The 53,541-nt window shown below is 47.2% G+C and carries 42 protein-coding genes, 3 tRNA genes, 2 riboswitches and 2 other annotated features (1 of these 49 cut by a window edge); of the genes, 42 read left to right on the top strand and 3 right to left on the bottom strand.

Features of this window, described 5'->3' with window-relative positions; genetic code table 11:
* Positions 1-188 precede the first annotated feature (188 nt).
* From rpmG to codA, 17 genes are all read left to right on the top strand, one after another.
* The gene (gene rpmG / locus M3079_RS08030; protein WP_021716163.1) at positions 189-338 is read left to right on the top strand and encodes a 50S ribosomal protein L33; all 150 of its coding nucleotides are present in this window, start codon (positions 189-191) and stop codon (positions 336-338) included.
* 47 nt (positions 339-385) lie between these two features.
* On the top strand, positions 386-601 hold the full coding sequence (gene secE, locus M3079_RS08025; protein WP_249078547.1) for a preprotein translocase subunit SecE: 216 nt from the start codon (positions 386-388) through the stop codon (positions 599-601).
* Between the two features lie 42 nt (positions 602-643).
* The gene (gene nusG, locus M3079_RS08020) at positions 644-1,177 is read left to right on the top strand and encodes a transcription termination/antitermination protein NusG (RefSeq protein WP_021716161.1); all 534 of its coding nucleotides are present in this window, start codon (positions 644-646) and stop codon (positions 1,175-1,177) included.
* Between the two features lie 13 nt (positions 1,178-1,190).
* Positions 1,191-1,616 carry a 50S ribosomal protein L11 gene (rplK, locus tag M3079_RS08015; protein WP_021716160.1) on the top strand — a complete coding sequence of 142 codons (426 nt, stop codon included), beginning with the start codon at positions 1,191-1,193 and terminating at the stop codon, positions 1,614-1,616.
* Positions 1,617-1,682: 66 nt separating this feature from the next.
* Positions 1,683-2,384: a 50S ribosomal protein L1 gene (gene rplA, locus M3079_RS08010; protein ID WP_021716159.1), complete on the top strand. Its 702-nt coding sequence runs from the start codon at positions 1,683-1,685 to the stop codon at positions 2,382-2,384.
* 7 nt (positions 2,385-2,391) lie between these two features.
* Positions 2,392-2,525 (top strand) — a sequence feature (ribosomal protein L10 leader region).
* A gap of 34 nt (positions 2,526-2,559) precedes the next feature.
* The gene (gene rplJ / locus M3079_RS08005) at positions 2,560-3,084 is read left to right on the top strand and encodes a 50S ribosomal protein L10 (protein ID WP_249078545.1); all 525 of its coding nucleotides are present in this window, start codon (positions 2,560-2,562) and stop codon (positions 3,082-3,084) included.
* 66 nt (positions 3,085-3,150) lie between these two features.
* The gene (gene rplL, locus M3079_RS08000) at positions 3,151-3,522 is read left to right on the top strand and encodes a 50S ribosomal protein L7/L12 (RefSeq protein WP_021716157.1); all 372 of its coding nucleotides are present in this window, start codon (positions 3,151-3,153) and stop codon (positions 3,520-3,522) included.
* Between the two features lie 313 nt (positions 3,523-3,835).
* The gene (rpoB, locus tag M3079_RS07995; protein ID WP_249078544.1) at positions 3,836-7,558 is read left to right on the top strand and encodes a DNA-directed RNA polymerase subunit beta; all 3,723 of its coding nucleotides are present in this window, start codon (positions 3,836-3,838) and stop codon (positions 7,556-7,558) included.
* 17 nt (positions 7,559-7,575) lie between these two features.
* The gene (gene rpoC, locus M3079_RS07990) at positions 7,576-11,580 is read left to right on the top strand and encodes a DNA-directed RNA polymerase subunit beta' (RefSeq protein ID WP_249078542.1); all 4,005 of its coding nucleotides are present in this window, start codon (positions 7,576-7,578) and stop codon (positions 11,578-11,580) included.
* A 166-nt stretch (positions 11,581-11,746) separates the two neighbouring features.
* Positions 11,747-14,350, top strand: coding sequence for a DNA polymerase I (polA, locus tag M3079_RS07985; protein WP_249078541.1), 2,604 nt, complete (start codon positions 11,747-11,749; stop codon positions 14,348-14,350).
* A 12-nt stretch (positions 14,351-14,362) separates the two neighbouring features.
* The gene (gene mutM / locus M3079_RS07980) at positions 14,363-15,184 is read left to right on the top strand and encodes a DNA-formamidopyrimidine glycosylase (protein ID WP_249078538.1); all 822 of its coding nucleotides are present in this window, start codon (positions 14,363-14,365) and stop codon (positions 15,182-15,184) included.
* Between the two features lie 12 nt (positions 15,185-15,196).
* Positions 15,197-15,796 carry a dephospho-CoA kinase gene (gene coaE, locus M3079_RS07975; RefSeq protein ID WP_021716151.1) on the top strand — a complete coding sequence of 200 codons (600 nt, stop codon included), beginning with the start codon at positions 15,197-15,199 and terminating at the stop codon, positions 15,794-15,796.
* Between the two features lies 1 nt (position 15,797).
* Entirely contained in the window at positions 15,798-16,412 is a 615-nt protein-coding gene (locus M3079_RS07970; RefSeq protein WP_249078537.1) for a lytic transglycosylase domain-containing protein, read from the top strand.
* 38 nt (positions 16,413-16,450) lie between these two features.
* A tRNA-Leu gene (locus M3079_RS07965) sits at positions 16,451-16,536 on the top strand.
* Positions 16,537-16,561: 25 nt separating this feature from the next.
* Positions 16,562-16,645 (top strand) — tRNA-Leu (locus tag M3079_RS07960).
* 221 nt (positions 16,646-16,866) lie between these two features.
* Positions 16,867-18,108, top strand: a complete 1,242-nt coding sequence (gene codB / locus M3079_RS07955; RefSeq protein WP_249078535.1) for a cytosine permease — start codon at positions 16,867-16,869, stop codon at positions 18,106-18,108.
* A 26-nt stretch (positions 18,109-18,134) separates the two neighbouring features.
* Positions 18,135-19,373, top strand: coding sequence for a cytosine deaminase (gene codA / locus M3079_RS07950; protein ID WP_249078533.1), 1,239 nt, complete (start codon positions 18,135-18,137; stop codon positions 19,371-19,373).
* Between the two features lie 365 nt (positions 19,374-19,738).
* Here the strand turns inward: codA and M3079_RS07945 are convergent, their stop codons facing one another.
* Positions 19,739-21,064, bottom strand: coding sequence for a replication-associated recombination protein A (locus M3079_RS07945; protein ID WP_249078530.1), 1,326 nt, complete (start codon positions 21,062-21,064; stop codon positions 19,739-19,741).
* 171 nt (positions 21,065-21,235) lie between these two features.
* Between M3079_RS07945 and M3079_RS07940 the strand changes: the two genes are divergently transcribed.
* The 11 genes from M3079_RS07940 to M3079_RS07890 all read left to right on the top strand — a co-directional run bounded on the left by M3079_RS07940 (position 21,236) and on the right by M3079_RS07890 (position 35,862).
* Entirely contained in the window at positions 21,236-22,354 is a 1,119-nt protein-coding gene (locus M3079_RS07940) for an efflux RND transporter periplasmic adaptor subunit (protein ID WP_249078528.1), read from the top strand.
* 2 nt (positions 22,355-22,356) lie between these two features.
* The gene (locus M3079_RS07935; RefSeq protein WP_249078526.1) at positions 22,357-25,443 is read left to right on the top strand and encodes an efflux RND transporter permease subunit; all 3,087 of its coding nucleotides are present in this window, start codon (positions 22,357-22,359) and stop codon (positions 25,441-25,443) included.
* Between the two features lie 144 nt (positions 25,444-25,587).
* The gene (locus M3079_RS07930; RefSeq protein ID WP_021715616.1) at positions 25,588-27,192 is read left to right on the top strand and encodes a Na/Pi cotransporter family protein; all 1,605 of its coding nucleotides are present in this window, start codon (positions 25,588-25,590) and stop codon (positions 27,190-27,192) included.
* 67 nt (positions 27,193-27,259) lie between these two features.
* A tRNA-Gly gene (locus tag M3079_RS07925) sits at positions 27,260-27,334 on the top strand.
* 219 nt (positions 27,335-27,553) lie between these two features.
* The gene (gene tig, locus M3079_RS07920) at positions 27,554-28,837 is read left to right on the top strand and encodes a trigger factor (protein WP_021715617.1); all 1,284 of its coding nucleotides are present in this window, start codon (positions 27,554-27,556) and stop codon (positions 28,835-28,837) included.
* 40 nt (positions 28,838-28,877) lie between these two features.
* Positions 28,878-29,474 carry an ATP-dependent Clp endopeptidase proteolytic subunit ClpP gene (gene clpP / locus M3079_RS07915; RefSeq protein WP_021715618.1) on the top strand — a complete coding sequence of 199 codons (597 nt, stop codon included), beginning with the start codon at positions 28,878-28,880 and terminating at the stop codon, positions 29,472-29,474.
* 22 nt (positions 29,475-29,496) lie between these two features.
* On the top strand, positions 29,497-30,765 hold the full coding sequence (clpX, locus tag M3079_RS07910) for an ATP-dependent Clp protease ATP-binding subunit ClpX (RefSeq protein WP_021715619.1): 1,269 nt from the start codon (positions 29,497-29,499) through the stop codon (positions 30,763-30,765).
* 118 nt (positions 30,766-30,883) lie between these two features.
* Positions 30,884-33,208, top strand: coding sequence for an endopeptidase La (lon, locus tag M3079_RS07905; RefSeq protein WP_249078524.1), 2,325 nt, complete (start codon positions 30,884-30,886; stop codon positions 33,206-33,208).
* 4 nt (positions 33,209-33,212) lie between these two features.
* The gene (yihA, locus tag M3079_RS07900; protein WP_021715621.1) at positions 33,213-33,851 is read left to right on the top strand and encodes a ribosome biogenesis GTP-binding protein YihA/YsxC; all 639 of its coding nucleotides are present in this window, start codon (positions 33,213-33,215) and stop codon (positions 33,849-33,851) included.
* A 35-nt stretch (positions 33,852-33,886) separates the two neighbouring features.
* Positions 33,887-34,933 (top strand): AbrB family transcriptional regulator, encoded by a 1,047-nt coding sequence (locus tag M3079_RS07895; protein ID WP_249078522.1) that lies wholly within the window; start codon positions 33,887-33,889, stop codon positions 34,931-34,933.
* A gap of 94 nt (positions 34,934-35,027) precedes the next feature.
* Positions 35,028-35,154: riboswitch (cobalamin riboswitch) on the top strand.
* Between the two features lie 339 nt (positions 35,155-35,493).
* On the top strand, positions 35,494-35,862 hold the full coding sequence (locus M3079_RS07890) for a RidA family protein (protein WP_021715623.1): 369 nt from the start codon (positions 35,494-35,496) through the stop codon (positions 35,860-35,862).
* A 64-nt stretch (positions 35,863-35,926) separates the two neighbouring features.
* Here the strand turns inward: M3079_RS07890 and M3079_RS07885 are convergent, their stop codons facing one another.
* Positions 35,927-36,586, bottom strand: coding sequence for a sigma-70 family RNA polymerase sigma factor (locus M3079_RS07885; RefSeq protein ID WP_249078521.1), 660 nt, complete (start codon positions 36,584-36,586; stop codon positions 35,927-35,929).
* A 299-nt stretch (positions 36,587-36,885) separates the two neighbouring features.
* Here M3079_RS07885 and M3079_RS07880 point away from each other — a divergent pair, with 299 nt between their 5' ends.
* Together M3079_RS07880 and M3079_RS07875 are read left to right on the top strand one after the other, a co-directional pair.
* Positions 36,886-39,627, top strand: coding sequence for an autotransporter outer membrane beta-barrel domain-containing protein (locus tag M3079_RS07880; RefSeq protein WP_249078519.1), 2,742 nt, complete (start codon positions 36,886-36,888; stop codon positions 39,625-39,627).
* A 224-nt stretch (positions 39,628-39,851) separates the two neighbouring features.
* A complete protein-coding gene (locus M3079_RS07875) occupies positions 39,852-40,187 on the top strand; it encodes a helix-turn-helix domain-containing protein (RefSeq protein ID WP_249078517.1) in 336 nt (111 codons plus the stop codon).
* A gap of 468 nt (positions 40,188-40,655) precedes the next feature.
* Here the strand turns inward: M3079_RS07875 and M3079_RS07870 are convergent, their stop codons facing one another.
* Positions 40,656-41,564 (bottom strand): cation diffusion facilitator family transporter, encoded by a 909-nt coding sequence (locus tag M3079_RS07870; protein ID WP_249078514.1) that lies wholly within the window; start codon positions 41,562-41,564, stop codon positions 40,656-40,658.
* A gap of 40 nt (positions 41,565-41,604) precedes the next feature.
* Positions 41,605-41,679: riboswitch (NiCo riboswitch) on the bottom strand.
* A gap of 219 nt (positions 41,680-41,898) precedes the next feature.
* On the opposite strand from M3079_RS07870, the gene M3079_RS07865 reads away from it, so the two are divergent.
* From M3079_RS07865 to M3079_RS07810, 12 genes are all read left to right on the top strand, one after another.
* The gene (locus M3079_RS07865; RefSeq protein WP_021715625.1) at positions 41,899-42,108 is read left to right on the top strand and encodes a FeoA family protein; all 210 of its coding nucleotides are present in this window, start codon (positions 41,899-41,901) and stop codon (positions 42,106-42,108) included.
* A 12-nt stretch (positions 42,109-42,120) separates the two neighbouring features.
* On the top strand, positions 42,121-42,342 hold the full coding sequence (locus M3079_RS07860; protein WP_249078513.1) for a ferrous iron transport protein A: 222 nt from the start codon (positions 42,121-42,123) through the stop codon (positions 42,340-42,342).
* A 17-nt stretch (positions 42,343-42,359) separates the two neighbouring features.
* A complete protein-coding gene (feoB, locus tag M3079_RS07855; RefSeq protein WP_249078511.1) occupies positions 42,360-44,504 on the top strand; it encodes a ferrous iron transport protein B in 2,145 nt (714 codons plus the stop codon).
* A gap of 97 nt (positions 44,505-44,601) precedes the next feature.
* Entirely contained in the window at positions 44,602-44,775 is a 174-nt protein-coding gene (locus tag M3079_RS07850; protein WP_249078509.1) for a FeoB-associated Cys-rich membrane protein, read from the top strand.
* 69 nt (positions 44,776-44,844) lie between these two features.
* Positions 44,845-45,055: a binding site (T-box leader), on the top strand.
* Positions 45,056-45,111: 56 nt separating this feature from the next.
* Positions 45,112-47,769 carry a valine--tRNA ligase gene (locus tag M3079_RS07845; protein WP_249078507.1) on the top strand — a complete coding sequence of 886 codons (2,658 nt, stop codon included), beginning with the start codon at positions 45,112-45,114 and terminating at the stop codon, positions 47,767-47,769.
* A gap of 79 nt (positions 47,770-47,848) precedes the next feature.
* Entirely contained in the window at positions 47,849-49,153 is a 1,305-nt protein-coding gene (locus tag M3079_RS07840; protein WP_249078505.1) for a folylpolyglutamate synthase/dihydrofolate synthase family protein, read from the top strand.
* Positions 49,153-50,463: an O-antigen ligase family protein gene (locus M3079_RS07835; protein WP_249078551.1), complete on the top strand. Its 1,311-nt coding sequence runs from the start codon at positions 49,153-49,155 to the stop codon at positions 50,461-50,463. Before M3079_RS07840 ends, M3079_RS07835 begins: the two co-directional genes overlap by 1 nt.
* A 34-nt stretch (positions 50,464-50,497) precedes the next feature.
* Positions 50,498-50,866: a DRTGG domain-containing protein gene (locus M3079_RS07830; RefSeq protein WP_249078503.1), complete on the top strand. Its 369-nt coding sequence runs from the start codon at positions 50,498-50,500 to the stop codon at positions 50,864-50,866.
* The gene (locus M3079_RS07825) at positions 50,863-51,306 is read left to right on the top strand and encodes an ATP-binding protein (RefSeq protein WP_021715631.1); all 444 of its coding nucleotides are present in this window, start codon (positions 50,863-50,865) and stop codon (positions 51,304-51,306) included. Before M3079_RS07830 ends, M3079_RS07825 begins: the two co-directional genes overlap by 4 nt.
* A gap of 14 nt (positions 51,307-51,320) precedes the next feature.
* On the top strand, positions 51,321-52,700 hold the full coding sequence (locus M3079_RS07820; protein WP_249078501.1) for a [Fe-Fe] hydrogenase large subunit C-terminal domain-containing protein: 1,380 nt from the start codon (positions 51,321-51,323) through the stop codon (positions 52,698-52,700).
* A complete protein-coding gene (locus tag M3079_RS07815) occupies positions 52,678-53,022 on the top strand; it encodes a serine kinase (protein WP_249078499.1) in 345 nt (114 codons plus the stop codon). Before M3079_RS07820 ends, M3079_RS07815 begins: the two co-directional genes overlap by 23 nt.
* Positions 53,019-53,541, top strand: the 5' portion of a protein-coding gene (locus M3079_RS07810; protein WP_249078498.1) for a PHP domain-containing protein. Its footprint extends 248 nt past the window's final position; 523 of the gene's 771 nt are visible here — the first part of the coding sequence; its start codon is at positions 53,019-53,021; its stop codon lies off the right edge, out of view. Before M3079_RS07815 ends, M3079_RS07810 begins: the two co-directional genes overlap by 4 nt.

The raw sequence follows: 53,541 nt of genomic DNA, 5'->3' as shown, positions 1-53,541 counted from the left end.
TGGTGTTGTTACTGCTATCGAAGAAAAATAATTAAACGCTGTTAGCGGTACATATATCTAAGGCCGGACTTTTCAGCCCGGTCTTAGATTATTTTTTTAAACATTGTTGACATAACCCGTTAACTGTGGTACTCTATATTAGTGAAATTTTCAGACCAGCAATTTTGACAGCAAGAGAGGTGTAACGAATGCGTACTTTGATTACTTTGGCATGCACTGAATGCAAACAGCGCAACTACCAGACTAACAAAAACAAAAAGAATGATCCGGACCGTATTGAGATCAACAAGTACTGCAAATTTTGCAAAAAACACACTTTACATAAAGAAACCAAATAATCTTTGTGTTTGAGTTTATCTAGGTATTTTAGCAAGGATGTGAAAAGATGGCCGTTCCAGAATTACCGGGTGTGAAAGACACCAACGGCATTATGCGCTTTCTGCGGGAAGCAAAATCTGAACTAAAAAAAGTGACCTGGCCTACCAGACGAGAACTTATTGCCCATACAATCGTTGTATTTATTGCCGTTGTCCTTTCAGCAATTCTGATTTGGGTAATTGACAGTATTTTTGCTGGGCTTTTCCAGTTGATTTTACAATAAGTTTGAGTAAGGAGGAAGGGAATTAATATTCCCGGTACCGCTATGGAATCAGAAAAACGTTGGTATGTCATACATACTTATTCCGGTTACGAAAATAAAGTAAAAGCTAATCTGGAACGCAAAGTTCATTCCCTGGGTATGGAAAACGAAGTTTTCAATATTGTAATACCTATGGAAAATGAAATAGAAGTCAAAGATGGCAAAAAACGCAGCGTGCAGCGCAAAGTTTTCCCGGGCTATGTACTGGTAGAAATGATTGTTAATGACCGCAGCTGGTATGCCGTCCGCAACACTCCAGGCGTAACCGGTTTTGTTGGCTCCGGCACCAAGCCCATTCCTCTTACAGATGAGGAAGTAAAACAAATTATGCGTTCTATGGGCGTGGAAGAAAGCCGTCCTAAAATTGATTTACAATTACAGCAGATTGTACGCCTTAAAAGCGGCCCGTTTGCCGGATGCCTTGGCAGCGTTTCCGAAATTAATGAAGAACGCGGCAAGCTGAAGGTTCTTGTGGACATGTTTGGGCGCGAAACACCTGTTGAAGTTGATTTTACTCAAGTTGAAGAAGCTGAATAAGGAGGTGTAATAAATGCCGAAAAAAGTCGTTAAGATGGTAAAATTACAGGTACCGGCTGGTAAAGCTACTCCGGCTCCTCCTGTAGGCCCTGCACTCGGCCAGGCCGGTGTAAACATCATGGCTTTCGTTAAGGAGTTCAATGAACGTACTGCACAGCAGGCTGGTCTTATTATCCCGGTAGAAATCACCGTATTTGAAGACCGTTCCTTTACTTTCATTACCAAAACTCCTCCGGCTCCGGTTCTCTTGAAAAAAGCAGCCGGTCTGGAAAAAGCATCTGGCGAACCTAACAAGAAAAAAGTAGCCACCCTCGGCCGCGACAAAATCCGCGAAATCGCCGAAACCAAAATGGCTGACCTCAACGCAGCAGATATTGAAGCTGCAATGAGAATGGTTGAAGGTACTGCCCGCAGCATGGGTATTACCGTAGTTGACTGATAATATTAGTTAACTTAATTAAGTGGGAGGCCAAAAACCGTTATTACCACATAGGAGGAAAAGTTAATGGCAAAAAGAAGCAAAAAGTACCAGGAAGCTTTGAAACTTATCGAAGCTGACAAATTCTATTCTCCGAAAGAAGCAATAGAATTAGTAAAGAAAACTAACGTTACCAAATTTGACAGCACCGTTGAAGTTTCTTTCAAACTCGGTGTTAATCCTAAATACGCTGACCAGCAGGTTCGCGGCGCTATGGTTCTTCCGCACGGCACCGGCAAAAGCAAAACTGTTCTTGTTTTTGCTAAAGGCCCCAAAGTTGCAGAAGCTGAAGCAGCAGGCGCAGATTATGTTGGCGGTGAAGAATATGTCGCTAAAATTCAGGGCGGCTGGACAGATTTTGATGTCTGCGTAGCAACCCCTGACATGATGGGCATGGTTGGCCGTCTTGGTAAAATCCTCGGTCCTAAAGGTTTAATGCCTAACCCGAAAGTTGGTACCGTAACTATGGACGTAACCCGTGCAGTAAACGAAATTAAAGCTGGTAAAATTGAATACCGCACCGATAAAGCAGGTAATGTACAGGCTCCTATCGGCAAAGTTTCCTTTACAGACGAACAGCTTTTGGCTAACTACATTGCACTTGCCGATACTCTGGTAAAAGTTAAACCTTCCGGAGCAAAAGGCCAGTACATGAAAACCATCACTCTTTCTACTACCATGGGCCCTGGCGTTAAAGTTGACGTTCTGAAGGCTAACAGCGACAAATAATTTTATAAATCAGAAGATAATCGGGCCATAGACAGCAGGTGCGGCACAGCCGCGTAAGCATAGCGCCAGCCGAGGTTGGAGACGTTGAAGATAGACCTTCGCGACCTCCGGCTGCGGCCGAGAGGTCTTTTTGATTTAATAAAAAATATCAAAATAAAGAAGGGGGTGCAGATGTATGGCAATTAGACCTGAAAAAGCAGCTAAAGTTGCAGAGATTAAAGAACTTCTTACCAGCTCTAAATGCACTGTTCTGGTAGACTTCTGCGGTTTGACTGTTGCACAGGATACTGCATTGCGCCGTAAAATGCGCGAAGCCGGTGTTACCTACATTGTAGTTAAAAACACTCTGCTCCGTATTGCAGCACAAGAAGCAGGCATTGAAGGTCTGGAGCCGGTTCTTGAAAAGAACACCGCTATTGCGGTTGCTCCGGAAGACCCTGTTGCCGCAGCAAAAATCATTTGCGATTTTGCTAAAGAAAACAAAGCACTTGTTGTTAAAGCAGGTGTTCTTGACGGTAAAGTTATTGACGATGCAGCTATCAAAGCTCTGGCAGAACTGCCGCCGAAAGAAGTACTCGTTGCCAAAATGCTTGGCAGCATGAATGCTCCGATTTCCGGTTTCGTCAATGTACTTCAAGGTACTATCCGCAAAGTGGTATATGCGCTTGACGCTATCCGCGAACAAAAAGAATCCGCATAAGCTGAGGCTTATCGCATAAAAATTTAACAATAAAATTAAAACATCTAATTTATGGAGGTAACTATAATGAATAAAGAACAAATCATTGAAGCTATTGAATCTATGACCGTCCTCGAACTTTCCGAACTCGTTAAAGCTCTGGAAGAAAAATTCGGCGTATCCGCTGCTGCTCCTGTTGCTGTAGCTGCTGCTCCGGCTGCTGGTGGCGCTGCTGCTGCTGAAGAAAAAACTGAATTCGATGTAATCCTGACCGCTGCTGGCGCTGGCAAAATCAACGTAATCAAAGTTGTTCGCGAAGTAACCGGCCTGGGCCTGAAAGAAGCTAAAGCTATCGTTGACGAAGCTCCGAAAGCTGTTAAAGAAAAAATCTCCAAAGCTGACGCTGAAGCTCTCAAAGCTAAACTCGAAGAAGCTGGCGCTTCCGTAGAAATTAAATAATTTTGCTTAACGGCAATAAAAATTCCGCTGCATTGCAGCGGAATTTTTTTATGCCCGCATGATTGACAAATTGCGAAATATATGATAACATATCATACTACAACATTAGTAGATTGCAGGTATTGACAACCGGTACCGGGGGTTCAGTGGTTGAGCACCGTACCGTGCTTATATGGATTTAGATGAGGTGCGTTCATCGAAGACAACATGCAAGGTCCTGAATATTGTTTGGAGCCTTGCTTTTTTTGTCATGGTAAAAACGCGCTTGTTTAAGTCTGCCTGACAACATATACATTAAGGGGTGAGGGATTACATGTTTAAACCGGTTCCCGTAGGTAATAGGACTCGGTACAGTTATGCCAGAATCAATGAAGTATTGCCAATGCCTCATTTGATTGACATCCAAAGAAAATCGTATGAGTGGTTCATGCGAGAAGGTCTTTGCGAAATTTTCCATGACATTTCTCCTATTAAAGATTTTACAGGTAATTTAGAACTTTCCTTTGAAGGCTTTACTCTCGGTGAGCCTAAATATACAGTAGAAGAATGCAAGGAACGCGATGCTTCCTATTCTGCGCCGTTAAATGTAAACGTGCGCCTTCTGTATAAAGATACCGGCGAGATTAAAGAATCTAAAGTATTCATGGGCGATTTTCCGCTGATGACGGAAACCGGTACTTTTGTAATCAACGGTGCCGAACGTGTAATCGTCAGCCAGCTGGTACGTTCCCCGGGCGTTTATTACGCTGTTACGATGGACCCCAGCGGCAAAAAAATGTATGGTACAACAGTCATTCCTAACCGTGGTGCATGGATTGAATATGAAACCGACTTAAATGACGTTATTTACGCACGTGTTGACCGTACCAGAAAGCTGCCGGCAACCGTTTTGCTGCGCGCTATGGGTTTAACCCAGAATGAAGATATTTTAGCGCTCTTTAATAACCATCCTTCCGTTGCTGCAACGCTTGAAAGGGATACAACAACTACCCGCGAAGAAGCTTTAATTGAAATTTATAAAAAGCTGCGTCCGGGCGAACCTCCTACTCTGGAAAACGCCTCCGCACTTATTGAAGCAACCTTCTTTGACAACAAACGTTATGACCTTGCCAGCGTAGGCCGTTATAAGCTGAACAAAAAACTCGGCTGGCGCCGCCGCCTGCTGGATAAAGTACTGGATCAGCCGCTGGTTGATGTATCTACCGGTGAAATTATTGCTGAAGCAGGCACCAAGATTGACCTTGATGTTATTGATAAAATTGAAGAAAGCGGTATTTTTGCAGGCCCCGGCCTGAAAGAAGTTTTCATCCGCCTGAAAGAACAGCCGATGAAAATCATCTGCACTTCCGATATTCCGGAAGACCACCGTACCATCACCGTTGAAGACGTTATGGCTTCCTTCGGTTATCTGCTGAACCTGATGGACGGCCTTGGCACCGGCGACGATATCGACCATTTGGGCAACCGCCGTGTACGCCGTGTCGGCGAACTTTTGCAGAACCAGTTCCGCATCGGCCTTGCCCGTATGGAACGCGTTGTAAAAGAACGTATGACCATTCAGGATGTTGATGTTATTACGCCGCAGGCGCTTATTAATATCCGTCCTGTTGTTGCTGCAATTAAAGAATTCTTTGGCAGCAGCCAGCTTTCCCAGTTTATGGACCAGAACAACCCGCTGGCCGAGCTGACCCATAAACGCCGTCTTTCCGCACTGGGCCCCGGTGGCTTGAGCCGTGAACGTGCAGGCTATGAAGTCCGCGACGTACACCATTCCCACTATGGCCGTATGTGTCCGATTGAAACCCCTGAAGGTCCGAACATCGGCCTTATCGGTTCTCTTTCTACCTTTGCTGTTATTAACAAATACGGCTTTATGGAAACCCCGTACCGCCGTGTTGATAAAGAAAACAAGCGCGTAACTGATGAAATTATTTATCTTACCGCTGATGAAGAAGATAATTACATTATCGCTCAGGCGAACGAACCTTTGGATGATGAAGGTTACTTTGAAGGCGAACGTGTAACCGCACGTTACCAGAACGAAGTGCTTTCCCTGCCTCCTGACCAGGTAGACTTCATGGACGTTTCGCCGAAACAGGTTGTATCTATCGCTACCGCGCTTATTCCGTTCCTCGAAAACGATGATGCGAACCGTGCTCTTATGGGTGCAAACATGCAGCGCCAGGCAGTGCCGCTTCTGTGCACTCAGGCTCCGATCATCGGTACTGGTATGGAATATAAAGTTGCCGTTGACTCCGGCGTGTGCATTCTGGCTAAAAATGCCGGCGTTGTAGAACGCGTTACCGGCGATGAAATTGTTATCCGCAAAGATGACGGCGGCGTAGATAAATACAGCGTATTGAAATTTAAACGTTCCAACCAGGGCACCTGCGTTAACCAGCGCCCGATTGTTTACAAAGGTGACAAGGTTGTTAAAGGCCAGGTACTGGCAGACGGCCCTGCAACGGACCATGGCGAACTTGCACTTGGCTACAACGTAATTGTTGCCTACATGCCTTGGGAAGGCTACAACTACGAAGATGCTATTCTTCTTAGCGAAGATTTGGTTAAAGCCGATGTATTTACTTCTATTCATATTGAAGAATACGACTGCGATGCCCGCGACACCAAACTGGGCGAAGAAGAAATTACCCGCGATATTCCGAATGTATCGGAAGAAGCATTGAAAGACCTTGACGAACGCGGCATTATCCGCATTGGTGCGGAAGTACGCCCGGGCGATATCCTCGTCGGCAAAGTAACTCCGAAAGGCGAAACCGAGCTTACCGCAGAAGAACGCCTGCTGCGCGCCATCTTTGGCGAAAAAGCACGCGAAGTACGCGACAGCTCGCTGCGTGTTCCGCACGGCGAAGCAGGTAAAATTGTCAGCGTAAAAGTATTTACCCGCGAAAACGGCGACGAACTTCCTCCGGGAGTTAACGAACAGGTTCGCGTACATATTGCACAGAAACGTAAAATTTCCGTCGGCGATAAAATGGCAGGCCGCCACGGCAACAAGGGCGTTATTTCCCGTATTCTGCCGCGCGAAGACATGCCGTTCCTGCCGAGCGGCGAACCGGTACAGATTGTGCTGAATCCGTTGGGCGTACCTTCCCGTATGAACATCGGACAAATTCTGGAAAACCATCTGGGCTGGGCAGCACGTGCACTCGGCATGCAGATTGAAAACAATGCCGAAGGCCTTGTAGAACGCCTGACCGGTGTTGGCTATGACGTTGAAAAATATGGTATCCCAGAAACCGTTGAAATCGGTAAATTCGGTGATAAGAGCATTAAAGCCGTACAGATTTCCGTACCGGTATTTGACGGCGCTCACGAAAAAGACATTAATGATGCGCTTGACCTTGCAGGTATCGACCGCAGCGCCAAAACCACGCTGTATGACGGCCGTACCGGCGAACCGTTCGATAACAAAGTTACCGTCGGCTTAACTTACATGCTCAAACTGCATCACCTTGTTGATGATAAAATCCATGCCCGCAGCACCGGCCCGTACTCTCTTGTTACCCAGCAGCCTCTCGGCGGCAAGGCGCAGTTCGGCGGCCAGCGTTTCGGCGAAATGGAAGTTTGGGCGCTGGAAGCATACGGCGCAGCTTACACTTTGCAGGAAATTTTAACCGTAAAATCCGACGATGTTGTCGGCCGTGTTAAAACCTACGAAGCCATCGTTAAGGGTGAAAACGTTCCTGAACCTGGTGTTCCGGAATCCTTTAAGGTACTTATTAAAGAACTTCAGTCCATCGGCCTTGACATTAAAGTGCTCAACGAGGACGAAGAAGAAATTTCCCTGCGTGATACCGATGACGATATCAACGAAACAGCACGCAAGCTGGATCTTGACATCGACGGTGCAATTCCCGAAGCTCCTAACACGGAGATTGTACAGGATGACTACACCACCGACAGTGATGACAGCGCAGCGGAAGACCCCGATTTTGATTTGATTGCCGATATTGGCAACATGAATATGGAAGCAAAAGATGCGGATGACGCCGCCAGTGAAGATATGGAATAGAAGGGAGCGATCGGTTCTTGTTAGACGTAAATAATTTTGAATCTATGCGTATCGGCCTGGCTTCACCGGAGCAAATCAGGGCTTGGTCCTATGGCGAAGTAAAAAAACCGGAAACCATCAATTACAGAACTTTGAAACCGGAACGTGACGGTTTGTTCTGCGAAAGAATTTTCGGGCCTACCAAAGACTGGGAATGCCATTGCGGCAAATATAAAAGAATCCGCTATAAAGGCATTATCTGCGACAAGTGCGGCGTTGAAGTAACCCGTGCCAAAGTACGCCGTGAGCGTATGGGCCATATTGAACTGGCTGCACCTGTATCCCATATCTGGTATTTCAAAGGTATTCCGAGCCGCATGGGGTTAATTCTTGATATTTCCCCGCGTTCTCTGGAAAAAGTACTGTACTTTGCCAACTACATTGTATTAGACCCGGGCAGCACTCCGCTGACTAAAAAACAGCTGCTGACCGAAAGCGAATATATTGAAAACCGTGATAAATACGGCAGCGCATTTAAAGTAGGCATGGGCGCTCAGGCAATTAAAACTTTATTACAGGAAATTGACTTGCCCAAACTTACCGCAGAACTGCGTGCAGAACTGAAAGAAGTAAGCGGCCAGCGCAAAATCCGTGCTGTACGCCGCCTTGAAGTATGCGAAGCCTTCTTGAAATCCGGCAACCGCCCGGAATGGATGATTCTGGACGTTGTACCGGTAATTCCGCCTGAACTGCGCCCGATGGTTCAGCTGGACGGCGGACGCTTTGCAACGAGCGACCTTAACGATTTATACCGCCGCGTTATTAACCGCAACAACCGCTTGAAACGTTTGCTTGAACTTAACGCGCCGGATATTATCGTACGCAACGAAAAACGCATGCTGCAGGAAGCAGTTGACGCCCTTATCGACAACGGCCGCCGCGGCCGTCCGGTAACAGGCCCGGGCAACCGCCCGCTGAAATCCCTTTCCGATATGCTGAAGGGCAAACAGGGCCGTTTCCGTCAGAACCTTTTGGGTAAACGTGTTGACTACTCCGGCCGTTCCGTTATCGTTGTAGGCCCGGAACTTAAAATGCACCAGTGCGGCCTGCCGAAGGAAATGGCACTGGAGCTGTTTAAACCTTTTGTAATGAAACGCCTTGTTCAGAGCGGACAGGCTACCAATATCAAAAACGCCAAACGCATGGTAGAACGCGCCAATAATGTTGTTTGGGACGTTTTGGAAGAAGTAATTAAAGAACATCCTGTATTCCTTAACCGTGCACCGACGCTGCACAGACTCGGTATTCAGGCATTCGAGCCTATCCTTACCGAAGGCCGTGCAATCAAACTGCATCCTTTGGTATGTACAGCATTCAACGCCGACTTCGACGGTGACCAAATGGCAGTGCATCTGCCGCTTTCCGCGGAAGCACAGGCAGAAGCAAGAATTCTGATGCTTTCCGTTAACAACATTCTGGCACCGAAAGACGGCAAACCTGTTGCCGTACCTACACAGGATATGGTTCTGGGCTCTTACTACATCACCATGGTGAAAGAAGGAGCCAAAGGCGAAGGCATGCGCTTCAGCAGCATTAACGAAGCTATGCTGGCATACTTCCATAAGGTTGTTGATTTGCAGGCACGCATTCAGGTTTATGTACCTAACAAAGATATTTACGGTGAAGAAAAGAACGAAGGCGTAAGCCTTGTTACCACTACGCCGGGCAATATCATGTTTAACGAAGACCTGCCGAAAGAACTGCAGTACTTCCATCAGGAAACCGAAAAGAATGCTGCAGGCGAAGAAGTTAAGGTTTGGCATTTAAGCAAACTTATTAACAAAAAAGAACTTGGCAACCTTGTTGCCAAAGCACACAAGCTGTTTGGCAACCTGCGTACCGCCGAAATTCTTGATATTGTTAAAAAGAACGGTTATGATAACGCCTGCAAGGCAGGTATTTCCATTGCCGTATCCGATATTAAAATCCCGAAAGAAAAACAGCAGATTTTGGCTGACGCCGAAAAACAGATTGATAAAACAGAGCGTATGTTCCGCCGCGGCTTAATGAGCGAGGACGAACGCTACCGCAAGGTTATTGAAATCTGGAGCCAGGCAACGGACGACGTTACCGCAAAACTGATGAGCGCGACCATGGATAAATTCAATTCCCTGAACATGATGGCTGACTCCGGCGCCCGCGGCAACACCCAGCAGATCCGTCAGCTGGCAGGTATGCGCGGCCTTATGGCTGATCCGTCCGGCCGTATTATCGACCGTCCTATCAAGGCAAACTTCCGCGAAGGCTTAACCGTATTGGAATACTTTATTTCTACCCACGGTGCCCGCAAAGGCCTGGCAGATACCGCACTGCGTACGGCAGACTCCGGTTACCTTACCCGCCGCCTTGTAGATGTTGCGCAGGATGTTATTGTACGCGAAGATGACTGCGACGTTGTAACCTTTAACCTTGTTAAAGAACGCAGCCGCTTGTGCAAACAAACCCTTGGCGCAAGCCAGAACAAACTGCGCGAAACCGTTATCGGGCGTAACCTTGCTTCCGGCGTTGAAAGCCCTGTAACCGGCGAACTGATTGCCGAAGCAGATACCGTTATTACGGAAGATATTTACAATAAACTTATTGCAGGCCACGTGCTTGAAGTTAACCTGTATGCAACAGATGATATGGACGGCGAAGCAACTGAAACCGTTCAGATTAACATTAGCAGCGAAGATGCCAACAAGGTGATGAAAGAACACCTGATGCATCACTTCAACGGCAAAGAAGTTGCCGAAGACGTTGTTAACGCAGAAGGTGAGGTGCTGGCACATGCAAAAGATACTTACACCGAAGCAATGATTGACGCAATTTTGGCAGACGGTACTGTCCGCGAAATGAAAGTGCGCAACAATGCTATCGAAGGTATCGAAATCGGTGCTATTACCGAAGGCAAGAACAAACAGACGGTTATCGAATCTCTGCGTGACCGTATTGTCGGCCGTAACCTTGCCGAAGATATTCTGGATGAAAACGGCGAAGTGCTCTATCATATCAACGATTATGTTACCGAAGATATGGCAGACAGAATTGCAGCCCTGCGCGAAACCGTTAAAATCCGCAGTGTGCTTAACTGCAAATCTAAAGTTGGCGTTTGCCGCAAATGCTATGGCCGCAACCTTGCAACCGACAGAAACGTTGATGTCGGCGAAGCAGTCGGCACCATTGCAGCACAGGCAATCGGCGAACCTGGTACCCAGCTTACCATGCGTACGTTCCATACCGGCGGCGTAGCAGGCGGCGACGATATCACCCAGGGTTTGCCGCGTGTTGAAGAACTGTTTGAAGCACGCAAACCGAAACACCCCGGTATTTTGGCAGAAACCACCGGCGTTGTGCATATTGCTGAAGAAGGCGGCCAGCGTAAAATTACCATTACCGATAAAGACGGCATGGAAGAAGTTTATGCTATTCCGTACGGCGCAAAACTTGCTGTTACCGAAGGGCAGGAAATCGAAAAAGGCGACCGTCTTACCGAAGGTTCCCTTAATCCGCATGATATTATCCGCATCAGCGGCGTGCGTGCAACCCAGCGTTATCTGGTACAGCAGGTACTCGGCGTTTACAAATCTCAGGGCGTAGAAATTAACGACAAACACATTGAAGTTATGGTACGCCAGATGATGCGTAAAGTACGTATTGACGAAGCCGGCGATACAACAATGCTGCCGGGCGAATATGTTGATATCGGTGAATTTGAAGAACAGAACAGCGAGATGCTTGACCGCGGCTTGCAGCCGGCAGAAGGCCATCCGATTCTTCTGGGTATTACCAAAGCATCCCTGGCAACCGATTCCTTCCTGTCTGCGGCTTCCTTCCAGGAAACCACCCGTGTACTTACGGACGCAGCTATTAAAGGCAAGGTTGACCCGCTGCTCGGCCTTAAAGAAAACGTTATTATCGGTAAACTCATTCCGGCAGGTACCGGCATGAGCAGATACCGTGACGTTAAAGTAAAATACAATAACGTGCCTACTAATAACTGATTTTACTGCATAACAGCAGAAAAGCTTAATAAGTTGTAATAGGTAAAGTAAACCACCCTGTTTATTCCGTTTGGAGTAAGCAGGGTGGTTTTGTTATATTAATTTTACCTACACCTTTGCTTGTGGTATAATATATTATTAGATTTATTGAACGAAAGGAACAAACATGGCTGATAAATTTTTAGTTATAGATGGCAGCAGCCTGATTCACAGGGCGTTTTTTGCCCTGCCGCCGCTGACGACGCAGAGCGGTGTGCATACAGGTGCTGTGTACGGTTTTTGCAATATGCTTTTGCGCCTTTTGGCGGACATACAGCCCAAGTGGCTGGCGGTAGCGTTTGACAAAAGCCGCAAAACCTTCCGCACGGAGATGTTTGCCGATTACAAAGGGCAGCGCAAGCCGACGCCGAGCGAGCTGTCGGAGCAGTTTCCGCTGGCGCGCAAGGTGCTGGAGGCAATGAACATTGCCGTGCTGGAACTTGATAATTACGAGGCGGACGACATCATTGGCACGTTTGCTGTACACGCGCCGCAGGACGCGGACGTGATTATTGTAACGGGCGACCGCGATGAACTTCAGCTTTTAAGCAGCCGCACAAGCGTATATTTTACCAAACGCGGCATTTCGGACCTTAAAATTTATACGCCGGAAGTTTTCGCAGAAGAATATGAAGGCCTTGAACCGAAGCAGCTTATTGATCTGAAAGGGCTGATGGGCGATACTTCGGATAATATTCCCGGAATACCGGGCGTTGGCCCCAAAACAGCTCTTAAGCTGATTGGCGAGTACGGCAGCGTGGAAAATGTGCTCGCTAACGCCGATAAAATCAGCGGCAAGGCACTGCGCGAAAAAGTACAGAACAACAAAGACTCGGCGCTGCTTTCCAAAAAACTGGCAACAATTTTTACGGATGTGCCGGTTGATGCGGATTTGGCAAATTATGAATTGAAAGCATTAAAGCCGGAAGCGCGCGAACTGCTTGCCGGGTTGGAATTCCGCAATATGTACGACCGTTTTAATGCCGTTATGGGCGCGCCGGAAGGCGATTTCAGCCTGTTTGGCGACTTTGTGGAAGACAAGCCTGCCGGGCTGCCGGAAGAAGTTGTAAAAAGTGCCGACGATGCGGAAGCACTGTTTAAACTTATCGCCGTAAGGCGTGAAGTTACGCCGCTTACTGTACAAATTGGCGGTACGCTGCCGGATTTATATTTTAAACGTGCGGAGCTTTTATGTGATGGGCGCGTTTATATTTTTGAAGGCGAGTGCCCCGGCTGGCAGCAGTTTTATGACTGGCTGGCAAATGAAAACTGCCAAAAAGCCTGCTGCGACAGCAAAAAGATTATTAAAACTGCTTTGTGCCTTGGGGTTGAAGCGCGCGGCATAACGGATGATATTGCCATTGCTGCATACCTTATTGACCCTGCGCGCAGCGAATACAGCATTAAAGCCGTTGGCGGAGCGTACCTGACGCAGGAGTATGCGCAGGAATGCAAAACCGTTGCCGAGCTTGTGCCTGTGCTGCGTGCCAAACTTGCAGAACACGAACAGATAAAATTATATGAAGAAATGGAGCTGCCGCTGGCACGCACGCTTGCCAAAATGGAACTGGCGGGCATTAAGCCGGATGCAGCGCTTTTGGATAAATTAACCAAAGAAATGGCGGCGCAGATTGCAGCGCTTGAGATTTTGGCGGTAGAGCAGGCTGGAGAAACATTCAATTTAAAATCTACCAAGCAGCTTGGTGCTATTTTATTTGAAAAGCTGGGCCTGCCGGTAATTAAAAAAACTAAAACAGGTTATTCCACGGATGTATCCGTTTTGGAGCAGCTACGCAACGAGCATCCGCTGGTGCGGACGATTTTGGAACACCGCAAGCTGACGAAGCTGCACAGCACTTACCTTGAAGGGCTGCGCCCGCTGATAAATACTGTTACAGGGCGTATACATACGCATTTTCAGCAGCTTGTTACTGTTACCGGCCGCTTGAGCAGCACCGACCCGAACTTGCAGAATATTCCTACCCGCACGGAACTTGGCAAAAAAATACGCGAAATTTTTGTGCCGGGCGAAGGTTACGATTATCTGTTAAGCTGCGATTATTCGCAGGTAGAACTGCGTGTTCTGGCGCATATTGCGCAGGATGAACTGCTTTTGGAAAGCTTTCTGCACGGGCAGGATGTACACGCACGCACGGCTGCGGAAGTGTTTGGCGTGCCGCTGGACGAAGTTACCGGCACCATGCGTACGCGCGCCAAAGCGGTAAACTTTGGCATTGTATACGGCATCAGCGATTTTGGGCTTGCCAAGCAGCTTGATATCAATCGCGGCGAGGCGGGCAGATATATTGAAAATTATCTTGGACGCTACACCGGCGTTAAAAAATATATGGATGATATGGTGGCGAGCGCCAAAAAACAGGGCTATGTGCAGACGCTGTTCGGGCGCAGGCGTTACCTGCCGGATATTAACAGCCGCAATTTTAACCTGCGCGGCTTTGCGGAGCGTACCGCCATTAACACGCCGATACAGGGTACGGCGGCGGACATTATAAAAATTGCCATGGTGAACGTGCAGAAAATGCTGGAACAGGGCGGTTATAAAAGCCGCATCCTTTTGCAGGTGCACGACGAACTTTTGCTTGAAGTTACGGAGGCCGAACGCGAAGAAGTTGGCGCACTTGTAAAACAAACTATGGAAAGCGCCGTAAAACTCAGCGTACCGCTGATTGCCGATGTTAACTACGGCGTAAACTGGGCAGACGCCAAATAGGGAGGAATTACCATGCCAGAAATGCCGGAGGTGGAGCAGGTACGCAAAACCCTGCTTCCGCACATTAAGGGCAAAACCATTAAAAATATAGAAATTAACCTTGCAAGGCTGATAAAATACCCGGCACCGGAAGAATTTATTGCCGGTTTAACCGGGAAAACAATTCTTGATGTAGGACGCCGCGGCAAATACCTGGTGCTGAAAACAGGCGAAAACCAGAAGCTGATTGTGCATTTGCGCATGACTGGCAGCCTGATTGCGCAGGAAGCGGAGAAACCTGCGCCGCCTTATGCCAAAATTAAGTTTGAACTGACGGACGGCGTAACAATGTGGTTCTGCGATATCCGCACCTTTGGCACGTTGTATCTTGTTACCAATAATGACGCTTATATTGAAGGCTACGAAACTTTAGGCCCCGAGCCTTTAAGCGAAGGCTTTACGGCGGATTATATGCGCCCGGTTATAGCCAAAAGCAGAAAGCCTATAAAAACTCTGATTTTGGAGCAGACTTTTATCGCAGGGCTGGGCAACATCTATGCCGACGAGTGCCTGGCGTTATCCGGCATTTTGCCGATGCGCACGGCCAACACGCTGACTGACGAAGAAATTGACCGCCTGCATGACGCCATAAACAAGGTTATTGCGCAGGGCATTGCCAACCGCGGCACAACCTTCCGCGATTACAAAGACGGCGAAGGCAACAAGGGCGATAACCAAAATCATTTGCTGGTATATGGGCGCAAAGGCTTGTGCTGCAAAATGTGCGGCGGCGAACTTTTGGGCACCAAAGTAGGCGGGCGAGGCACAACATACTGCCCGCACTGCCAAAAATAAAACGGTGAAGAAATGAAAGTAATAGGTTTAACAGGGGGCATAGCCTCGGGTAAAAGTACAATTGCAAATTTACTGCGCAGCCTTGGCGCGCCTGTGTTTGACGCTGACGCTGAAAGCCGCGCTCTGGTTGCCAAAGGGCGTGCTGCGCTTAACGAAATAGCCCTTACCTTTGGCATTGAATACCTTACGGATGGCGGCGAGCTTAACCGCCCCAAAATGGCGGAACTTGTTTTCCACGATAAAGAAGCGCTGAAAAAACTGGAAGCAATCATTCATAAAAACGTACTGGCGGCAGCGCAGAGCTTTCTGGCAGAATGCCGCAGTAAAAATCTGCCGGCGGCAGTGCTTGACGTACCGCTTTTAATTGAATGCGGCTGGTATAAAGATGTGGATGCCGTGTGGCTTGTTGCCGTAGACAGCGAAACGCAGATAGAACGTGCCATGGCACGCAGCAACATGACGCGCGAAGAAGTTAAGGCACGCATTGCAGCGCAGATGACGCTGGAAGAAAAAAAGGCTTATGCCAGCCTTGTAATTGACAACAGCGGCACCTTTGCCGAAACGGAAAAAGCCGTTGCCGCAGCATGGAAAAATTTTACGGCGGAGGCATAAGTTGGGCAGGCGGAAAAAGAAAAAATTTATCGACAGATGGTGGGTAAAATTCTTAATGGTTGCTGCTGCCATTTTTCTCATAGGTGGAGCCGGTATGAAAATATGGAGCAGCGAAGCCGTGCAGACGCGCTTTGTTTATATGTGGCCCTACCAGAACGAAATTTTGGAGTACAGCTCCAAAAACAAAATCGACCCATTTTTGGTTGCGGCAGTTATAAAAAACGAAAGCGGGTTTGATACTGAAGCTGTATCGCATGCCGGTGCCGTGGGGCTGATGCAGATTATGCCGGAAACCGGCGAATGGATTGCTGCGCAGATGGGGCTTGACCATTTTGACATGGAAGCTTTGCGCAGGCCGGAATATAACGTGCGGCTTGGCTGCTGGTATCTGGGCGAACTGGAGTATGAATTTCAGCGCAACTGGGTGCTGATGATGATTGCCTATAACGCGGGGCGCGGCAACACGCGCGCGTGGATGCAGGAAAACGGCTGGAACTATGATTTTAACCGCATTGAAGACATACCTTACCCGGATACGCGCGAGTATGTAAAAAAAGTTTTGCGCGACCGCGACAAATATTATCTTTATTATAAAAATAAAATAAAAAAGTATTGACAGATTGATTTTTGCGCGCTATAATAATCAATGTTGACGCGGTAGTGGCGGAACGGCAGACGCGCTAGCCTCAGGAGCTAGTGGGGGCAACCCCGTGGAGGTTCAAATCCTCTCTACCGCACCATTTAATTTAATAGCAATACCCCAATGCGGTTGTGGCGGAACGGCAGACGCACCATCTTGAGGGGGTGGCGGGGAGACCCGTGTGGGTTCAAATCCCACCAACCGCACCAAAAATGCAATGAAGCAGCTTGTAAAACAGGCTGCTTTTTTTATGCCCGAATGAATTAAACAATGGGCATTAGCTTAAAAGTGCCGGTATTTGTGCAGGTTATTTTTCTTTTAACTTGTGGACAAAGCATGCCTGCAATGGTATAGTATATTAGGTATTGCGCAGGGGCAGAAAAAAGCTCTCTGCCCCCAAAAAAGATATTTTTGGAAGGTGGTACAATCAATGGAAAAATCTGTTAAGCAAAACACATCCGCTCCTGTGGATGCGGATTATTCGCTGGAGGCCGTGCCTGATTCAGCACGCAAGGGCTTTTGGCAAATGTTCTTCGTTATGCTGGGGTTCACGTTTTTCTCGGCAAGTATGAGCGTTGGCGCAAAGTTGGGTAATGGGCTCGATTTATCAGGCTTTGTATGGGCCTGCCTGATTGGCGGTATTATCCTGTCGGCTTACTGCGGTGTACTGGCTTTTATTGGGTCTAAAACCGGTTTGAATATGGATTTGCTCTGCCGCCGTACTTTTGGCAGCAAGGGCTCTTATCTTTCGTCTGCTATTTTGGGATTTACGCAAATCGGCTGGTTCGGCGTAGGCGTGGCAATGTTTTCCATTCCTGCGGCGGAACTTATGGGCATGAACGAATGGACTCTGACAATTATTGCCGGCCTTTTAATGACGGCAACTGCAGCCACCGGCATGAAGGCTCTGGAAATTGTCAGCTATATTTCCGTTCCGCTTATCATTATTCTGGGCGTTTATTCCATGGTTACTGCTGCCGCAGAAGGCGGCGGGCTGGCTTACATTTTTGCGCAGTCTGCCGGGCAGATTACCCTGTTTACCGGCATTGGCTATGTTATTGGCTCTTTTATTTCCGGCGGTACTGCAACGCCTAACTTTATACGTTTTGCCAAAAACAGCAGTATTGCCGTATGGACTACGGTTATTGCCTTCTTTTTAGGCAACACGCTGATGTTCTGCTTTGGCGCGGTTGGCGGCGCTTATACAGGCAAGGATGATATTTTCTACGTTATGATTGCACAGGGCCTTGCCATTCCGGCTTTGATTGTACTTGGTGCCAATATCTGGACTACCAATAATAATGCTCTTTACACCGGCGGCCTTGCCATTTCCAATATTTCCAAAGTACGCATGAAATGGACTACATGGATTTCCGGCATTATCGGCACGGCGCTTGCAATCTGGCTTTATTACAATTTTGTAAGCTGGCTCAGCATTCTTAACTGCGCTCTGCCGCCGATTGGCATTATCGTTATTTTAGATTATTTCTTTAACCATAAAAAATTCGGCAGCGATTTTAACGAATATACCATTAACTGGTTCAACATTGCCGGTATTATAGTTGGCGCTGCCTGTGCAAACCTGCTGCAGTGGGGCATTGCCGCCATTAATGCCATGGTGGTTGCTGCTGCATTCTTCTTTATCGGCGAAATGCTTGGCAAAAATAAATAATAACTGTAAAGAAAGGATGAATTGTTATGCTGCTGCAAAAACTGTATCTGGCAAATGCCACGGAAACGGTAGATATCCGCGTTACGGATGGTAAATTTGCCGCTATTGCTCCTCAGCTGGAAGCGCTGCCCGGTGAAGAAGTGGTTGATTGCTGTGCCGGAAAAATGGTGCTGCCGCCTTTCGTGGAATCGCACGTACATCTCGATACCTGCCTTACGGCAGGACGCCCGCACTGGAATTTATCCGGCACGCTGTTTGAAGGTATTCAGCGCTGGGAAGAATATAAGCCTTTCCTTACCAAACAGGAAGTAAAAGACCGTGTAAATAAGGCACTACGCCTGCAGGCAGGTAACGGCATTCAATATGTGCGCACCCATGTAGATATTAACGACCCGGAACTGACCGCCCTGCGTGCAATTTTGGAACTGCGCGAGGAAGTTAAGGATTATATTGACATTCAAATCGTTGCTTTCCCTCAGTACGGAATTTTAAGTTACCCCAACGGCAAAGGCCTGCTTGAAGAAGCACTGAAAATGGGTGCCGATGCTGCCGGTGCCATTCCGCATTTTGAATTTACCCGTGAATATTCTGTTGAATCGCTTAACATCTGCTTTGAACTGGCGCAGAAATACGGCAAACTGATTGACGTACACTGCGATGAAATTGACGACGAGGCATCCCGCGGGCTGGAAACTGTTGCCGCCCGCGCTTATGAAACCGGCATGGGTGATATGGTAACGGCTTCGCATACAACTGCCATGCACAGCTACAACAACGCTTATATGATTCGCCTGATGCGTCTTTTAAAAATGTCCGGCATCAACTTTGTGGCAAATCCGTGCGTTAATGTGCATTTGGGCGGACGTGCGGATACTTACCCCAAACGCCGCAGCATGACGCGCGTAAAAGAACTTACCGCCGAAGGCATTAATGTTTCTTTCGGCTCGGATGATATTTTTGACCCCTGGAACCCGCTTGGCAATGCCAATATGCGCGACCAGGTATTTATGGGGCTGTATACCGGGCACATGCTTGGCTATGAAGAAATTTGCAATTCTTATAAATTTGTTACAGAAAATGCTGCCCGCACCCTGCATTTGGGCGATGCTTACGGCATTGCGGTCGGCAAAGAGGCAAACTTTATTATTCTTGACGCCAAAAACTGGTATGACGCATTAAACAACAATGCGCCGGTGCTGCGTAATTACCGCAAAGGCAAACTTATTGCTTCTACCGCGCCGGTAGATAAAAAAGTGTATTTTTAACTGAGCCGTCAATTAGTGCCAAGTGATAGCGAAGGCAATAATTGTGCCAGCGAAGTTACGCAAATTTTGCGATTGAATGATGAGCAAAATTTATGAACCTTTAACAGAAAAAATCAAAAGGGTTATACTTTTCAGCATTGTTAAAATCTGCGGCTTCGTCGATTCCGTCCGGGCATGGCACCGGACTCTCGTAGGTTATTGTTATAAATTAAGCCGCCGCAGTTTTAACTACTGCTTCACAGCACAACCCTTTTGGATTTTTGAACAAACTGGCTGCCAATAAAATAATTTAAATAATAAAAGCCAAAGCATTGCTTAAAGTAGTGCTTTGGCTTTTTGCATATTATATTACTTTTTGCTGTTCTTTACCTGCCGCCGTGCTCACGCTTCCAGCGCATTATTTCATCAAGCCGTGCTTTTACGCGTGCTTCCAGCCCCTGCGTTGTTGGCTTGTAATATTCCGTTCCCAGAAGCGAATCGGGCAGGCACTGCATATTGGTAAGTTTTTCTTCCGTGTTGTGCGCGTACTGGTAGCCTTTGCCGTAGTTAAGTTCCTGCATCAGTTTTGTGGGCGCATTGCGGATAACAAGCGGTACAGGCTCGGCCAGCATTTTGGCGGCGTCGCGCTTGGCGTGTTCATACGCCATATAAAGTGCGTTGGATTTTGGCGCGACTGACATATACACCACGGCCTGCGTTAAATGCACGCTGCATTCCGGCATGCCGATAAAATGGCAGGCGTGGTAGGCGGCAACGGCAATTTCCAGTGCTTTGGGGTCGGCAAGGCCGATATCTTCGCTGGCAAAGCGCGTAACGCGCCGCGCTATGTAAAGCGGGTCTTCGCCTGCTTCCAGCATGCGTGCCAGCCAGTACACGGCCGCGTCCGGGTCGCTGTTGCGCATGGATTTATGCAGTGCGGAAATTAAATTATAATGTTCTTCACCTGTTTTATCGTACAGCAGCGATTTTTTTGAGGTGCATTGTTCCAGCGTTTCGCGTGTTACCGTCGTTGCGCCGCCTGTGTCCATATCGCCGTTTAATACTGCCATTTCTAATGTGGAAAGCGCAGTGCGGGCATCGCCGTTGGCAAAAACGGCTATCATTTCCAAAAGTTCATCTTCAATGTTAATTTTCTGTGTGCCAAAGCCTTTTTCATCTGTTAAGGCACGTTTTAAAAGCTGCACAAGCTCCTCTGTTTTAAGTTCCTGCAAAACAAAAACCTTGCAGCGGCTTAATAATGCGCTGTTAACTTCAAACGAAGGGTTTTCCGTTGTTGCGCCTATTAAAATAATGCTGCCTTTTTCCACAAAGGGCAAAAACGCATCCTGCTGGGCTTTGTTAAAACGGTGTATTTCGTCTACAAAAACAATGGTTTTTTCGCCGTAACGGCGGTTTTCTTCCGCCTTCTGCATTACGCTGCGTATTTCTTTAATGCCGCTTGTAACGGCCGAAAAATCAATAAACGCCGCTTTGGTGGTGTTAGCAATAATCCGCGCCAGCGTGGTTTTGCCCACGCCGGGAGGCCCCCAGAAAATCATGGAGGAAATCTGGTCGCTTTCAATTAAACGGCGCAGCACTTTGCCCTTGCCCAAAAGGTGGGTCTGGCCAACGTATTCGTCAAGCGTTTTTGGGCGCAGCCTTGCCGCCAGCGGCTGTGATAAATTGTTTTCAAAAAGTGACATTGCTTCCATAATTTCGCCTCCCAAAGCCATTATAATTCGCCGCAGAATTAAGCGCAAGCAGAATTTATTAAGCAATTTTACACAATTGTTTCATTAATGCAAGGATATTTGTTTGCTAAAACAGTTTAAAAAGTTATATAATTAAAATAACTTATACTTGCAGAAGGTTGGGTGCGTACTATGGATTGGCATAACCGTAATATGAAAATTTTAATCGGCATTTGCATTGCCGTTGTTTTAATTGTTTGTTACCGTATTTTTGATAATATACAAACGGAGCGCGCCCGTGCGGAAAGAATGTCGCGCGTGCAGGCGGTGGCAGTTGTTACGGCAAAGCCGGAGCGCAGGACGATTACCCCGCTTTTGGAGTTCAGCGGCAGCCTTGACCCGGAGTGGCAGGCTGATGTTGCCGCCAAGGTTGACGGACGTGTGGAGCGTGTATATGTTAATGAGGGCGACCGTGTAACCAAAGGGCAGGTGCTGGCGGAACTGGAACAGCGCGATACTGACGCTGCCCTGCGTGAGGCGCGCGGCAATTACATGGACGCGCAGACCAATCTCCGCAAGGCCGAGCGCGACCTTGAACGTTACAGCGCTTTATATAAACAGGGTGCGGTTTCCGAACAGGTTGCCGACGATTACGCTTTTGCGCGTGACAACGCAGCTGCCAAGCTGGATGCAGCCCGCGGCACCGTGCAGGCTATGGAATCACAGTTTGAAGGTACTGTAATAACAGCCCCGGCTGACGGCATTATCTCCAAGCGCTACCATCAGGAGGGTTATTACGCAACGGCAGGCACCCCGCTTTTTGCCATTGCCGATATCAGCGTTTTAAAAACCGTTATTAATATTCCGGAAGGCAATATCAGCGGCGTATCCGTTGGCAACGAAGCCGAAATAGAATTGCCTGCCTTTGCCGGGCATAAAATTATCGGCAGAATAACGCGCATTGCCCCTGTTGCCGATTTACCTGCGCATACCTTTGCCGCCGAAGTAAGTGTTGACAACACCGAAGGGCTTTTGGCAGGCGTTTTTGCAACGGTAAAGCTTACTGCGCAGCCCAGGCAGAATGTGCTTACAATACCGGTTTACGCCATTGTAATGCGTGATGACCAGAAAACCGTATTTATTGTGGAAGATGATAACACCGTGCGCCGCCAGGTGCTTGACATTGGCTATACGGACGACAAGGTTGCCGAAGTTTTAAGCGGACTGAAAGGCGATGAAGTAATTGTAACCGAAGGGCACAACAAGCTGCGCGAAGGCAGCAAGGTAGTTACTGATAAGGCAGGTAATTAATTATGATAGAGACTTTTATCCGCCGGCCGGTTTTTACTACCATGTTTATTTTACTGCTTGTAGTGTTCGGCATCCGCTGCTACCCGGAAATCGGCGTAGATTTGAACCCTGACGTTGATATGCCTATCGTCAGCGTGCGCGTTACTTACGACGGCGCTTCGCCGGAAGAAATGGAAACGCTTATTACCAAGCCGATAGAAAACCGCGTCAGCCAGGTTGCAGGCTATAAAACCATTTCCAGTACCGTGCTTGAAGGCTACAGCGAAACCGTACTGGAGTTTAACATGGGCGTTGACCCGCAGGCTATGGCCAGCGAAGTGCGCGAAAAGGTTGCCAGTGTGCGCAACCGTCTGCCGGACGATATCGACGAACCGGTAGTACAAACGGTTGATTTAACCTCCCAGTCTATTGTTGCGTACACGTTTTCTTCCGAATCGCGCAGCCGCGGCGAAATACGCCGTTTGATAGAAGACAGCATTCTTGACGAAATGCAGATGGTTGAAGGCGTTGCCGAAGTAACTGCGGTAGGCGCCAGCCAGCGTGTAATACGCCTTGTGGCAAAGCCCGATAAATTAATGGAATACGGAATTTCGTTTCAGGACCTGCTGCAGAAGGTAGATGACGAAAACTACAATACTCCGGGCGGCAAAGCCAGAAACCACGACATGGAAATAACCGTGCGTACCATTGGCAAATACAGCAATATCGACGATATTAAAAAAGTTGTTATTGCCAACCATAATGGCAAAGCCGTGTACATTGGCGACGTGGCGGACGTTATTGACGGCTGGGAAGATGAAGACACCTTTGCCAGTGCCAACGGCGTGCCCTGCGTTATGACCTTCGTGCGCAAACAATCCAAAACCAACACGGTTGACGTTACCGACCGCGTTAACGCCAAAATGGAAGAACTTAAACAGCGCGTAATTCCGCCCGATATTAAGGTTGATATTGTGCGCGACCAGTCTACCTACGTACGCGAAAACATTGCCGACGTGTGGAACACGATTTTCTTCGGCGGCGCGCTGGCGCTGTTTATAACTTATATGTTTCTCGGCAACTTCCGCGCCACCATTATCGGCGGCCTGTGCATACCAACATCAATAATTGCAACCTTCTTTATGATGAAGGCAATGAATTTTACCTTGAACAACATGTCGCTGATGGCGCTGAGCCTTGCGGTAGGCATTTTGATAGACGACGCGATTGTTGTAATCGAAAACATTTTCCGTCATATCGAAATGGGCAAAACGCCGTTTGTGGCAGCCAAAGAAGCGCCGCAGGAAATTTCCCTGGCAATACTGGCAACGTCGCTGTCGTTAATGGCAGTGTTTGTGCCGGTTGGCAGCATGGGCGAAATTATCGGCCAGTATTTTAAACAGTTTGGCTTAACGGTTGCCTTTGCCATAGCGTTTTCCACTCTGGTAGCGTTTTCGCTTACGCCAATGGTTTCCGCCTACTGGCTGAAAGAAGAAAAGCCTGGTGAAAGCCACCGCAACAAATATGTGCAGCTGGCGCTTGATAAATTTGAAGCGGGCTTTCAGATTTTCCGCGGTTTGTACAGCGGCATTATGGAAGCGGCGCTGAACAACCCCAAAAAAGTTATTGCCGCCGGTATAGTTTCGCTGGCAATGAATATTGTGCTGCTGCCGTTTGTAGGTACGGAATACCAGCCGACGTATGATTCCGGCGAGTTTACCGTTAATTTTAAAGCGCCTATCGGCACCAGTATGGAAAAAACGGTAGCACTGGCAACACCTTTGCAAAAAGAAATAACGGCCATGCCGGAAGTAAAAATAGCGGCGCTGAATATCGGCAACGGGCGCAACCCGGTAAACCAGGGTTCTATTGATATCCGCCTTGTGCCGAGTAACGAGCGTGACCGCACCATGCAGCAGATTATGGATGACCTGCGTGCCGAAGTGCGCAACGTTCAGGGCCTGAGCGTTACGGTAGTGTCCAATCAGGGGCGCGGCCGCGGCGACAGCAGGCCGGTGCAGATTGGCCTGCGCGGCAGCGATATTAAACAGCTTAAAGAATACGCGCTGGAGCTTGCCGATTTGGTGCGTAAGGTTCCGGGTGCAACGGATGTCGATATTTCCGATTCGGACGAACAGCCGGAAATTTTAATCAGGCTTGACCAGGCGCGCGCCAGCCTTTTGGGGCTCGATTCTTATTCCGTCGGCGAAGTTGTGGAAATGGCCTTTATGGGCAAAAGCACCGGCAACAGCTTTACAATCGGCGATAATGACTACGATATTATTTTGCAGCTGCCGGAAAGCAAGCGTACCGATATTAATGACGTTAAAAATCTGCGCGTATCTTCGCCGGACGGGCAGTTCATCCGGCTTGGCGACGTTGCCGATATAAGCCTTGGCAGCGGCCCTACGCGTATTGAACGCGAGGACAAGCAGCGCCAGATTGTTGTTTACGCCAACACGGTAGGCACATCTCCGGGCGAACTGATTGCCAAAATACAAAACGAGCTGATACCCAGCATGAATATGCCGCAGGGCTACAACTATAAGCTGATTGGCGAAGCCGATACAATGTCGCGTTCGTTTAACGAAATTGTTAAGGCCATTGTGCTGGCGGTTGTAGTTGTTTATATGGTTCTGGCGGCGCAGTTTGAAAGCTTCAGCCAGCCGGTAATTATTATGGCTTCGCTGCCGTTTGCTGTAGTGGGCGCCGTGCTTGGCCTTTTAATGGCGGGGCAGACGGCCAACATGATGAGTATGATTGGCTTTACCATGCTTTTGGGCCTTGTTACCAAAAACGCCATTTTGCTGATTGACTATGCCAACCAGCAGCGCGAAAAAGGGCTTGATATACGCAGCGCAACGCTGGAAGCCTGCTCACTGCGCCTGCGCCCGATATTGATGACAACGCTTTCAACAATTTTAGGCATGCTGCCTATCGCCATGGGCATTGGCGAAGGCGCGGAGCTGCGCCAGTCCATGGGCGTGGTGCTTGTTGGCGGCCTCATCACTTCAACCATGCTTACACTTCTGGTTGTGCCGGTTGTGTATATGGAATTTGAAAAATGGAAAGAAAAACATTATAAACCTGCCGGAGAGGCAAACGCATAATAAACGGGGCTCTGCAAATTGCAGGGCCTTTTGTATTATCTGTTACAAAATAAATGAAAATCACTTGTGCCATTCCTCTTTAATCTTGTATAATAAATGTAAAGTATAAGTAAAAATTAAGTTAAACAACTTACAGGAGGGCTTATGGTTTACTTTTTCGGATTTTTGGGAGGACTGGCGTTATTTTTATACGGCATGCAGCTTATGGGCGAAGGCCTGCAGCGTGCCGCAGGCGAGAAACTGCAAAAAATACTGGAAAAGCTGACAGGCGTTCTGCCGGTGGCTGTTGCGCTTGGCGCCGTTGTAACAGGTATTTTGCAGTCGAGCAGTGCCACAACGGTAATGACGGTTGGTTTTGTAAACGCAGGGCTGATGAATTTAAAGCAGGCCTTCGGCGTTGTAATGGGTGCCAATATCGGCACCACCATGACGGCACAGCTTATTGCCTTTAAGCTTACCGATTACATCACTCTGTTTCTTGCTATCGGTTTTGCCGTGCATCTTCTGGCAAAACGCCAGCGCGGCAAATATATCGGCCAGGTAATTTTGGGTTTCGGCATTTTAATGCTGGGTATGGAAATGATGAGCGATTCCGTAATGCCGCTGCGCGAATACCAGGGCTTTATTGATTTTATCGGCCGCTTTTCCGATAACCCGATTCTCGGCGTGGGCGTAGGCCTTGTAATGACCATGGTCATTCAGTCCAGCAGCGCAACAATCGGCGTTTTAATTGCCATTGCCAATCAGGGGCTTATTCCGCTGGAAGGCGCAATTCCCGTGCTTCTGGGCGATAATATCGGCACCTGCATTACGGCGGTGCTTGCTTCGCTGCGTGCCAATATTACGGCCAAAAGGGTAGCACTGGCGCATGTAATGTTTAACTTTATCGGCAGCATTATTTTTATAACCTTTATGGGGCTGTTTATAAAACTGGTGCTGGCAATTTCCCCGGCGGACGATATAGCCCGCCAGATTGCCAACGCGCATACGGCGTTTAACGTGGTAAATACGCTGCTGTTTATGCCGTTTACCGGTTTATACATTAAATTTATAGAAAAATGCCTGCCGGGCAAAGGCGAAATTATTTCGCGCAAACCTGCATATCTTGATGAGAAAATGCTGGTAACTCCTTCCATTGCCATGGGGCTTGCCGTTAAGGAAATTGTGCGCATGGGCAACATGGCACGCCATAATGTTGAAGTTGGCATGCAGGCACTGGAAGACAAGGACGAAAATAAAATTAAATACGTACTGGAGCATGAGCCTGTAATTGATGCGCTTGAAGAAGATATAACCCGTTACCTTACCAAAATGAGCGAAAAGGAAATGGGCGCCGAACTTTCGGCAATGCATACAAGGCTGCTGCACGCCTGCACGGATATTGAGCGTATAGGCGACCACGGCGAAGCGCTTGCCAAAGATGCCCGCCGCATGTTTGAAGATGATGTTAAATTCAGCGAAGAAGCCAAAACCGAACTGCGCGCTTTGGGCGAACTGGTTATGCAGGCCAGCGGCAAAGCCATGGAAGCGCTTGCCAATAACGATAAGGTGCTGGCGCAGGAAGCGTGGGATATTTGCCGTCAGGTTAAAAAAGCGCAGAAAGAAATCCGCAAAAACCATATTGTACGCCTTAACGAAAAACGCTGCGACCCTGTTGCCGGGTTTATGATGATGGAAATTTTGATAAATCTGAAGCGCGTTTCCGACCATTCCAAAAATATAAGCCAGATTGTTTTGGGAATTTTTTAAAATTAATTAAAAAAACTGTTGACAAACAGATTTTACTGCTGTATAATTAACTTCGTTGTTGAGAGACGCGGAAATAGCTCAGTGGTAGAGCACCTCCTTGCCAAGGAGGGGGTCGCGAGTTCGAATCTCGTTTTCCGCTCCATGAATTGTCAGCCCGGCAGTTTACTGCCGGGTTTTTTGAATTTATTCAGAAAAGAATAATGATATATTGTAGGAATAGCAGTAAAATTCTTGTCAAGTACCGCTGGTTGTGATATTATATTATGAGCAATGTGTGTAAACAGCTGCATTTTTAACAATAAAACTAATGTAAAAAACATGCTGTAATAATCAGCACATATAATTAAGGGAGGATTTATTAATGAACGTAACAGTAGAAAGAGTCGGCAACGACGCAACTCTTAAAATCACTTTGCCCGCAGAGGAAGTAAACAAAGGCTTTAAAAAAGCCGTTGCAAAAATTGCAGGCCAGGTAAATATCCCCGGCTTCCGTAAAGGCAAAGCCCCCCGCAATATTATCGAAATGCATTATGGCAAAGAAGCAGTAAAACAAGAAGCATTTGAACTGGTTGCTAACCAGTGCTATACCGAAGCTCTGGAACAGGAAAAACTGATTCCGGTATCCGACCCGAAGGTTGAAGATTCTGTATTTGAAGAAAACAAAGATATGGAACTTACCATTAAAGTAACCCTCAAACCGGAAGTTAAACTTGGCGATTACAAAGAACTGCATGTAGAAAAAGAAGCAGTTGAAGTTACCGACGAAGCAGTTGAAGAACAGGTACAGGGCCTGCGCAGCCGCCATGCAAAAATGGTAGAAGCTGAAGAAGGCGCCGTAATTGAAAAAGGCGACTTTGCCATTATCGACTTTGCAGGCACTGTTGACGGCGAACCGTTCAGCGGCGGCGAAGGCAAAGGCTATCCTCTGGAAGTTGGCTCCAACTCCTTTATCCCCGGCTTCGAAGACCAGCTTGTAGGCCTTAAAAAAGGCGATTCCACCGATGTGGACGTAACCTTCCCGGAAGAATACTTTGTTAAAGAACTGGCCGGCAAACAGGCAATTTTCAAAGTAAACGTACAGGATGTAAAACGCAAAGAACTGCCGGAACTTACCGATGAATATGTAGCAGCAAACAGCGATTGCAAAACTGTTGAAGAACTGCGCGCAAGCTACAAAGAACGCATGCAGAAAGCAGCTGAAAACAATGCCCAGATTGCTTATGAAAAAGCATTGATTGACCTTGCAGTTGCCAATGCGGAATTTGAAGTTCCCGAAATTATGATTGAAGACCGCGTAACCCAGATGATTGACGAAATGCGCATGAGCCTTGAAGCACGCAAACTCACTCTGGAACAGTACATGCAGTACAGCGGCATCGACATGAAACAGCTTCGTGAACGCCAGCATGACGCTGCTGTTGAAAACGTTAAAACCGACCTCGTTCTTGACGCTATTGCCAAAGCTGAAAACATCCAGGTATCCATGGAAGATGTTGACAGCGAACTTTCCGCTATCGCTTCCCAGCATGGCGCAACTCTTGAAGACGTTAAGAAAATCATTAAATCCAATGGCACTATGGGCCTGCTGCTCGCAAACATTCTGCGCCGCAAAGCTGCCCATGTAATCATTGACAGCGCAAAATAATTTAAGCGCGGTTAAACCACAGTAAAGGGGTGTGACAATAATGAATTATGTGCCAATAGTTGTAGAACAGTCAAACCGCGGAGAACGCTCTTACGATATATATTCCCGCCTTTTAAAGGACAGGATAGTTTTTGTTACCGGCGAAATAGATGATACTATGGCCAATCTCGTTATCGCCCAGCTGCTCTTTTTAGAGTCGGAAGACCCCGATAAGGATATCCATCTCTACATTAACAGCCCGGGCGGCAGCGTAAGCGCCGGCCTGGCAATTTATGATACAATGCAGTACATAAAGCCTGATGTTTCCACAATCTGCATGGGCATGGCCGCCAGCATGGCATCCGTGCTTCTGGCTGCTGGTGCTCCGGGCAAACGTTTTGCCCTGCCGTACTCCAGAGTTATGATTCATCAGCCGCTGGGCGGCGTTCAGGGGCAGGCTTCCGAAATTGAAATCACCGCGCGCGAAATTCTGCGCCTCCGTGATGAAATGAACGGTATTTTAGCCAGCCATACCGGACAAACCAAAGAAAAGATTGCGCAGGATACTGACCGCGATAACTACATGAGCAGCCAGCAGGCCAAAGAATACGGCCTGATTGACGAAGTGGTATCGCGTAAACCTGCTAATGAAAAATAAAGGCTTTAAGGAGATACTCAAAATGAAATTCGGTGGGGACAATCACCACGATGCCCCGGTTTGCTCTTTTTGCGGCAAGCGCGAAGCGCAGGTCAGCAAAATGTTCAGCAAAGTGCTTGGCGAAGGTGATTTGTTTATTTGCGATGAGTGTATAAAACTCTGCAATGAAATGCTTGAAGAAGAAATGCGGGCAAGGGCTGTAAACCATACTGAAATTGCCGAACTGCCCAAACCCAAAGAAATAAAAGCAATTTTGGATGAATATGTAATCGGTCAGGAAGAAGCTAAAAAAACCCTTGCCGTAGCCGTTTACAACCATTATAAACGCATTGACTACGAACTTAACCATGTTCCCGGCGACAAGGATGTTGAACTGCAAAAATCCAACATTTTAATGCTTGGGCCTACCGGCAGCGGCAAAACACTGCTGGCGCAGACTCTGGCAAAAATATTGCAGGTTCCTTTCGCCATTGCCGATGCCACCGCTTTAACGGAGGCCGGTTATGTAGGCGAGGACGTGGAGAACATTCTGCTGCGTTTAATCCAAAATGCAGATTACGATATTGAACGCGCACAGCGCGGCATTATCTACATTGATGAAATTGACAAAATTTCGCGCAAGTCCGAAAATCCTTCCATTACGAGGGATGTTTCCGGCGAAGGCGTACAGCAGGCTCTGCTGAAAATTCTGGAAGGCACTGTTGCCAACGTTCCGCCGCAGGGCGGGCGCAAACATCCGCATCAGGAATTTTTGCAGATTGATACCACAAATATTCTGTTCATCTGTGGCGGCGCGTTTGACGGACTGGAAAGCATCATCAGCGCACGCACGGGCAAAAAGAATATGGGCTTTGGCGCCGATATTAAAACCAAGGACGAAATCAGCCTGACGGATACCTTTAAAAAGGTACTGCCGGAAGATTTGATGAAGTTTGGTTTGATACCGGAATTTGCCGGACGCCTGCCGGTTGTTGTAACGCTTGAAGCACTGGACAAGGCTGCGCTGATTAAGATTTTGCAGGAGCCTAAAAACGCACTGGTAAAACAGTATCAGCACTTTTTGGCAATGGACAATGTAGAACTTGAATTTGAGCCGGATGCACTGGACGCCATTGCCGAAGAAGCACTGAAACGCAGTGCCGGTGCGCGTGGACTGCGCGCCATTATTGAAGCGGTAATGCGCAATGTAATGTACGACGTGCCTTCGCGCAGTGATGTTGTAAAATGTATTGTAACGGCCGATTCCATCCGCAATCATGCAGAACCTAAAATGATTGTAGCGGCAGGCTGAAAGAAAAATAATGGGGGAAGGGGATTTTAACCTTCCCTCTTTTTGGTTTTATGGGCCTTTTGTGATACAATTATAAGAGATTTGAATTTTAATATAAAATAGGGGGATGCTAATATAAATGGAAGCATCAGGAAAATTAATGCCCCTGCTGGCGTTAAGAGGAATTATCGTATTCCCGGGAATGACGGTAAACCTTGATGTAGGCAGGGATAAATCAATAAATGCGGTTAATGCTGCCATGCAGCTTGATAAAAAAATACTGCTGGTAACTCAGCGCGATGCCGAAACCGCAGACCCGAAACGCGAAGAACTGTATAATTATGGCGTTGTTGCCGAAATTAAGCAGCTTTTAAAACTGCCGAGCGGTGCAATCCGTATTTTAATTCAGGGGCTTGAAAGGGCAGAACTTACTTCGTTAATTGACGCACCTTTTAAAGATACTTACCTTGAAGGTTTTGCCATGCCGGTAGCCAGCGTTGAGCCGGAAGAAAATTCCGAAACCGAAGCTATGCGCCGCGTGCTGCTGCAAAGCTTTGAAAAATGGCTTATTACCGGCAAAAAAGTAACCACCGAAGTTATGCTTAACTTTAAAAACATAACTACCGCCGGTGAAATTGCCGATATCATTGCCGGTTATTTAACAATCAGCATTGACGAAAAAGAAGAACTGCTGGAACTTGCCGATGTAAAAGAGCGTATGCACAAGCTGCATACTTTTTTGTGCAAAGAACTTGAAATTGCCGAACTCGAAAAAAACATTACGCAGGAAGTACGCAAACAAATAGAAAAAAACCAGCGTGAATATTATCTGCGCGAGCAAATTAAGGTTATTAACAAAGAGCTTGGCGAAGGCGACGAACGCAAGGCCGAAGTTGACGAATATAAAAAACAGATGGAAGGCCGCGACCTGCCGCCCGAAGTAGCAGATAAAATTAACAAAGAGCTTGACCGCTTGTATAAAATGCCGCCGATGATGGCAGAAAGCGGCGTTATCCGCAATTATGTGGAAACGCTTCTTGCTTTGCCGTGGGGTATTTACGGCAAGGATAACTTTGATTTAAAACACGCCGAAAAAGTGCTTAACAAAGACCACTACGGCCTTGAAAAAGTTAAAGAGCGCATTTTGGAATACCTTGCGGTGCGTGCTCTTACCAAAAGCGGCAAAGGGCCTATTTTGTGCCTCGTCGGGCCGCCGGGCGTGGGCAAAACTTCACTGGCGCAGTCTGTTGCCCGCGCTATCGACCGCAAATTTACACGCATGTCGCTGGGCGGCGTGCATGACGAAGCCGAAATCCGCGGCCACCGCCGCACCTATATCGGCGCAATGCCGGGCCGCATTATTCACGGCATGCAAACCTGCGGCGTTATGAACCCGGTTTTCCTGCTGGACGAAGTGGACAAAATGTCGTCCGATTTCCGCGGCGACCCTGCTTCCGCACTGCTTGAAGTTTTAGACCCGGAACAGAACAACACCTTCAGCGACCATTATGTTGAAATACCTTTCGACTTGTCGCAGGTATTCTGGATTGTAACGGCCAACACCGTGGAAACAATTCCGCCCGCACTGCTCGACCGTATGGAAGTGGTGCAGCTTTCCAGTTATACCGAAGATGAAAAGGTAAAAATTGCCGAACTGCATCTTTTGCCGAAAGAACGCCAGAATAACGGCTTAACTGCCAAAACGCTTTCCATAACGGAAGATGCGCTGCGCATGATTATACGCGGCTATACGCGCGAAGCAGGCGTGCGCAATCTGGAACGCAAAATTGCGGCAGTCTGCCGTAAAACCGCTCTGCGCATTGTTAACGGCGAAGCCAAAAGCGCAAAAGTAACAGCTAAAAATTTACATAAATATCTCGGCAAAGTAATTTATCTGGAAGATGATGTAAGCCTTGAAGCAGCAGCCGGCATCTGCACCGGCCTTGCGTGGACCCGCGTCGGCGGCGAACTGCTTAAGGTAGAAGTTGTGGCCTGCAAAGGCAAGGGGCATCTTGCGTTAACGGGCCAGCTTGGCGACGTTATGAAAGAATCTGCCCAGGCGGGTTATACCTACATCCGTTCGCGCGCAGATGAACTTGGCCTTGACAAAGATTTTTACGAAACTACCGATATTCATATTCACCTTCCGGAAGGCGCAATACCTAAAGACGGGCCTTCGGCCGGCATTACCATGGCAACGGCAATGATATCGGCGTTAACGGGCCGCAAAGTTAAAAAGAACCTTGCCATGACTGGCGAAATAACGCTTTCCGGCAGAGTGCTTCCGGTTGGCGGTATTAAGGAAAAATTCCTGGCTGCCCACCGCTACGGCGTAAAAACCATAATTATGCCGGCTAAAAACGAGCAGGATTTGGAAGAACTGCCCGCAAACGTACGTGCAAAAATGCACTTTATTCCCGTAAAACATATGGACGAGGTGTTAAAAATAGCATTGGAGGATTAACGCGATGAACAAAGGAGTTTGGGACATAGTCCGTGCGCAGTTTGTCACGTCTGCCGTTAAGGCAGAACAGTACCCTTCGCCGCAAATGATTGAAGCCGCCTTTATCGGGCGCTCCAATGTCGGCAAATCTTCTCTTATTAACTCGCTCTGCCGCCGCAACGGGCTGGCACGCGTAAGCGCCACCCCCGGCAAAACGCAAACAATTAACTACTATTTGCTGAATGCCAAACGCAATGTAGAAGGCGGCGCCGATACAGCACAGTTTTACCTTGTCGATTTGCCCGGTTACGGCTTTGCCAAAACAGGCAAATCCAATAAAGATTTATGGTCCGGCTTTATCAGCAAATATCTTTCAGGTTCGGACAACCTGGCATTAGTATGCCAGCTGATTGATATCCGCCATAAGCCGATGGAAAGCGACATAGAGTGTTACCACTGGCTGCTGGGCTGCGGCCTTAACGTGCAGATTATTCTCACCAAAGCCGATAAACTTTCCAAAAATGCAGCCATGGCTCAGAAAGCACTTTTTAAACGCGAACTTGGGCTTGATGACAGCCGCATTATAACTTATTCGGTAACGCAGAACACTATGCGCAGTGAACTTATTAACCGTATTATGACGGCACTGGAAAACCACAGATGATTTTGTAAGCGCACAGATTGTAGGGAGTGGTTTGTATGGGGATTTTTGACATAATGCTGCATGTAAGGCGCCTGATGATGTTCGGGCTGGCAGTGCTTATAGGCTTTCTTTTTCAATACATGGCAATACCTATACCGTTTTTGCTCGGCGGCATAGTATCATCCATGTTCTGGAAAGTTATAGGCGCACAGGTATATTGGCCGCGCCAGTGGCGCGAACTGGGCCTTTGCGTAGCCGGTTACGGCATTGGGCGCAACTTTACGGCAGAAACCATGCACGAACTTTCCATGCAGTCGCTTGGTGTGCTTGAAGCAACCGGCGCCGCCGTAGGCGCTTCGGTTATTATAGCGTGGTGGACATCACGCCACAGCTACGCCAATCTGCAAAGCTGCGTAATGGGCTGTATGCCCGGCGGGCTTACGCAGATGATGCTTATGAGCGAAACCGACAAGCGCGTTGATTTCAGCGTGGTAATGGTAATGCAAACCCTGCGCCTCATGAGCGCCATTATCATCGTACCGTTTCTGGTTGTGCATGGCCTTGGTGCAGAAATAAAAGACACCGCACTTCCGGCAGCACAAACAGGTGGCTACACCTGGCTGTGGATGGTGCCTATCGCAGCAATTGGCGCTGTTGTTCTGCAAAAGCTGCATATACCAACGCCGCGCCTGTTGGGGCCAACGATCGCCGCGTCTGCCTGCTCATACTTCTTCGGCACCTTTCAGCCCGTGCCCGACCCTCTCATGACGGTTGCGCAAATAAGCATCGGCCTGTACATGGGCATGCTGCTTGATCCTGCGCGCATAAAAGAAACTGCCCGCCTTATGCCGTTTATAATAACAGGCATCTTAATAATTATTGCTGTCAGCGTTGCCATGGCCTACTATCTTTCCGGTATTTACGGCTTTTCGCTTATAACCGCCTTTTTGGCAATGGCCCCCGGCGGCATTGCCGAAATGTGCCTTGCAGGCATGAGCATGGGCGAAAACGTTTCGATAATTTTAACCTATCAGCTGGTTAGAATGCTTATTTTAAATATCACCGTGCCAATGGGGCTGACGTGGTACTTTAAAGATAAATAATATCAATTAGGATATTATAACGCAAAAATAAAAATGGTAAATTTTTACCAAAAGGCTTGACAACACTATTAGTAATAGTTATAATTAGGGCAACAAATCAATATTTCGTACAGGTACAGTAACTGTTTAAATGTTTATCGGTGCAAATCCGATGCGATCCCGTCGCCGTAACGGCAATAAAAGCCGGAGCCGGTCACCCAGCCTGTATAAGCATCACTGCTTGACCTGCGGGAGACAGGAAGGAGATGTTTACTAACCAACCGGCTTTGTTTATGTGAGAGTGGCAGGGCCTCTTGATTGTAATTATCTGAACCCGTCTTTTCGTTTTGGAAAGACGGGTTTTTATCTTGCCTGCGCAGGTTGGAATATTGATTTTTAAAATTCATTTAACATTCTCAGATACTCATTCTCTACTCCTCTTGCAGTGCCCGTTGGGGTGCAGGTGCTGCTTTGGCCGCCGTGTTTTTACGGCGGCTGTTTTATTTTGCCGCAAAAAGTTGAGCAAAATCTCTTTTGCTGTTATACTTAAAACAGAAAAAATATTTTCAGGAGGTTTTAAAATGAAAGTAATTTCTACCGAAAAAGCTCCGGCCGCTATTGGCCCATACTCTCAGGCAATTGAAATTGGCGGCATGCTTTTTGCTTCCGGGCAGATTCCTGTTGACCCTGCTACCGGCGAAGTGCCGGAAGGCATTACCGCACAAGCAGAACAAAGCTGCAAAAATGTAGGCGCAATTTTGGCAGAAGCAGGCCTTGGCTACGAAAACGTAGTAAAAACCACCTGCTTTTTGGCAGATATGGCAGACTTTGCCGCTTTTAACGAAGTTTATGCCAAATATTTTACAGGCAAACCCGCACGCAGCTGCGTTGCCGTTAAAGGCATACCCAAAGGCGTACTTTGCGAAATTGAAGTAATTGCCGCAAAATAACAAACTAACAAAAAAGGTTGTACCGGCTGGCAAAAGCCATACAGTACAACCTTTTTTATTTTTATTATGAAACTTTATACCTTAAATTTTTAAGAGCCTGTTTATGGTGTTTGGTAACCATGGCAGGCGTGCAGTTTAATAATCTGGCTGTTTCTTTGCCGCTTAAGCCTTCAAAATATAAAGCGTTAATAGTTTTTTGCTGTTTGGCGCTTAACTTATTAAGTGCCAGTTTCAATAAAATACTTAATTCCTCACGTTCAATAACATCGTCGCTGAACTCAGCGCCTTCTGCCTTACTGTCGGGCAGGGGCGCTTTTTTATTTTCATCCGCCCAAACTTTTTTAACTTCGTCATATAGTGCAAAGTGAATACGGCATCTAACATATCCTGCAAAATGCTCGTAATCAGCGCCGTTGTATGTTAATACAAGCTCAATAAACTTTAACCTTGCAAGGCTTAAACCTTCATCAAAGCCAAGGGCATTGTAGAACATATCGCGGCGCATTTCACTGTGGAACAAAGGCTCAAAAGCAAGGCAAAGCTGTTCCAAAGCCTGTTTATTGCCATTTTGGGCAGCAGTAATTAAACTTTTTGTTTTATTTGCCAAAGTGGTAAAAGTTTTGTGGCGTACGGTTTTGGGAATAATATCCATTTCCGGCACGGCAGATTTTAAAACCCTGCCCGGTATTTGGCTGAAAGATGACAAATTTTTTCTTTGAATCACAAAAACCTCCAAATTTTAAACTTACCAGCTTTACCGTGGCCACGCAAAAGCGGCGTAAGCAAGATTATAACGGAATGTTTGGCGATTTGTAAAGACCTTGTTTTAAAAATTTTTATATGTTAAATTAAAAGTTTTGGCTTTACAAAAAAAGTTACCGGTGCGCAAGACAACGTACAGTACGGATTATTTATTTAGTAAGCGTCTTGCGGGGGGGTAAAGGTATGGTATAATTTCAGTAAGCGAGTTGTTTATAAATAAATATTAAAAAATCTTAAAGATGATGAAAGGGATGTTAATTTATGAAAAGCAATAAGCTGTTGGCAAAAAGTATTACCCTTGGTTTAATTTTGGCAATGCCGTATGGCGTTGTAAGTGCGAATGAAATTACTATTGATAGTAAATATGTAAACGGTGAAACAATAACTGGTATTAATGCCGAAGATACTATCGTTTATAAAGGCGTAGATACTTTAACTGTTGAAAATGAAGCTGGTATAAAAAATGCGGCAAGTTTAACTGTTAATCAAAATCTGACTAATAGAGGTACTATTCAGGATATTGGAAGTTTGGTTACAACCGGTAATTTAACAAATGGAACAAGTACGTATAATAGTACTATTACTGTTGGCAGTTTAAACGTATCTGGCAACGTGGTTAACAGTAATAAAATTGCCGTTACCGGTTCTGCTGAATTTAATAATTTAGATAACTGGGGAGATAATAAAGGTGACGCACATAATGGAGAGTTTGTTGCAGATACTATTATCGCTACTGGTTATATCAACAATGATATAGGTGCAACTATTAAAGTTACCGATAGTATGAGTGCCGTCGGTAATATTACTAATAGTGGTACTTTAACAGCAACTGATGCTGCTGTTTCAACTGAAGCTAATTTTACTAATAACGGAACTACCGAAGCTGCTTCTATTACCGGTAAAAAAGTAACCAATAATGTTGGCGGAACTGTTACTGTAAGCGGTGATGTAACTGTTACCGGGACGACACAAAATGTTACATGGGATGGGCAGTTAAAAAATTTTGGAAGCTTTGAAGCAAAAAATTTAAATGTACAATCTTCTATGATAAATGGTGATGGAACTAATAAAGCCACACTAACCATTAAAGGCAGCATTAATGGTGATAAAAAGGATTTGTATATCATAAATAGAGCTGGTTCTGAAATTAGTGTTGAAGAAAATGTATATGGTACTTTAAATAACCAAGGCAAAGTTACTGTGAACGGAACGTTGACTGTAACCGGTACTTCAAGCAGAAACTCCAGTTTATCGTCAGCTGATGAAAATTCATTTATAAAAGCGAAGGAAGTTATTGTTCAAGGTTATACTAAAATTAATGGTACTGCCGAGATTAATGAATTAACTGTAAATGATACTGTTGAAGTTAACGCCGATGGCAGTAAGCTTACACTTAATACTGTAAATGTTAACGATAATATTCAATTCCGTGATAATACGGGAGCTGTAAAATTAACAACTGTAAACCTTAATGGTGATGACGCTTCATTGCAGGCTGGCGGTACAAGCATTAAAATTGATAGTGTTAATGTGGACGGCAATGGTGCAATAGAAGCGTGGGATTGGGATAATTCTACAAATGATACTGCTATTAATGTTGGTACAGTAACAGTTAATGGTAAATTGAGCATTACAAATAATGGCGGAGAAAATTCATCTTTTAAAGCAGGAACTATTACTTTAGAAGATGGTGCTACGTTAGAAAACGCAGATAGACAAACTAATAGCGGCGATTGGACAAGCGCTTTTGGTAGTTTTACAGTTGATGCTTTAACCGGTACTAATTCCAGCATTATTAACGAAGGCAAAATGAATATTGGCACTTTAAATGGTGAAAATAACAATATTACGCTAGACAGCCTTGATAAAGCGCAAGTTACTATCGGCACCAATCACAGCACCGGCTTGCAGGTTACAGGCACAAGTGAAGCAACCAGCCAGTTTAACAGAAACGACCTTGCTGGTAGCTTGCAGGATTTAGCAGATACTGTTGAAATTACAAATGGTAATCAGTTAGACAGCGTACTTGCACAGGAAAGTGGTATTATAGGCGAAACTACTGCATTGGTAGATGAATATGGCAATATTATAGCTAATACTGTTATTGAAAAAGGGCATATTGCCAACGAAGGCATTACCGAACTTGCCAATGTAGCCTTTATGGCATGGCGTGCAGAAAATGACGAAATGCACCAGCGTATGGGTGAACTGCGCAGCAGTAACGGCGAAGCAGGTATTTGGGCACGCATGAAACGCGGCGAAAGCAAATACGGCGATATGGATATTAAAAACCAGTACAGCACTTATCAGTTAGGCTATGATGAAAAAGTAGGCGACAGCAACTGGTATATCGGCGGCGCCATCAGCCGTACCGAAGGCAAGAGCAGCTTTGCAACCGGCAGTGGTGAAAACCAGTCCACCGGCTTTACCGTATACGGTACTTACGTTGCTGACGACGGACAATATGTTGATTTAAGCGCTAAATACGCACGTTTGGATAACGAATTTGATGTATTTGGATGCAGCGGCATTGAAAGCACCGGCGATTACAGAAACAACGGTTATGCCTTCAGCGCTGAATATGGCAAACGTATTGAAGCTGGCAATGATTTTTGGGTAGAGCCGCAGGTACAGTTAACTTACGGTCATTTAAGCAGTGCTAACTATACCACGAGCCGTGACGTAAGAGTAACGCAGGACGCAATGGACAGCGTAGTAGGGCGTTTGGGCTTTGCGGCAGGCAAAGATATTGGTGCAGGCAATGTATATGTAAAAGCAAGCTATCTGTACGATTTTGACGGAGATACCAATGTAAAAATGACAGACGGCAAAAACAATGCCGTTTATGACCAGGACCTTGGCGGCGGCTGGTTTGAAGTAGGCATTGGCACCAACATCAACCTCAGTGAAAATTCGCACCTGTATTTTGATGTGGAAAAAACATACGGCGGAGATATTGAAACTCCGTGGCAGTGGAATGCCGGTGTAAGATTTGATTTTTAATGTAAGGTAATTAAGACAGCTTATATAGTTTAAGAAAGATTTGTACTGTAAGGCGGCATGCAAAAACTGCGGCGGCTTAATTTAAGGTAATTGCTTTAGAGAGTCCGGTGCTGTGCCAGGACGGAATCGGAGGAGCCGCAGCATTTTTGCAGAGCCGAACAGTGCAAACTTTCTTATTTTTTACTGTATTTTAATATTATGTTATACATAAAAAGATGATAATTATGGCAAAAGTACCTTTTAACGAAGCAAAATTTAAGCAAATTGCCGGTAACTGTACGGCAGAATACGTTAACTATATGCCGCGCGGCAAAAACGGTATGCGCTGCTGGGAGATTAAAGCACAAAAGCCTGACGGCGACTATATGATAGTAGTTTTGTGCGATTACGGTTATAAGGTCGATGGCAAAACAGTGGAGATAACCCCTTTTAAAAACCGTGATGGGCGCAACGAAGAAATTTACCGCCTGTACCACGAAGAAGGTTTATCACAATTATTTTTGGCTAATTTGTTTAATATGAGCCAGCCTTCCGTTTCGTTGATAGTGAATAAAAAATAAATAAGCATGCTGCTGTATAACAGCGGCATGCTTATTATCTTTACATAAGTATAGTTTTTTGTTAAAATAAACAGGCAAATGTGCTGCCATAACGGTAGGCGGTTAGCCCTCTGCGGAGGGACTGTGACCCTCCGGTAATATAGAATCCGCTTGACGGAAATACTATTGAGGAGGGGAATAGCGTGGATATATTATCGCTGTTAGCTGTAATAGGCTATACAGTAACAATCTTTTCTGTGGGTTATTCCCTGGGAAAAGATATATCACGGAAAAACAGATAACCGCCACAAGCCCAATTTGTGACGGTTATCAATAACCAAGTTATAAATTTGCGGCTAACCGTCTATCGGCAGCACATTTGTTATTTCTATATTTATTATAACAAACACAGTAAAAAAGTCAAATTATATATTATGCCTGTACAGTGCTGAACGCCGTACAGGCTTTTTATTTTGCTTGATAAGCTGTTTAAAAATTATGGTGCGTTTCGCTGCAGGGGTTAATATGCACCATGCAGTGCTTAACTTCCGGAAACTGTTTTTCTATCTGCTCGTGAATGTTTTCGGCAATGGCGTGTGCTTCAACAAGGGTTAAGTGGTCATCTGCGCTTATTTCAACATCCACATATACGCGCGAGCCAAAAATGCGCGTTTGCAGTTTGTCTACATGGTCTACGCCTTTTTGCGCGGCAATAAGCTCCTGCATTTGTTCAACGGTTTCTTCGTCGCAGCTGCGGTCTACCATACGGTCGATAGCGTCTGTAAAAACATCGTATGCGCCTTTAATAATCATCAGGCAAATGGCAATGGCGGCCAGCGGGTCAAAAATGGGGTAGCCAAGCATGGCTCCGCTGATGCCGATAAGGCTGCCGACTGAGGTTAAGGCGTCGTTGCGGTGGTGCAGGGCGTCTGCCAAAAGCGCGCCGCTGTTTATTTTTTTTGCTACGCTGCGGGTGTACCAGTACATGCCTTCCTTGCTTATAATGGCAAGGGCTGCAACGGCAAGCGTTATGCCGTCCGGTGCGGCCAGTTCGCCTTCGGCGGAAAAGTGCAGTATTTTTTGTATTCCGGCAAAGCCGATGCCCGCACCTGCCAGTGCCAGAAGCGCCGACATGATGATGGAGGCAACACATTCCATGCGTTCGTGTCCGTACTGATGTTCCATATCGGAGGCTTTGTGCGATATTTTTATGCCGGCCATAACAATAAGGTTGCTGAAAATATCAGACGCCGAATCGACTGCATCCGAAACAAGGGCGGCCGAATGGCCCAAAATGCCTGCGGCAAATTTGGAGGCTGCCAGAAACACGTTAAGGGCAATGCCTTTTTTTACCGTGCTGAGGGCAAGGGTTTGATTTAAAGATTGGTCTTGCTGCATTTAAATTTCTCCTTAAAACAAAATACATCTGCGGAACTACTCCTGTCCCGCAGATGTAGGATAATCTGCTGCCGTAAGGCCCGGCCGATTTTACGGCCTGATCAGCTTGTACTGTAGTTGCAGTGCAAAAAGATTAACTAAATTGTAATAAGGCTTTGTTTTTTTGTCAAGTATGTTTTGTAAAAGTTTATTTACAAAAAAGTTTACTAAAACTTATTGACAAAACTTGTTAGCGGTAGTAAACTACAATTTGCAAAGAAAGTTAGAATAAACTAACTTAAAAAGCAATATAAGGTTAGCTCCGGCTATACAGAAGAAGGGGATGGTTCCAATTATGCCGTTGACTTTTGCCGCAACCGGCGAGGTAAACACCATTAAAGCCGTACGCGGAAGAAATGAAACAGTACGTTTTTTGGAAAGCATGGGGTTTGTAGAAGGGGCAGCTATTACCGTCGTATCCAAACTTGCCGGAAATTTAATCGTCAATGTTAAAGACGCGCGTGTTGCTTTAAACAAAGATCTTGCTTCAAAAATAATGATTTAACGGAGGTATGCCATGAAAACGCTTAAAAATGTTGAGTGCGGCCAGACTGTTAAAGTAAGCCGGCTTGGGGGAGAAGGCGCTGTAAGACGCCGTATTATGGATATGGGCATTACCAAGGGCACAGAAATTTATGTGCGTAAGGTTGCGCCGCTCGGTGACCCTATTGAAGTAACTGTAAGGGGCTACGAGCTTTCGCTGCGCAAAGGTGAAGCTGAAAACATTGTGGTTGAATGATTTGAGGAGGGATTGAAGTGGCTGTAAAAATTGCATTGGTTGGCAACCCTAACTGCGGCAAAACAACCATGTTTAACAATTTAACCGGTGCAAACCAGTATGTTGGCAACTGGCCGGGCGTTACTGTTGAGAAAAAAGAAGGCAGGCTGAAAGGTTACAGCGATGTAATTGTTACCGACCTGCCGGGTATTTATTCGCTTTCTCCGTATACTTTGGAGGAAGTTGTTTCCCGTAATTATATTATTAATGAACATCCTGATGTTATTTTAAACCTGGTGGACGGTTCCAACATTGAACGCAACCTGTATTTAACAACCCAGCTGCTTGAAATGGGCGTGCCTGTTGTTATTGCGCTGAATATGATTGATATTGTCCGTAAAAACGGCGATAAAATTGATACTGCGGCGCTTGGCAGAAAGCTTGGCTGCCCGGTTGTTGAAACTTCCGCTTTAAGCGGGCTGGGGCTGAAAGAAGCTGCCGCCAAAGCCGTTGAAATGGCCAAAGCCAAAACCGTTGAGTGCAAACCCTTGCATTTTAACGCTGATGTTGAAAAAGCGCTGGAAGAAATTAAATACATTATGGGCAGTTCCCTGCCGGAAACCGGTGCAAGATGGACGCTTGTTAAATTGTTTGAGCGCGACCGCGAAGTATGGGCTAAATATAATCTGCCGGATGTTATTCAAAAGCAGCTTGAAAAAATTATTGCCGGCGTTGAGGAAAAGCTTGATGACGACTGCGAAAGCATCATTACCAACGCCCGTTATGATTACATTACCGGCTTAATGGCCGATTGCGTTAAAAAAGTTAAAGTAGGCATGACTACTTCCGATAAGATTGACCAGATTGTTACGAACCGCATTTTGGCTCTGCCTATTTTTGCAGCCGTAATGTTCTTTGTTTATTATATTGCCGTTACTACAATCGGCACGGATGTTACCGACTGGACTAATGATGTGCTGTTCGGCGAAATGATTATGCCTTCCGTACAGGAAGCTATGGAAAATGCCGGTGCTGCCGAATGGCAGGTATCGCTGGTGGTTGACGGCATTATCGGCGGCCTTGGCGCACCGATTGGCTTTGTGCCGCAGATGGCAATTATGTTCTTCCTGCTGGCATTGCTTGAGGACTGCGGTTATATGGCGCGTATCGCGTTTATTATGGACCGTATTTTCCATAAATTCGGCCTGTCCGGCAAGAGCTTCATTCCGTTCCTTATTTCCTCCGGCTGCGGCGTGCCCGGTATTCTGGCAACCCGCACTATCGAAACTGAAACCGACCGCCGTATGACGATTATGACGACAACCTTTATTCCCTGCGGCGCCAAGCTGCCGGTTATCGCTTTGATTGCCGGTGCAATTATGGGCGGCGACTGGTACATGGCACCGATTATGTACTTCATCGGTATTATTTCCGTTATATTTTCCTGCCTGATTTTAAAGAAAACCGAAATGTTTGCAGGCGACCCTGCACCGTTTGTTATGGAACTGCCGCAGTACCATATTCCGGCTGCAAAAAACGTATTGCTGCATACATGGGAACGCTGCTTTGCCTTCATTAAAAAGGTTGCAACCGTTCTGTTCCTTGTCTGCGTGGTAATGTGGTATCTTTCCACTTACGGCATTGGCGCAGAAGGTTACGGCATGGTAGAACCTGAAGACAGCTTTATCGCTTCCATGGGCGGGGCAATCGCCTGGATTTTTGCACCGCTGGGCTTCGGCGAATGGCAGGCTGTTGCGGCTTCTATCTCCGGCTTCGTTGCCAAGGAAGCCATTGTCAGCACCATCGGCGTATTGATTGGCGTTGGCGAACTTGCCGAAGACGATGCAAGCCTGTGGGCAGCAACCATGGGCATGTTCCAAAACCCGATGGCGGCGTTCAGCTTCCTGGTGTTCAACCTGCTTGACAGCCCGTGCCTGGCAGCAATTACCACCATGAACAAAGAGCTTGGCAGCCGCAAATGGCTTTGGTTTGCCATCATCTTCCAGAACGTATTTGCTTATGCCATGACCTTTATGATTTATCAGTTCGGGCTTGTGCTTATTATGGGCGAAGCCTTTACAGGCATGACTGCTGCCGCCTGCGTGGTTGCGCTCATCATGCTGTACATGATGTTCCGCCCGGCGCCGAAAGCAAAAGAATCCCTGCGTTCGGTAAATGCTTAATTAAAACCTTTGTGATATAATAATGTTAAAACGTAAACTGCGCGGGCTTTGTTCCTGCGCAGTTTACAGCGTCTTTTAAAGAAAGGAGCAAACAGCTGTGGCTACATGGATTATCAGTGCTGTTTTACTTGCTGCAATTTTTATGGCGGCGCGCTATTGCTGGAAAAAATTCCGCCGCGGCGAATGTATAGGCTGCCCGGGCGGTGGCTGTTCCGGCTGCGAAAGCGGCGGCTGCTGCCATTGCCACGAACCTGCCGGTAAAACAAAATAACTTTATAACCCTGTTCTGCGCTTGACAGCGCGCCTTGAAATTGATAAGATATTAACTATCAAAATACTGTTAATAACTATGAACGGAAGTAGTAAAAGCACAGGCTTTTGCAGAGAGGGCGCGCACGGCTGCAACGTGCCTAAAGCAATGGCTTTGAAGTAGTCCGGGAGTTGGCAGGCTGAACTGAAAGTAAGCTTGCCCGTAAGCGTGCGTTAAGCGTTTCAAGGTGTCCGGCTTTGGCCGGGAAGATAGGTGGTACCGCGATTTTGTCGTCCTGTTTGTAATAAACAGGACGTTTTTTATTACTTTTGCAAATTTATGACTGGAGGAATAAACATGACAGAAGAACACAACATCCCCAAAGTTTATGACCCCGCTTCTGTTGAAAAGAAATGGTATGAATTTTGGGAAAAGAACAGATATTTCCATGCAGAGCCGGAACCGGGCAAAAAGCCGTTCAGCATTGTAATTCCGCCTCCGAACATTACCGGTAAGCTGCACATGGGCCATGCGCTTGACAACACTTTGCAGGATATTTTAATCCGCTGGCACCGCATGATGGGCGACAACACTTTATGGATGCCCGGTTATGACCATGCAGGCCTTGCCACTCAGATTAAAGTAGAAGAAGTGCTGAAAAAAGAAGAAGGCAAAACCCGTTTTGACCTTGGCCGCGAAGAATTTGTAAAACGTGTTTGGGCTTGGAAGGAAGAATACGGCGACCGTATTATTAACCAGTTAAAATGCCTGGGCATTTCGTGCGACTGGGAACGCAAGCGCTTTACAATGGACGAAGGGTGCAGCCGCGCCGTACGCGAAACTTTTGTAAGCCTGTTTGAAAAAGGGCTTATTTATAAAGGCACCCGTATTACCAACTGGTGCGTTAACTGCCATACCGCTTTAAGCGATATCGAAGTTGAACACGAAGATACTCCGGGCCATTTGTGGTATGTACGCTACCCGGTTGTTGGCGAAGAAGATACCTATTTAACCATTGCCACCACCCGTCCGGAAACTATTCCCGGCGATACCGCGGTTGCAGTTAACCCGGAAGACGAACGCTATGCAAAACTTATCGGCAAAACTTTGCGCCTGCCTATTTTGAACCGCGAAATTCCGGTAATTGCCGACAGCTATGTTGATACCAAATTCGGTACCGGCGCTGTAAAAATTACCCCTTCGCATGACCCCAACGACTATGAAATGGGCCTGCGCCATAACCTGCCGGAGATTGTTGTTATCGGCAAAGACGGCGTTATGACGGAAGAAGCAGGCCCGTTTGCCGGTTTGGAACGCTACGAATGCCGCAAACAGATTGTTGCGCGTTTAAAAGAAGAAGGCTACCTTGTTAAAATAGAAGAACACAGCCACGCAGTTGGCCATTGCCAGCGCTGCCATAATATTGTAGAGCCGCTTGTTTCCACTCAGTGGTTTGTAAAAATGCAGCCGCTTGTAAAAGCCGCTGTGGACTGCGTTACCGACGGCCGCACCCAGTTTGTGCCGGAACGCTTTACCAAAAACTACACCGGCTGGATGGAAAACATTCACGACTGGTGCATCAGCCGCCAGATTTGGTGGGGCCACCGCATTCCTGTTTGGTACTGCGATGACTGCGGCGAAATGAGCGCCAGCCGCACCGACCTTGAAAAATGCCCGAAATGCGGCAGCACGCATATCCATCAGGACGAGGACGCACTGGACACCTGGTTCAGTTCCGCCCTGTGGCCATTCTCTACCATGGGCTGGCCGGACAACACCGAATTGCTTAAACAGTTCTATCCTACCAGCGTGCTTGTAACCGGTTACGATATTATTTTCTTCTGGGTTGCGCGCATGCTGATTATGGGCATGGAATTTATGAAGGAAATTCCGTTTGAAAAAGTATTCATCCACGGCCTTGTGCGCGACAGCCAGGGACGCAAGATGAGTAAATCGCTCGGCAACGGCATCGACCCGCTGGAAGTTATTGAAAAATACGGCGCCGATACCCTGCGCTTTATGCTTATTACCGGCAACACTCCGGGCAACGATATGCGTTTTTACTGGGAACGCGTGGAAGGCACCCGCAACTTTGCCAACAAGATTTGGAACGCATCGCGCTTTGCGCTGATGAATATGGAAGGCTACGACAAGGACGCAGAACTTGCGCCTTATACGCTGGCTGATAAATGGATTCTTTCGCGTTTGCAGGATACCGTTAAAGACGTTACCGGCCTGTTGGAACGCTTTGAGCTTGGCGAAGCAGGACGCGCCATTTACGATTTTATCTGGAGCGAAGTTTGCGACTGGTACATTGAAATTGCCAAACCGCGCCTTTACAACAAAGAAGCTGCGGCTGAACGCGCAACCGCGCAGCATGTACTGGCAACCGTGCTGGTATCTGCCATGAAGCTTTTGCATCCGTACATGCCGTTTATTACCGAGGAAATTTACCAGTGCCTGCCGCACGAAGCGGAAAGCATTATGATTTCCAAATGGCCTGTGGCTGACGAAAGCCTGGTTGACCCCGAAGCAGAACGCGGCATGAACGCCATTATGGACAGCATTAAGGCTATCCGCAATATGCGCGCCGAAGTTAATGCCAACCCGGGCAAAAAAATTCCGGCAATTATGCTTGTAAGCGAAGATTTGCGCGAGGTTGTTGCCCATAACGACAGCTACATTAAACTGCTGGGCGGCATTGATAACCTTGAGCTGCGCCCGCTTAACGGCGAAAAACCGGAAAACGCCATGGCAGCCGTTGTAACCGGCATTGAAGTATACCTGCCTTTAGCCGGTTTGATTGATGTTGAAAAAGAAACCCAGCGCCTGAGCAAAGAACTTGCCGCAATGGAAAAAGATTTGCAGCGCGCTGGCGGAAAACTGAACAATGCAGGATTTTTGGCTAAAGCGCCGGAAGACGTTATTGCCAAAGAGCGTGCTAAATATGAAGAATTAAGCGGTAAAATTGAAGCCGTGAAAAAACGTATGGCATATTTGGCAGAATTAAAGTAAAATTAAATAAAGGGTTGAAACGGCACGGCAGTTTTGGCCGTGCCGTTTTGCATATATTAACATAACCAGGAGAATAGCAATGAATTATAATGAAAGTTTGGCTTATTTGGACAGCCTTGGAAAATTTGGCATTAAACTTGGCATGGAGCGCATTGAAGCGCTTTTAAAAGAACTTGACAATCCGCAGGATAAATTTAAAAGCGTGCATGTAACGGGAACCAACGGCAAAGGTTCCGTTAGCAGCATGATTGCCAATATTCTTTTGGCAGGTAATTTAAAAACCGGCAAGTTTATTTCGCCGCATCTTGTAAAATACAATGAACGTATCAGCATTAACAATAACGATATTACGGACGAGGCTTTTGCACTGGTTATAAGCGCCGTTAAGCGGGCGGCAGACAGCATTGTTGCCAAGGGCGTGTGCGAACAGCCCACTCAGTTTGAAGTTTTAACGGCGGCGGCTTTTTTGCATTTTGCTTTGGAAAAAGTTGATTATGCCGTTATAGAAGTAGGGCTTGGCGGCCTGTGGGACAGCACTAACGTAATTACGCCGGTGGTAAGCGTTATTACCAATGTGGCGCTTGACCACTGCGACAAGCTCGGCACTACCATAGAGCGCATTGCCATGCAGAAGGCAGGCATTATAAAAGAAAAAGTGCCTGTTGTTACAGCAGCTGCGGGTGACGACGCCATTGGGCCTATCCGCGCCGTAAGCATGTTTAAGCAGGCACCGGTGTATATTTACGGGCGCGCTTTTTGGGGCGAAGAAAAAGAAAGCACGATGGACGGGCAGACCTTTACCCTGCATGCAGGCGATGTTTACAGCAGCGACTACACCATTAAACTGGCCGGTGAACATCAGATTGCCAATGCTTCTGTGGCGATTGTGGCGGCAAAACTTGTTTCCAAGCAGGATGACCGCATTAACGAACTTGCGCTGCATATCGGCGTTGCCAATACCTTCTGGCCCGGAAGGCTGGAGCGCATTGGCGAAAAGCCGGATGTTATTTTAGACGGCGCGCATAACCCCAACGGTGCGGAAGCGCTGCGCAAGGCGCTTGATAAATTTTATCCGAATCAGAAACGCATTTTTGTTATCGGTATGATGGGGGATAAGGATATGCAGCAAGTTCTGCATACCATTGTGCGCCCGATGGATTTGGTTTACACCGTACCGGCAGACGGCGGCGAACGGGCTGCAAAGCCGCAGGAGCTGGCAAATATTATCGGCGCTAACGCCGCGCCGCGCAGTGACGTTTATGAGGCGTACCTTGAGGCGGTTAACGAAGCCGGCAGCGGCGGCGTTGTAGTTATTTGCGGTTCGTTATATTTGGTAGGCACGTTTAAAACAAGATTAATGGAAGAAAAGGCAAGGTGCAATTAATGGGCGGCGTTGCCAAATACCACAGTGCAGAAAAATATGTATTTTTGCTGCTGCTTTTTACGGCGGCAGTAATTCCGGTAAACCAGGTGTTTACGCTGCTGATGGTGGCGGTAACTTTTTTTGCGGGCCTGGCGGTGGCCGTTAAGTACCGCAAATTAAAGCGCGTGCCTGTGCTGCCGCGTGTGCAGCAGGGGCTTTTATACCTGCTTTTGGCAATTACCTGGTATTCGCTGCGCTTTTCGGCAGATAGTGCCGTTTCGGCCTATAATTTTGGCTATGTTGTGGGGCAGTACGTGCTTTTGGTATGGCTTGTGCTGCACTATGGCGGCGACGGCAAACTTGATTTTGACTGGCAGAAACCCCGCGAATGGCCGCGCCCTTTGCTGCTTTTGGCCGTGCTTTTGCTGGCAGGCTTTGTCAACGGCATGCTTGGCGTTTACCAGCATTTTACCGGCGTTGTGCCTACCGACCCGTGGGTAGACCCTTCGCAGTTTCCAGAACTTAAAACACGCGTTGTCGGCACTTTAATTAACCCCAACATTTTTGCCGGTTATCTGGTGCTGCTTTTAAGCACAGCCGTGCCGTTTATAAAAATAACAACAGGTAAAATACGCGGCTTTTTACTGGTGCTGGCAGCAGTGCTTGGCATAAGCCTTGTTTATACTTTTTCGCGCGGCAACTGGGTGGCCTGCGCCTGCGCCATGATTTTTTACTTTTTGTTTTTCTGGCGCAAATGGCTCATTCCGCTGGCAGTTTGCGCGGCAGGCGGCGTATATTTTATGCACGGTGCGGTATGGCACAGGCTGATGTCTATTTTCGGCACGCAGGATACCTCCGTGGCGCTGCGCTTTGCCTACCTTAAAAGCACGCTTTTTATTATAGAAGAACACCCATACGGCGTAGGCTGGTACGGGTTTCAGTATATTTACCCGGAATACGATTTTTATTTGAACAACCCCAATGTAATTATGTACCACTGCCATAACCTGATGCTTAATATTCTGGCAGAACTTGGCTGGCACGGGCTGATTGTTTTTGTGCTGGTGCTTGCAGTTTTTGCCTGGCATGCCTTTAAACTGGCAGCAAAAGGCGTGCGCCCGTGGCTGCGCGCCGTAGGGCAGGGGTATCTGGCGGCGTTGGTTGGCATTTTGGCAGGCGGCCTTACCGACCATGTATACTTTAATATGGATATGGGACTTTTGTTCTGGTGCGTGTCGATGGTAATGATGCAGTGCAGCCTTTTAAACAGACTGAGCCGCAGCGGGCGGCAGAAAATTGCTTTACATACCGGGACAGACACGCTACAATAAAATCAGAAAATTTTTAATTTTTATGGAGGGAAAAATGAATTTAAAGGATGTACAGAGGGTTTTAAAAGCAAAAATCCTTGTGGGAGAAGAATTGATGGAACGCCACGTTGAAACCTGCTGCGGCAGCGACCTTATGAGTGATGTGCTGGCTTTTACCAAATGCAATACCCTTTTGTGTACAGGCCTTACAAATATGCAGGTTATCCGTACGGCGGGTATTACCGATTTGTGCGGCATTATTATAGTACGCGGCAAGCTGCCCGGGCCGGATTTTCTGGACTTTGCGCGTGAAGCGCAGATGCCGGTGCTTTCAACAAACTGCACTCTGTTTGAAGCCTGCGGGCTGTTATATGTGGCCGGGCTGCGCGGATGTTCGCAGGAAAAAGGGGGCTGCGGGTTATGACGGAGGCTAAATCTGTAAAAATAAGCTATGACGTAGCTGGCGGCGATTTTGACCGTGCCGGGGAAGCCTCGAGCGGCATTAAGCGCATGCTGCAAAAAATAGGCATACCGGCAGATATTGTGCGCCGCATAGCCATCGGTACTTATGAGGCGGAAATGAACGTGCTTATTCACGCCGGCGGCGGCAAGGTTGCTGCGGAAATTTTTCAGGACCATACCGTAATAAACATTACCGACCACGGCCCCGGCATACCGGATATTAAGCTTGCCATGCAGGAGGGCTGGTCGACAGCGCCGGATTATATCCGCCAGATGGGGTTTGGCGCCGGTATGGGCCTGCCCAACATGATGAAATGCAGTGATAAATTTGACATACAATCTAAAATAGGAGAAGGAACCTCCATCACAATGGAGTTTAAGCATATCAGCGAAGACTTGTAAAAGAGGTGAGCCCATTGGCAGAAGGCTATATTCATTCCGTCCGCTTTGTGCCTTCCAAATGCAAAGGCTGCGTAACCTGCGTTAAGGCGTGCCCTACCGATGCTATCAGGGTGCGCAACGGCAAGGCCGAACTTATAGCGGCGCGCTGCATAGACTGCGGCGAATGTATGCGCCGCTGTGCGTATCACGCGGTGGAAGCATATTCGGACAAACTGGAAGAAATAAAAAAATACCAATATAATATCGTTTTGCCTCCTCCTTCGCTGTACGCGCAGTTTCCGGCCGATATTTCGGAGGAAACAATACGTGGGGGCTTAAGCAACCTTGGCTTTGATGAAATTTTTGACGTTGCTGTGGCTTCGGAATATATTTCCCTGGAAATTGCAGACTACATTAAAAACTACAATGGTGGGCGCAAGCCTTTAATTTCCTGCACCTGCCCGGCGGTGCTGCGCCTTATTCAGGTTAAGTTCCCGGAACTTATCAAACAGGTAGTGCCGGTGCTTCCGCCTGTGGAGGCTGCCGCAATTTATGTAAAAAAAGAGGCTATGGAACGGCTGGGGCTTGAAGAATCACAGGTTGGCGTATGGTTTCTGGCGCCCTGCCCTTCGAAAGACGCCAATATCCGCCAGTCGGTAGACGTAGTGCATACACAGCTCAGCGGCAGCATTGCCATTTCGGAAATTTACGGCAGGCTGATGCGCTCTATCGGCAGCGTTAAAGAAAGCAAAAAAATAACCGCGGCTTCTTCCTACGGCATGGGCTGGGGCTGTTACGGCGGCGAACTTGCGGCCGTAGGCGTGGAAAAAGGTCTGGCGGTGCATGGCATAGAAAACGTGTATGACGTGCTGGAGCAGATTTCCATGAATAAAATGCCGGACGTTGATTATGTTGAATGCAGCGCATGCAGTGGCGGCTGTATCGGCGGCCCGCTGACGGCTGAAAATAAATTTGTGGCGGAAAAGAACCTTAAGCTGCGCCTTGCGCGGATGCGTGAACACGAACCGGCAGACAGGGTGGAGGCAATGAAGCAGAGCATGGTCTGCGAGGGTTTCCCAAAATCCGGCGCTTATGTAAAAAAACTGGTGCCGCGCCCGATGATGCAGCTTGACGACGATATTTTGGAAGCTATGAAGAAGTTTGAACAAATGGAAGAAGTGCTCAATTCCCTGCCGGGGCTGGACTGCGGCGCGTGCGGCGCGCCAAACTGCCAGTGCCTTGCGGAAGATATTGTTCAGGGTAAGGCAACGGAAATAGACTGCATTTTTAAACTGCGTGCCAGCGTTAAAAAGCTTGCGCACGGCATGCTGGAACTTGCACGGCAGATACCTATTGACAATAACGATTTTAACGATAACGGAGAAGAAAACAATGCAGATAAAGGAAGTAATTAACAGTTTGAATTTGCAGCTTTTAACGCATACCGGTGACATGCAGGGCGAGGTTACGGGCGGCTATGCTTCTGACCTTTTAAGCAATGTTATGGGTCAGGCCGAACCCGGCATGGTATGGATAACAATGCAGGGGCATCAGAACGTGGCTGCAGTGGCATCTTTAATAGGCCTTGCGGCTGTGGTTGTGGCAGGCGGCGCTCCGGTAGAAGAAGAAACGCTGAAAAAAGCCGATGCCAACAATATAAACATTGCCGTTACTGATTTGCCTGCTTATGTTGTAGCCGGGCAGCTTTATGCCCTTGGCATTACCAACGGAAAATGAAAACCTTACTGGCTGATTTCCATATCCATACCCTGCTTTCGCCCTGCGCGGAAATAGAAATGACGCCGCACCATATTGTTATGCGGGCGGCGCAGTACGGCGTAGATGCGGTTGCCATTACGGACCATAATGCTTCTGCCAATGCCGCGGCGGCGGTTGAAGCAGCCAAAAACTACGGTGTTAAGGTTTTTCCGGGCATGGAAGTTGAATGCCGCGAAGAAGCGCACATAGTTGTGCTGTTTGATACGCTGGAGCAGCTGGCTGCGTGGCAGAAAATAGTTGATGCCAATATGAGCGGGCTTAAAAACAACGCAGAGCGTTTTGGCGCGCAGTTTATTGTTGATGATGACGATAACTTTATAGCCGAAGAAGAACGCATGCTGCTTGGGCCTTTAAAACTGCCTGCTGCGGAAGTTATACAAAAAGTAAACGCCATGGGCGGCATGGCAATAGCTGCGCATGTTGACAGGCCCTCGTACAGCCTTTTGATGCAGCTTGGCTTTCTGCCTTCGGATATGG

The sequence above is a fragment of the Phascolarctobacterium sp. ET69 genome, from assembly GCF_023336935.1.
In the GTDB taxonomy this organism is placed as follows: Bacteria; Bacillota; Negativicutes; order Acidaminococcales; family Acidaminococcaceae; genus Fusicatenibacter_A; species Fusicatenibacter_A intestinipullorum.
This window is presented reverse-complemented; position numbering and strand designations above follow the sequence as displayed.

Coding starts and splice junctions, on each gene's coding strand:
- yihA (WP_021715621.1), top strand. CDS start 33,213: ATGAACAAAGGAGTTTGGGACATAGTCCGTGCGCAGTTTGTCACGTCT.
- codA (WP_249078533.1), top strand. CDS start 18,135: ATGCTGCTGCAAAAACTGTATCTGGCAAATGCCACGGAAACGGTAGAT.
- rpmG (WP_021716163.1), top strand. CDS start 189: ATGCGTACTTTGATTACTTTGGCATGCACTGAATGCAAACAGCGCAAC.
- lon (WP_249078524.1), top strand. CDS start 30,884: ATGGAAGCATCAGGAAAATTAATGCCCCTGCTGGCGTTAAGAGGAATT.
- M3079_RS07865 (WP_021715625.1), top strand. CDS start 41,899: ATGCCGTTGACTTTTGCCGCAACCGGCGAGGTAAACACCATTAAAGCC.
- M3079_RS07835 (WP_249078551.1), top strand. CDS start 49,153: ATGGGCGGCGTTGCCAAATACCACAGTGCAGAAAAATATGTATTTTTG.
- M3079_RS07845 (WP_249078507.1), top strand. CDS start 45,112: ATGACAGAAGAACACAACATCCCCAAAGTTTATGACCCCGCTTCTGTT.
- M3079_RS07930 (WP_021715616.1), top strand. CDS start 25,588: ATGGTTTACTTTTTCGGATTTTTGGGAGGACTGGCGTTATTTTTATAC.
- M3079_RS07940 (WP_249078528.1), top strand. CDS start 21,236: ATGGATTGGCATAACCGTAATATGAAAATTTTAATCGGCATTTGCATT.
- clpP (WP_021715618.1), top strand. CDS start 28,878: ATGAATTATGTGCCAATAGTTGTAGAACAGTCAAACCGCGGAGAACGC.
- tig (WP_021715617.1), top strand. CDS start 27,554: ATGAACGTAACAGTAGAAAGAGTCGGCAACGACGCAACTCTTAAAATC.
- codB (WP_249078535.1), top strand. CDS start 16,867: ATGGAAAAATCTGTTAAGCAAAACACATCCGCTCCTGTGGATGCGGAT.
- M3079_RS07830 (WP_249078503.1), top strand. CDS start 50,498: ATGAATTTAAAGGATGTACAGAGGGTTTTAAAAGCAAAAATCCTTGTG.
- M3079_RS07840 (WP_249078505.1), top strand. CDS start 47,849: ATGAATTATAATGAAAGTTTGGCTTATTTGGACAGCCTTGGAAAATTT.
- rplL (WP_021716157.1), top strand. CDS start 3,151: ATGAATAAAGAACAAATCATTGAAGCTATTGAATCTATGACCGTCCTC.
- secE (WP_249078547.1), top strand. CDS start 386: ATGGCCGTTCCAGAATTACCGGGTGTGAAAGACACCAACGGCATTATG.
- rplA (WP_021716159.1), top strand. CDS start 1,683: ATGGCAAAAAGAAGCAAAAAGTACCAGGAAGCTTTGAAACTTATCGAA.
- M3079_RS07880 (WP_249078519.1), top strand. CDS start 36,886: ATGAAAAGCAATAAGCTGTTGGCAAAAAGTATTACCCTTGGTTTAATT.
- coaE (WP_021716151.1), top strand. CDS start 15,197: ATGAAAGTAATAGGTTTAACAGGGGGCATAGCCTCGGGTAAAAGTACA.
- rplJ (WP_249078545.1), top strand. CDS start 2,560: ATGGCAATTAGACCTGAAAAAGCAGCTAAAGTTGCAGAGATTAAAGAA.
- M3079_RS07860 (WP_249078513.1), top strand. CDS start 42,121: ATGAAAACGCTTAAAAATGTTGAGTGCGGCCAGACTGTTAAAGTAAGC.
- nusG (WP_021716161.1), top strand. CDS start 644: ATGGAATCAGAAAAACGTTGGTATGTCATACATACTTATTCCGGTTAC.
- polA (WP_249078541.1), top strand. CDS start 11,747: ATGGCTGATAAATTTTTAGTTATAGATGGCAGCAGCCTGATTCACAGG.
- M3079_RS07890 (WP_021715623.1), top strand. CDS start 35,494: ATGAAAGTAATTTCTACCGAAAAAGCTCCGGCCGCTATTGGCCCATAC.
- rplK (WP_021716160.1), top strand. CDS start 1,191: ATGCCGAAAAAAGTCGTTAAGATGGTAAAATTACAGGTACCGGCTGGT.
- M3079_RS07945 (WP_249078530.1), bottom strand. CDS start 21,064: ATGGAAGCAATGTCACTTTTTGAAAACAATTTATCACAGCCGCTGGCG.
- M3079_RS07870 (WP_249078514.1), bottom strand. CDS start 41,564: ATGCAGCAAGACCAATCTTTAAATCAAACCCTTGCCCTCAGCACGGTA.
- M3079_RS07815 (WP_249078499.1), top strand. CDS start 52,678: ATGCAGATAAAGGAAGTAATTAACAGTTTGAATTTGCAGCTTTTAACG.
- M3079_RS07825 (WP_021715631.1), top strand. CDS start 50,863: ATGACGGAGGCTAAATCTGTAAAAATAAGCTATGACGTAGCTGGCGGC.
- M3079_RS07895 (WP_249078522.1), top strand. CDS start 33,887: ATGGGGATTTTTGACATAATGCTGCATGTAAGGCGCCTGATGATGTTC.
- M3079_RS07935 (WP_249078526.1), top strand. CDS start 22,357: ATGATAGAGACTTTTATCCGCCGGCCGGTTTTTACTACCATGTTTATT.
- M3079_RS07875 (WP_249078517.1), top strand. CDS start 39,852: ATGGCAAAAGTACCTTTTAACGAAGCAAAATTTAAGCAAATTGCCGGT.
- mutM (WP_249078538.1), top strand. CDS start 14,363: ATGCCAGAAATGCCGGAGGTGGAGCAGGTACGCAAAACCCTGCTTCCG.
- rpoB (WP_249078544.1), top strand. CDS start 3,836: ATGTTTAAACCGGTTCCCGTAGGTAATAGGACTCGGTACAGTTATGCC.
- clpX (WP_021715619.1), top strand. CDS start 29,497: ATGAAATTCGGTGGGGACAATCACCACGATGCCCCGGTTTGCTCTTTT.